Annotated in this window: 56 protein-coding genes, 3 tRNA genes and 1 other RNA gene (2 of these 60 cut by a window edge); 34 read left to right on the forward strand and 26 right to left on the reverse strand. The window is 70.4% G+C overall.

The features are described 5' to 3' along the window. Positions 1-1,147 carry the 3' portion of a 2-isopropylmalate synthase gene (gene leuA, locus D7D94_RS03375; protein WP_156241215.1) on the forward strand. It extends 608 nt beyond the left edge of the window, so 1,147 of the gene's 1,755 nt are visible here — the last part of the coding sequence; the start codon falls outside the window, past its left edge; it ends in the stop codon at positions 1,145-1,147. 51 nt (positions 1,148-1,198) lie between these two features. Here leuA and D7D94_RS03380 read toward each other — a convergent pair whose 3' ends face one another. Further along, positions 1,199-1,972 carry a trimeric intracellular cation channel family protein gene (locus D7D94_RS03380; protein ID WP_156241216.1) on the reverse strand — a complete coding sequence of 258 codons (774 nt, stop codon included), beginning with the start codon at positions 1,970-1,972 and terminating at the stop codon, positions 1,199-1,201. A 36-nt stretch (positions 1,973-2,008) separates the two neighbouring features. On the opposite strand from D7D94_RS03380, the gene recO reads away from it, so the two are divergent. The 3 genes from recO to D7D94_RS03395 are packed head-to-tail and all read left to right on the forward strand — an operon-like array spanning position 2,009 to position 4,275. Continuing rightward, a complete protein-coding gene (recO, locus tag D7D94_RS03385; RefSeq protein ID WP_156241217.1) occupies positions 2,009-2,737 on the forward strand; it encodes a DNA repair protein RecO in 729 nt (242 codons plus the stop codon). Positions 2,738-2,756: 19 nt separating this feature from the next. After that, entirely contained in the window at positions 2,757-3,557 is an 801-nt protein-coding gene (locus tag D7D94_RS03390) for an isoprenyl transferase (RefSeq protein ID WP_156241218.1), read from the forward strand. Between the two features lie 37 nt (positions 3,558-3,594). After that, a complete protein-coding gene (locus D7D94_RS03395) occupies positions 3,595-4,275 on the forward strand; it encodes a DsbA family oxidoreductase (RefSeq protein ID WP_156243300.1) in 681 nt (226 codons plus the stop codon). A 1-nt stretch (position 4,276) separates the two neighbouring features. On the opposite strand, the gene D7D94_RS03400 is transcribed toward D7D94_RS03395, so the two are convergent. Continuing rightward, positions 4,277-4,777, reverse strand: coding sequence for a glutathione peroxidase (locus D7D94_RS03400; protein ID WP_156241219.1), 501 nt, complete (start codon positions 4,775-4,777; stop codon positions 4,277-4,279). A 66-nt stretch (positions 4,778-4,843) separates the two neighbouring features. Between D7D94_RS03400 and dusB the strand changes: the two genes are divergently transcribed. From dusB to D7D94_RS03425, 5 genes are all read left to right on the forward strand, one after another. After that, complete coding sequence (dusB, locus tag D7D94_RS03405) at positions 4,844-5,998, forward strand: tRNA dihydrouridine synthase DusB (protein ID WP_156241220.1); 1,155 nt, start codon at positions 4,844-4,846, stop codon at positions 5,996-5,998. Next, on the forward strand, positions 5,988-7,361 hold the full coding sequence (locus tag D7D94_RS03410) for a deoxyguanosinetriphosphate triphosphohydrolase (RefSeq protein ID WP_156241221.1): 1,374 nt from the start codon (positions 5,988-5,990) through the stop codon (positions 7,359-7,361). The genes dusB and D7D94_RS03410 overlap by 11 nt, the downstream gene beginning before the upstream one ends. Further along, on the forward strand, positions 7,361-9,220 hold the full coding sequence (gene dnaG / locus D7D94_RS03415; RefSeq protein ID WP_156241222.1) for a DNA primase: 1,860 nt from the start codon (positions 7,361-7,363) through the stop codon (positions 9,218-9,220). The genes D7D94_RS03410 and dnaG overlap by 1 nt, the downstream gene beginning before the upstream one ends. Positions 9,221-9,241: 21 nt before the next feature. Further along, positions 9,242-10,024: an ATP-binding cassette domain-containing protein gene (locus tag D7D94_RS03420; RefSeq protein ID WP_156241223.1), complete on the forward strand. Its 783-nt coding sequence runs from the start codon at positions 9,242-9,244 to the stop codon at positions 10,022-10,024. A gap of 92 nt (positions 10,025-10,116) precedes the next feature. After that, positions 10,117-10,189, forward strand: a tRNA-Asn gene (locus D7D94_RS03425). A gap of 489 nt (positions 10,190-10,678) precedes the next feature. Here the strand turns inward: D7D94_RS03425 and D7D94_RS03430 are convergent. The 3 genes from D7D94_RS03430 to D7D94_RS03440 all read right to left on the reverse strand — a co-directional run bounded on the left by D7D94_RS03430 (position 10,679) and on the right by D7D94_RS03440 (position 12,534). Next, on the reverse strand, positions 10,679-11,140 hold the full coding sequence (locus D7D94_RS03430) for a DUF3817 domain-containing protein (protein WP_156241224.1): 462 nt from the start codon (positions 11,138-11,140) through the stop codon (positions 10,679-10,681). 69 nt (positions 11,141-11,209) lie between these two features. Continuing rightward, on the reverse strand, positions 11,210-11,728 hold the full coding sequence (locus D7D94_RS03435) for a pyridoxamine 5'-phosphate oxidase family protein (RefSeq protein WP_156241225.1): 519 nt from the start codon (positions 11,726-11,728) through the stop codon (positions 11,210-11,212). 77 nt (positions 11,729-11,805) lie between these two features. Further along, complete coding sequence (locus D7D94_RS03440; protein WP_156241226.1) at positions 11,806-12,534, reverse strand: B3/B4 domain-containing protein; 729 nt, start codon at positions 12,532-12,534, stop codon at positions 11,806-11,808. A gap of 61 nt (positions 12,535-12,595) precedes the next feature. Between D7D94_RS03440 and arsB the strand changes: the two genes are divergently transcribed. The 4 genes from arsB (at position 12,596) to D7D94_RS03460 (ending at position 16,537) form a co-directional block, all read left to right on the forward strand. After that, positions 12,596-13,699, forward strand: a complete 1,104-nt coding sequence (arsB, locus tag D7D94_RS03445; RefSeq protein WP_156241227.1) for an ACR3 family arsenite efflux transporter — start codon at positions 12,596-12,598, stop codon at positions 13,697-13,699. Then, a complete protein-coding gene (locus tag D7D94_RS03450; protein ID WP_156241228.1) occupies positions 13,696-14,697 on the forward strand; it encodes a metalloregulator ArsR/SmtB family transcription factor in 1,002 nt (333 codons plus the stop codon). Before arsB ends, D7D94_RS03450 begins: the two co-directional genes overlap by 4 nt. After that, a complete protein-coding gene (locus D7D94_RS03455) occupies positions 14,694-15,089 on the forward strand; it encodes an arsenate reductase ArsC (RefSeq protein ID WP_156241229.1) in 396 nt (131 codons plus the stop codon). The genes D7D94_RS03450 and D7D94_RS03455 overlap by 4 nt, the downstream gene beginning before the upstream one ends. A gap of 86 nt (positions 15,090-15,175) precedes the next feature. Continuing rightward, positions 15,176-16,537: a glucose-6-phosphate dehydrogenase gene (locus tag D7D94_RS03460; RefSeq protein WP_156241230.1), complete on the forward strand. Its 1,362-nt coding sequence runs from the start codon at positions 15,176-15,178 to the stop codon at positions 16,535-16,537. 4 nt (positions 16,538-16,541) lie between these two features. Here the strand turns inward: D7D94_RS03460 and D7D94_RS03465 are convergent, their stop codons facing one another. From D7D94_RS03465 to def, 3 genes are all read right to left on the reverse strand, one after another. After that, complete coding sequence (locus D7D94_RS03465; RefSeq protein ID WP_216648686.1) at positions 16,542-18,503, reverse strand: glycoside hydrolase family 15 protein; 1,962 nt, start codon at positions 18,501-18,503, stop codon at positions 16,542-16,544. Positions 18,504-18,576: 73 nt separating this feature from the next. Further along, positions 18,577-19,095, reverse strand: coding sequence for a septum formation family protein (locus tag D7D94_RS03470; protein ID WP_156241231.1), 519 nt, complete (start codon positions 19,093-19,095; stop codon positions 18,577-18,579). Between the two features lie 38 nt (positions 19,096-19,133). Further along, a complete protein-coding gene (gene def, locus D7D94_RS03475; protein WP_156241232.1) occupies positions 19,134-19,700 on the reverse strand; it encodes a peptide deformylase in 567 nt (188 codons plus the stop codon). 66 nt (positions 19,701-19,766) lie between these two features. On the opposite strand from def, the gene D7D94_RS03480 reads away from it, so the two are divergent. The 5 genes from D7D94_RS03480 (at position 19,767) to D7D94_RS03500 (ending at position 24,741) form a co-directional block, all read left to right on the forward strand. After that, complete coding sequence (locus D7D94_RS03480; protein ID WP_173024354.1) at positions 19,767-20,861, forward strand: DMT family transporter; 1,095 nt, start codon at positions 19,767-19,769, stop codon at positions 20,859-20,861. A gap of 13 nt (positions 20,862-20,874) precedes the next feature. Continuing rightward, a tRNA-Ile gene (locus D7D94_RS03485) sits at positions 20,875-20,948 on the forward strand. Between the two features lie 67 nt (positions 20,949-21,015). Further along, positions 21,016-22,479, forward strand: a complete 1,464-nt coding sequence (locus D7D94_RS03490) for a protein adenylyltransferase SelO (protein ID WP_156241233.1) — start codon at positions 21,016-21,018, stop codon at positions 22,477-22,479. A 104-nt stretch (positions 22,480-22,583) separates the two neighbouring features. Next, the gene (locus D7D94_RS03495) at positions 22,584-24,290 is read left to right on the forward strand and encodes an MDR family MFS transporter (RefSeq protein ID WP_281349347.1); all 1,707 of its coding nucleotides are present in this window, start codon (positions 22,584-22,586) and stop codon (positions 24,288-24,290) included. A gap of 28 nt (positions 24,291-24,318) precedes the next feature. Further along, positions 24,319-24,741 (forward strand): MarR family winged helix-turn-helix transcriptional regulator, encoded by a 423-nt coding sequence (locus D7D94_RS03500; RefSeq protein ID WP_246171864.1) that lies wholly within the window; start codon positions 24,319-24,321, stop codon positions 24,739-24,741. 81 nt (positions 24,742-24,822) lie between these two features. Here D7D94_RS03500 and D7D94_RS03505 read toward each other — a convergent pair whose 3' ends face one another. Together D7D94_RS03505 and D7D94_RS03510 are read right to left on the reverse strand one after the other, a co-directional pair. After that, positions 24,823-25,068 carry a hypothetical protein gene (locus D7D94_RS03505; protein ID WP_156241236.1) on the reverse strand — a complete coding sequence of 82 codons (246 nt, stop codon included), beginning with the start codon at positions 25,066-25,068 and terminating at the stop codon, positions 24,823-24,825. 169 nt (positions 25,069-25,237) lie between these two features. Further along, positions 25,238-26,230 carry a LacI family DNA-binding transcriptional regulator gene (locus tag D7D94_RS03510; RefSeq protein WP_246171914.1) on the reverse strand — a complete coding sequence of 331 codons (993 nt, stop codon included), beginning with the start codon at positions 26,228-26,230 and terminating at the stop codon, positions 25,238-25,240. A gap of 156 nt (positions 26,231-26,386) precedes the next feature. Between D7D94_RS03510 and D7D94_RS03515 the strand changes: the two genes are divergently transcribed. The 5 genes from D7D94_RS03515 (at position 26,387) to D7D94_RS03535 (ending at position 32,890) form a co-directional block, all read left to right on the forward strand. Next, positions 26,387-27,691: an ABC transporter substrate-binding protein gene (locus tag D7D94_RS03515; RefSeq protein WP_156241238.1), complete on the forward strand. Its 1,305-nt coding sequence runs from the start codon at positions 26,387-26,389 to the stop codon at positions 27,689-27,691. 54 nt (positions 27,692-27,745) lie between these two features. Then, positions 27,746-28,636 carry a carbohydrate ABC transporter permease gene (locus D7D94_RS03520; RefSeq protein WP_156241239.1) on the forward strand — a complete coding sequence of 297 codons (891 nt, stop codon included), beginning with the start codon at positions 27,746-27,748 and terminating at the stop codon, positions 28,634-28,636. Continuing rightward, complete coding sequence (locus tag D7D94_RS03525) at positions 28,633-29,493, forward strand: carbohydrate ABC transporter permease (RefSeq protein ID WP_156241240.1); 861 nt, start codon at positions 28,633-28,635, stop codon at positions 29,491-29,493. The genes D7D94_RS03520 and D7D94_RS03525 overlap by 4 nt, the downstream gene beginning before the upstream one ends. After that, positions 29,490-32,111 (forward strand): alpha-L-rhamnosidase, encoded by a 2,622-nt coding sequence (locus tag D7D94_RS03530; RefSeq protein ID WP_173024230.1) that lies wholly within the window; start codon positions 29,490-29,492, stop codon positions 32,109-32,111. Before D7D94_RS03525 ends, D7D94_RS03530 begins: the two co-directional genes overlap by 4 nt. Before the next feature lie 275 nt (positions 32,112-32,386). Next, positions 32,387-32,890, forward strand: coding sequence for a DUF3145 domain-containing protein (locus D7D94_RS03535; protein WP_156241241.1), 504 nt, complete (start codon positions 32,387-32,389; stop codon positions 32,888-32,890). Positions 32,891-32,975: 85 nt separating this feature from the next. Here D7D94_RS03535 and D7D94_RS03540 read toward each other — a convergent pair whose 3' ends face one another. The 10 genes from D7D94_RS03540 to D7D94_RS03580 all read right to left on the reverse strand — a co-directional run bounded on the left by D7D94_RS03540 (position 32,976) and on the right by D7D94_RS03580 (position 41,899). Next, a complete protein-coding gene (locus tag D7D94_RS03540; RefSeq protein WP_156241242.1) occupies positions 32,976-34,217 on the reverse strand; it encodes a beta-ketoacyl-[acyl-carrier-protein] synthase family protein in 1,242 nt (413 codons plus the stop codon). 84 nt (positions 34,218-34,301) lie between these two features. Next, positions 34,302-34,547 (reverse strand): acyl carrier protein, encoded by a 246-nt coding sequence (locus D7D94_RS03545; protein WP_156241243.1) that lies wholly within the window; start codon positions 34,545-34,547, stop codon positions 34,302-34,304. Between the two features lie 90 nt (positions 34,548-34,637). Continuing rightward, a complete protein-coding gene (locus D7D94_RS03550; RefSeq protein ID WP_156241244.1) occupies positions 34,638-35,639 on the reverse strand; it encodes a beta-ketoacyl-ACP synthase III in 1,002 nt (333 codons plus the stop codon). Positions 35,640-35,656: 17 nt separating this feature from the next. Then, positions 35,657-36,565: an ACP S-malonyltransferase gene (locus D7D94_RS03555; protein WP_156241245.1), complete on the reverse strand. Its 909-nt coding sequence runs from the start codon at positions 36,563-36,565 to the stop codon at positions 35,657-35,659. Positions 36,566-36,654: 89 nt separating this feature from the next. After that, the gene (locus tag D7D94_RS03560; protein ID WP_156241246.1) at positions 36,655-37,860 is read right to left on the reverse strand and encodes a PucR family transcriptional regulator; all 1,206 of its coding nucleotides are present in this window, start codon (positions 37,858-37,860) and stop codon (positions 36,655-36,657) included. 98 nt (positions 37,861-37,958) lie between these two features. Further along, positions 37,959-40,685: a pyruvate dehydrogenase (acetyl-transferring), homodimeric type gene (aceE, locus tag D7D94_RS03565; RefSeq protein ID WP_156241247.1), complete on the reverse strand. Its 2,727-nt coding sequence runs from the start codon at positions 40,683-40,685 to the stop codon at positions 37,959-37,961. Between the two features lie 164 nt (positions 40,686-40,849). Beyond that, entirely contained in the window at positions 40,850-41,125 is a 276-nt protein-coding gene (locus tag D7D94_RS03570; RefSeq protein ID WP_156241248.1) for a hypothetical protein, read from the reverse strand. A 32-nt stretch (positions 41,126-41,157) separates the two neighbouring features. Beyond that, a complete protein-coding gene (locus D7D94_RS14235; RefSeq protein WP_173024231.1) occupies positions 41,158-41,331 on the reverse strand; it encodes a hypothetical protein in 174 nt (57 codons plus the stop codon). 82 nt (positions 41,332-41,413) lie between these two features. After that, positions 41,414-41,860, reverse strand: a complete 447-nt coding sequence (locus tag D7D94_RS03575) for a TfoX/Sxy family protein (protein ID WP_156241249.1) — start codon at positions 41,858-41,860, stop codon at positions 41,414-41,416. Then, positions 41,827-41,899, reverse strand: a tRNA-Val gene (locus tag D7D94_RS03580). The genes D7D94_RS03575 and D7D94_RS03580 overlap by 34 nt, the downstream gene beginning before the upstream one ends. A gap of 64 nt (positions 41,900-41,963) precedes the next feature. On the opposite strand from D7D94_RS03580, the gene D7D94_RS03585 reads away from it, so the two are divergent. The 3 genes from D7D94_RS03585 (at position 41,964) to rnpB (ending at position 44,791) form a co-directional block, all read left to right on the forward strand. Beyond that, positions 41,964-42,698, forward strand: a complete 735-nt coding sequence (locus tag D7D94_RS03585) for a zinc ribbon domain-containing protein (RefSeq protein WP_156241250.1) — start codon at positions 41,964-41,966, stop codon at positions 42,696-42,698. Further along, positions 42,656-44,389 carry a bifunctional 3'-5' exonuclease/DNA polymerase gene (locus D7D94_RS03590; RefSeq protein ID WP_156241251.1) on the forward strand — a complete coding sequence of 578 codons (1,734 nt, stop codon included), beginning with the start codon at positions 42,656-42,658 and terminating at the stop codon, positions 44,387-44,389. Before D7D94_RS03585 ends, D7D94_RS03590 begins: the two co-directional genes overlap by 43 nt. Before the next feature lie 33 nt (positions 44,390-44,422). Beyond that, positions 44,423-44,791: RNase P RNA component class A (gene rnpB, locus D7D94_RS03595), an RNA gene on the forward strand. Between the two features lie 54 nt (positions 44,792-44,845). Here rnpB and ppgK read toward each other — a convergent pair. The 5 genes from ppgK to D7D94_RS03620 all read right to left on the reverse strand — a co-directional run bounded on the left by ppgK (position 44,846) and on the right by D7D94_RS03620 (position 48,322). Beyond that, complete coding sequence (gene ppgK / locus D7D94_RS03600) at positions 44,846-45,601, reverse strand: polyphosphate--glucose phosphotransferase (protein ID WP_156241252.1); 756 nt, start codon at positions 45,599-45,601, stop codon at positions 44,846-44,848. 86 nt (positions 45,602-45,687) lie between these two features. Then, the gene (locus D7D94_RS03605; RefSeq protein WP_156241253.1) at positions 45,688-46,068 is read right to left on the reverse strand and encodes an RNA polymerase-binding protein RbpA; all 381 of its coding nucleotides are present in this window, start codon (positions 46,066-46,068) and stop codon (positions 45,688-45,690) included. Between the two features lie 94 nt (positions 46,069-46,162). Further along, positions 46,163-46,930 carry a glycerophosphodiester phosphodiesterase family protein gene (locus D7D94_RS03610; protein WP_156241254.1) on the reverse strand — a complete coding sequence of 256 codons (768 nt, stop codon included), beginning with the start codon at positions 46,928-46,930 and terminating at the stop codon, positions 46,163-46,165. Continuing rightward, complete coding sequence (locus D7D94_RS03615) at positions 46,927-47,859, reverse strand: SPFH domain-containing protein (RefSeq protein ID WP_156241255.1); 933 nt, start codon at positions 47,857-47,859, stop codon at positions 46,927-46,929. Before D7D94_RS03615 ends, D7D94_RS03610 begins: the two co-directional genes overlap by 4 nt. 1 nt (position 47,860) lies before the next feature. Continuing rightward, on the reverse strand, positions 47,861-48,322 hold the full coding sequence (locus tag D7D94_RS03620) for an NfeD family protein (RefSeq protein WP_156241256.1): 462 nt from the start codon (positions 48,320-48,322) through the stop codon (positions 47,861-47,863). Between the two features lie 130 nt (positions 48,323-48,452). Between D7D94_RS03620 and D7D94_RS03625 the strand changes: the two genes are divergently transcribed. Then, on the forward strand, positions 48,453-49,220 hold the full coding sequence (locus D7D94_RS03625) for an SDR family oxidoreductase (RefSeq protein WP_156241257.1): 768 nt from the start codon (positions 48,453-48,455) through the stop codon (positions 49,218-49,220). Positions 49,221-49,281: 61 nt separating this feature from the next. Here the strand turns inward: D7D94_RS03625 and D7D94_RS03630 are convergent, their stop codons facing one another. Next, complete coding sequence (locus D7D94_RS03630; RefSeq protein WP_156241258.1) at positions 49,282-50,202, reverse strand: AEC family transporter; 921 nt, start codon at positions 50,200-50,202, stop codon at positions 49,282-49,284. Positions 50,203-50,323: 121 nt separating this feature from the next. Here D7D94_RS03630 and D7D94_RS03635 point away from each other — a divergent pair, with 121 nt between their 5' ends. The 7 genes from D7D94_RS03635 to D7D94_RS03665 all read left to right on the forward strand — a co-directional run. Then, positions 50,324-50,908, forward strand: a complete 585-nt coding sequence (locus D7D94_RS03635; protein WP_156241259.1) for an LOG family protein — start codon at positions 50,324-50,326, stop codon at positions 50,906-50,908. Next, the gene (locus D7D94_RS03640) at positions 50,905-51,351 is read left to right on the forward strand and encodes a helix-turn-helix transcriptional regulator (protein WP_246171866.1); all 447 of its coding nucleotides are present in this window, start codon (positions 50,905-50,907) and stop codon (positions 51,349-51,351) included. Before D7D94_RS03635 ends, D7D94_RS03640 begins: the two co-directional genes overlap by 4 nt. 5 nt (positions 51,352-51,356) lie before the next feature. Next, positions 51,357-51,767, forward strand: coding sequence for a VOC family protein (locus tag D7D94_RS03645; RefSeq protein WP_156241261.1), 411 nt, complete (start codon positions 51,357-51,359; stop codon positions 51,765-51,767). A 24-nt stretch (positions 51,768-51,791) separates the two neighbouring features. Next, entirely contained in the window at positions 51,792-54,152 is a 2,361-nt protein-coding gene (locus D7D94_RS03650; protein ID WP_156241262.1) for an ATP-binding cassette domain-containing protein, read from the forward strand. A 267-nt stretch (positions 54,153-54,419) separates the two neighbouring features. Then, a complete protein-coding gene (locus D7D94_RS03655) occupies positions 54,420-54,866 on the forward strand; it encodes a hypothetical protein (protein ID WP_156241263.1) in 447 nt (148 codons plus the stop codon). Further along, positions 54,863-55,165 carry a winged helix-turn-helix domain-containing protein gene (locus D7D94_RS03660; RefSeq protein WP_156241264.1) on the forward strand — a complete coding sequence of 101 codons (303 nt, stop codon included), beginning with the start codon at positions 54,863-54,865 and terminating at the stop codon, positions 55,163-55,165. Before D7D94_RS03655 ends, D7D94_RS03660 begins: the two co-directional genes overlap by 4 nt. A gap of 197 nt (positions 55,166-55,362) precedes the next feature. Continuing rightward, position 55,363: a 1-nt sliver of a dihydrofolate reductase family protein gene (locus D7D94_RS03665; RefSeq protein ID WP_156241265.1), read on the forward strand. 551 nt of this gene lie beyond the right edge of the window; just 1 of its 552 coding nucleotides falls inside the window; the start codon is cut by the window's right edge — 1 of its three bases falls inside, at position 55,363; its stop codon lies off the right edge, out of view.

A 55,363-nucleotide genomic window follows, 5' to 3' on the forward strand; every position in this document is an offset into this window, starting at 1 on the left:
GATGACGGTGCTCGTGCCGACGCCCGAGCGCAAGATCATCCTGAACCTGCCCGCGACGGTCGAGATGGCGACGCCCAACGTCTACGCCGACTCGATCGAGTGGATGAGCCGTCACCTCGACAACCGCGAGAACGTCATCCTGTCGCTGCACCCGCACAACGACCGCGGCACCGCCGTCGCGGCCGCCGAGCTGGGGTACCTGGCCGGCGCCGACCGCATCGAGGGGTGCCTCTTCGGCAACGGCGAGCGCACCGGCAACGTCGACCTCGTCGCGCTGGGCATCAACATGTTCACGCAGGGCATCGACCCGCAGATCGACTTCGGCGACATCGACCAGGTCAAGCGCACCGTCGAGTACTGCAACCAGCTGCCGGTGCCCGAGCGCAGCCCGTGGGCCGGCGACCTCGTGTTCACCGCGTTCAGCGGCTCGCACCAGGACGCCATCAAGAAGGGCTTCGAGGCGATGGAGGCGCGCGCGAAGGCGCAGGGCGTCACCGTCGACGAGGTCGAGTGGGCGGTGCCGTACCTGCCCGTCGACCCGAAGGACCTCGGTCGCTCGTACGAGGCCGTCATCCGCGTGAACTCGCAGTCGGGCAAGGGCGGCGTCGCGTACCTGCTGAAGGCCGACCACGCGATCGACCTGCCCCGCAAGCTGCAGATCGAGTTCTCCGGCGTCGTGCAGGCGAAGACCGACGCCGAGGGCGGCGAGGTCACCAGCGAGCAGATCTGGGAGATCTTCCAGGACGAGTACCTGCCCGCGCGCGTCGACGAGCAGCGCTGGGGGCGCTTCGAGCTGATCGGCACCCGCTCGAACCGCGACGCCGGTGGCGAGGGCACGCTGTCGGTCACCCTGCGCGACGGCGACGACACGGTCGAGGCATCCGCATCGGGCAACGGCCCGATCGCCGCGTTCCTCGAGATCGTGCGCGCACAGGGGATCGACATCACGCTCTACGACTACGTCGAGCACGCGATGAGCGCGTCCGCCGAGGCGCAGGCCGCCGCGTACGTCGAGCTGCAGGTCGACGGCGAGCGCCTGTGGGGCGTCGGCATCGACAGCGACATCTCCACGGCGTCGCTGAAGGCGATCGTTTCCGCCGTCAACCGCTCGATCCGCGCCCGCCAGTCGGAGCTCGTCGGCGTCTGACGCCCGTCCGGTTCCGCTGAGCCCCGGCCATCCCGAGCGGATGGCCGGGGCTCAGCCGTCTTCGTCGCGCGGCTTGGTGATGTCGTCGGGGAGGATGATCGCGCCGGTCTGCCCGAGGTCCGGCGCGGAAGGCAGGTCCGACGCGGAGACGATCGGGATCTCCCGCGTCTCCAGGGCGACGCGGCGTCGGTTGAGCCGCCGCTGCTCGGGGAGCGACAGGTCGAACACCACCGCGAGCACGCGGATCACGGTCGTGAGCGCGATGCCGAGCGCGGCGGCGGCGGCGATCGGCATGCCGAACGCGAACGACAGCGCGAGGGCGGTGTTGCCGACGACGGCCGCCACCGCGTAGAGCGAGCCGACATGCATGATCGCGACGGGGAGTCCCATCGCGATGTCGCGGACGACGCTGCCGCCGACCGCCGCGCACGCTCCGATGAAGATCGCCGGGATGATCGGGATGCCGTTCGCGAGGGCCTTCGCGGTGCCGAAGGCGCCGAACATCCCGATGACGACGGCGTCGAGCATGACGATCGCGCGGTTCAGCCGGTCGAAGATGCCCGCGAGCAGCATGCCCACGAGCGACGCGCCGACGGCGGTGACGAGGTACCAGTTGTTCTGGAGAGTGGCCGGCGTCGTGCCCAGGAGGATGTCGCGGATGATGCCGCCGCCCATCCCGATCATGGTGCCGATGATGGCCACGCCGAGGAAGTCCAGCCGTGCGCGGCCGCGGAAGCCCGACGCGAACAGTGCCCCCTGGATGCCGCCGAGCCCGACGGCGAGGAGATCGGCCCACAGGGGGATGACGAAGAGCGGCTCGGTCACGCGTCCATCCTCCCGCACAGGCTCGATAATCGAACGGTGCCCACCTATCGAGACGAAGCCGTCGTGCTGCGAACCCACAAGCTGGGCGAAGCCGACCGGATCGTCACGCTGCTGACGAAGCAGCACGGCCGCGTGCGCGCGGTCGCCAAGGGCGTGCGGCGCACGTCGTCGAAGTTCGGCGCCCGGCTCGAGCCGTTCATGGTCGTCGACGCGCAGTTCTACATCGGGCGCAACCTCGACATCGTGCAGCAGGCCGACTCGCTGGGCTCGTACGGCGCCGACATCGTCGCCGACTACGAGCGGTACACGGCCGCCAGCGCCATGGTCGAGGCGGCCGACCGCGTGAACGAAGCGGAGTCGACGTCCCAGCAGTTCTTCCTGCTCGTCGGTGCGCTGCGCGCGCTGTCGCGGGGCGAGCACGCCCCGCAGGCGATCATGGACTCCTATCTCCTGCGCGCCATGGCCCTGTCCGGATGGGCGCTCTCGTTCGAGGACTGCGCGCGCTGCGGGGCGCCCGGCCCGCACGACCGCTTCGTCGGACAGCTCGGCGGCAGCGTCTGCGAGGCGTGCGCGCCGGCCGGCAGCCCGCGGATCGGGCGCTCCGGTCTGTCGCTTCTCGCGGCCCTGCTGCAGGGCGACTGGGAGCGCGTCGATGCGACACCGAGTCGCGACCTCTCCGCCGCGTCCGGCCTCGTCGCCGCATACGCGCAGTTCCATCTCGAGCGGGCCATCCGCTCGTTCAGCCACGTCGAGAAGCACCGTTGACGACCCTGCGAGAGAGCCGATGACCCCGAAGCCCTACACTCACCGCGACGCGGTGCCGTACAAGCCCCTCGACTGGACGGGTCTCACGCCGCCGCGGTTCGCGGGGCCGGTGCCCGAGCACGTCGCGATCGTGATGGACGGCAACGGGCGCTGGGCGAACCGGCAGGGGCTGCCGCGCGTCGAGGGGCACCGCCAGGGGATCGAGCAGCTGCTGGATGTCGTCGCGGGCGCCGTGCAGGCGGGCGTGAAGCACCTCTCGGTGTACGCGTTCTCGACGGAGAACTGGAAGCGCTCGCCCGAGGAGGTGCGCTTCCTCATGAACTTCAGCCGCATCGTGCTGCACCGCTACCGCGACCAGCTCAACGAGTGGGATGTCCGCATCCGCTGGGCGGGGCGGAAGCCGCGGCTGTGGGGCTCGGTCATCAAGGACCTGCAGGAGGCGGAGAAGCTCACCGCCGGCAACCGCACGATGACCTTCACGATGTGCGTGAACTACGGCGGGCGCTACGAGATCGTCGACGCGGTGCGCGAGCTCGCCGAGGAGGTGAAGGCAGGGCGGCTGAAGCCCTCCGCCATCACCGAGAAGGCGATCGCGAAGCGGCTGTACGTGCCCGACATGCCGGATGTCGACCTGTTCATCCGCTCGAGCGGCGAGCAGCGCACGTCGAACTTCATGCTGTGGGAGGCCGCGTACGCCGAGATGGTGTTCCTCGATCGCCTCTGGCCGGACTTCACCCGGGCCGACCTGTGGGAGGCCATCCGCATCTTCCACAGCCGCGACCGACGCTACGGGGGAGCGGTCGACACTCCGACCGTCTGACGGGAATGGGATGCCCGTCGCCGCCGTTGCAGACGATGTGACGGATGCGATCAAGATCGACGTGTGGAGCGATATCGCCTGCCCCTGGTGCTACATCGGCAAGCGGAATCTCGAATCGGGGCTGGCTGAGGTGGCCGGAGACGACGACGCGCCGCGCGTCGAGGTGACCTACCACTCGTTCGAGCTGGCGCCCGATACGCCCGTCGACTTCGACGGCAGCGAGCTGGACTTCCTCGCCGGACACAAGGGGATGGCTGCGGAGCAGGTCGAGCAGATGCTCGCGCGGGTGACCGAGGTCGCCGCAGGGGCGGGACTCGAGTACCGCTTCGACATCCTCAAGCACACCAACACCGTGAAGGCGCACGAGCTCATCCACCACGCGAAGGCGCAGGGCCGTCAGCTCGAGATGACCGAGCGCCTGCTGCAGGCCTACTTCACCGAGGGCCGCCACGTGGGGCGCGTCGACGACCTCGTCGACCTCGCCGCCGAGGTGGGTCTCGACGCGGATGGCGCGCGCGAGGCTCTCGAGAGCGACCGGCACGTCGTGGACGTGCGTCGCGACCAGGAGCAGGCGCGCGCGTACGGCATCAACGGCGTGCCGTTCTTCGTCATCGATGGTCGCTACGGCGTGAGTGGCGCGCAGCCGCCCGAGGCGTTCGCGCAGGTGGCTCGCCAGGTGTGGGCTGAGCACCGGTCCGCCGCGGGCGACGCGGCCTGAGTCAGCGCGGGAGCGCGGCCTCGATCGCCCCGACGATGTCGGCGGAGTCCGGCTTCACCGGCGGGCGGAACCGGCGCACCTCGCCCGAGGGCAGCACGAGGAACTTCTCGAAGTTCCAGGCGATCGGCCCGGACAGCCCGACGCCGTCCTTGGTCTTCTTGAGCGCCTTGTAGAGCGGGACGGTGCGGGAGCCGTTGACCTCGACCTTGTCGGCGATCGGGAAGCTCACGCCCCACGTCGTCGCGCAGTAGTCGAGGATCTCCTCCATCGATCCCGGCTCCTGTCCGAGGAACTGGTTGCAGGGGAAGCCGATGACCGTCAGGCCCCGCTCGCCGTACGTGCGCTGCAGCTCCTCGAGCTGCTCGTACTGGGGCGCGAGGCCGCACTTCGAGGCGACGTTCACGACGAGGAACACGTGGTCGTCGCCGTAGTCGGCGAGGGTCCGCTCGACGCCCTCGGCGTCGTGGAAGGGGATGCTGCGGACGTCGGGGAGGTCGCTCATGCGCTCAGCCTACGGCGGCCATCCACACTCGGTATCGTCCCTGCCGTCGTCTGGGAGAATCGATAGGTGACCACCGTCCTGAACCCTCAGCGCACTCTGCGCATCGGCGCCCTCGACATCGGCGTGCCCGTCGTGCTCGCGCCGATGGCCGGCATCACCAACACCGCCTTCCGGCGTCTCTGCCGCGAGTACGGCGGCGGCCTCTACGTGAGCGAGATGATCACCTCGCGCGCGCTCGTCGAGCGCAACGCCGCCACGATGCGCCTCATCCGCCACCACGAGTCCGAGTCGCCGCGGTCGATCCAGCTCTACGGCGTCGACCCCGAGACCATCGCCGCCGCGGCCCGCATCATCGCCGAGGAGGACCGGGCCGACCACATCGACCTCAACTTCGGCTGCCCCGTGCCGAAGGTGACCCGCAAGGGCGGCGGCTCCGCCCTGCCGTGGAAGCTCGGGCTCTTCCGGGACATCGTCGAGCAGGCCGTCGAGGCGGCCGGCCACATCCCGCTCACGGTGAAGATGCGGAAGGGCATCGACGCCGACCACCTCACGTACCTCGACGCGGGCCGGATCGCGGAGGACGCGGGAGCGGCCGCCGTCGCGCTGCACGCGCGGACCGCCTCCGAGTTCTATTCGGGGCAGGCGGACTGGTCAGCGATCGCGAAGCTCAAGGAGGCCGTGACGAGCATCCCCGTGCTCGGCAATGGCGACATCTGGTCGGCGGACGACGCGCTGCGGATGATGGACGAGACCGGGTGCGACGGCGTCGTCGTCGGGCGCGGGTGCCTCGGGCGACCGTGGCTGTTTGGCGACCTCGCCGCCGCCTTCGGTGCAGAGGGTGTGGAAGTGGACGCCACCCTCGGCTTCGTCGCGCAGGCGTTCCGCCGGCATGCCGAGCTGCTCGTGGAGTTCTTCGACGACGAGGACCGCGGCTGCCGCGACATCCGCAAGCACGTCGCCTGGTACTTCAAGGGCTACCCCGTGGGCGGCGACCTGCGCGCGCGTCTCGCGACGGCGTCGAGCCTGGCCGAGATCGACGACCTTCTCGGCGAGCTGGACCACGACGCCCCGTACCCGGGCGCCGCGGCCGAGGGTCAGCGCGGACGCGCGGGCACGCCCAAGCGTCCGGTCCTGCCCGAGGGATGGCTGGACTCGCGCGATCTGGGCGAGGCCGACAGCTGCGAGCTGCGCGACGCGGAGCTGGACACCAGTGGGGGCTGAGCACATCGTCGTTCCGCGTCCGGCCGGGTACACCGACGCCGACGCCGAGCGCTTCCATCACGAGAATCACCGCTCGCATCGGGATGACTTCGCCCGCGACCGTGCGCGCGTCCTCCACTCGGCGGCACTGCGTCAGCTCGCCGCGAAGACGCAGGTGCTGAGCCCGGCCAGCCCCGCGGACTTCGCCCGCAACCGCCTCACGCACTCCCTCGAGGTCGCGCAGGTCGGCCGCGAGCTCGGCACCGCCCTCGGTCTCGCCGAGGACGTCGTCGACGCGGCGTGCCTCAGCCACGACCTGGGCCATCCGCCCTTCGGGCACAACGGCGAGAAGGCCCTCAACGAGTGGGCGGCAGGCATCGGCGGGTTCGAGGGCAACGCGCAGAGCCTGCGCATCCTCACGCGCCTCGAGGCGAAGGTGCTCGACGACGAGCGCTCGCACGGGCTGAACCTCACCCGCGCGACGCTCGACGCCGCCTGCAAGTACCCGTGGACGGTCGCCGACCCCGTGCTCGATCCGGGCGGCCGGCTGAAGTTCGGCGTGTACCCCGAGGACGAGGACGTGTTCCGGTGGCTGCGCCAGGGCGCGCCCGACAAGGAGCGCTGCATCGAGGCGGAGGTCATGGACCTCTCCGACGACATCGCGTACTCCGTCCACGACTTCGAGGACGCCGTCGTCAACGGCTACCTCGATCTCGAGCACGTCAGCGATCCGCTCGCGCACCATCCGCTCATCGGCCGCGTGCAGGAGTGGGTGGGCTATGACTACCCGCGCGACGAGCTCGCCGAGGGGCTCTACCGTCTCACCCGGCTGCCGATGTGGATGCGCACGTTCGATCGCTCGCGCGGCGACCTCGCGCGCCTGAAGAACCTCACGAGCGACCTCATCGGCCGGTTCGCCCGCGCGGCGGTCGACGCCACGCGGGCCGCCTATCCCGCCGCGTCGCTGACGCGCTACAACGGCCACGTCGTCGTGCCGCGCGAGGTCGAGGTCGAGATCGCGGTGCTCAAGGGCCTGATGGGCGCGACGATCGTCACGATCGACGAGCGCCGCAACATCTACGCCGAGCAGCGGCGTGTGCTCAAGCGCGTCGCCGACGCGCTGGTGTCGACGGATGCCCTCTGGTCGACAGGCGCGGACGCGCTCGAGCCGGCGTTCGCGGCGGACTTCCTCGCCGCCGACACCGACGCCGCCCGCACCCGGGTGGTCGTCGACCAGGTCGCCTCGCTCACCGACCAGACCGCGGTCGCCTGGCACAGCCGGCTCGTCGGCGAGGTGGACCCGGCGCAGGTGGGGATCTGGGCTCCGCGCCCCGGACGCCGTGACGGAGCGTCGAAGGCCGCGCGCACCTCGCAGGTGGCCTGATGCCGCGCATCCGGCAGGCCGACGTCGACGAGGTGAAGGCGCGGACCAACATCGCCGACATCGTCGGCGAGCGGGTGGCGCTGAAGTCGGCCGGCGTCGGGTCGATGAAGGGGCTCTGCCCGTTCCACGATGAGAAGAGCCCGAGCTTCCACGTGCGGCCGCAGGTGGGCTTCTACCACTGCTTCGGCTGCGGCGAGTCGGGCGACGTCTACACGTTCCTGCGCGAGATGGACCACGTCTCGTTCACGGAGGCCGTGGAGAAGCTCGCCGGGCGCATCGGCTACACCCTCCACTACGAGGATGGCGGCCCCGCGCCCGAGACGAGCGGTCGCGCGCGTCTGTTCGCGGCAAACGCCGCCGCCGGCGAATACTTCCGCTCGCAGCTCGTCTCGCCCGAGGCGGAGGCCGCACGCCGCTTCCTGGGCGAGCGAGGGTTCGATGCCGGAGCGGCCGCGCACTTCGGCGTGGGCTATGCGCCGAAGGGGTGGGACCACCTGCTGAACGCCCTGACGGCGAAGGGCTTCACTCGCGAGGAGCTCACGACGGCGGGCCTCGTGTCGACGAACCAGCGCGGCGGGATCTACGACCGCTTCCGCGGCCGCGTGATGTGGCCCATCCGCGATGTGACCGGGCAGACCGTCGGCTTCGGCGCGCGCAAGCTCTACGACGACGATCAGGGCCCGAAGTACCTCAACACCCCCGAGACGCCGATCTACAAGAAGTCGCAGGTGCTGTACGGTCTCGACCTCGCCAAGCGCGACATCTCCCGCGGCGATCCGCGCCGCGTGGTCGTCGTCGAGGGCTACACCGACGTCATGGCCTGCCACCTCGCCGGCGTGACCACCGCGATCGCCACGTGCGGCACGGCCTTCGGCAGCGAGCACGTGACGGTGCTCCGCCGCGTGATGGGCGACTCCTCGGCGTCCGGCGAGGTCGTCTTCACGTTCGACGGCGACGCCGCGGGGCAGAAGGCGGCCATCCGCGCGTTCACCGACGCGAAGAGCTTCAACGCGCAGACCTTCGTCGCGGTGGCGCCCGATGGGCTCGACCCCTGCGACCTGCGGCTGCAGCGCGGCGACGGCGCCGTGCGGACGCTCGTCGACCACAAGGTGCCGATGTTCGAGTTCGTCATCGACCGCGCGGTCTCCCGCTTCGACCTCGGCACGGTCGAGGGGCGCGTCGGGGCGCTGCGGTCTGCGGCGCCGATCGTCGCCGAGATCCGCGACCGGCTGCTGCGCCCCGGGTACGAGCGGGTGCTCGCGCGCCGGCTCGGCATGGACCCGACCGAGGTGCACGGGGAGGTCGAGCGCGTCGCGCGCCAGGGCGGAGCCGATCAGCGTCGCCCCGAAGCGCGCACCGAGGCATCGGACGGGCAGCCGGCCCCGGCCATCCGCGTCTCTCTCGCGACCCTGCCGCGCGGCACGGACACGGCCATCGAGCGCGACGCGCTCACCGGCATCCTGCAGTACGGGCATCGCGTGGAGCCGGACCTGCTGCACCGCGCGCTGTCGCTGCCGTTCCGCACGCCCGCGCTCGAGGCCGTGCGCGTCGCGGTCGAGGCCGTCGACCGGTCGAAGATCGGATGGTCGGTGGCCGCGGTCGAGATGGTGCGGGAGCCGTACCGGTCGCTCGCGGCCGAGCTCATCACGCGCGACTTCCCGGCCGTCAACGAGGAGCGTGCGGTCGTCTCGGTGAACGACCTCTGCCGGCGCATCGTGCTGCGGGCGATCGACGCGGAGAAGAACGAGCTGCTCGGCGCCGTGCAGCGTGTGGCGCCGGCCTCCGAGGAGGGGCGCGCGGTGCGGATGCGCCTGCGCGACCTCGACATCGACCGGCGCCAGCTGCTCGACGAAGCCTGACCGGCAAGGCAGGATGGGAGGATGCGCGTACCCGACGACACCGAGAACGCCATCCGCTGCGACGATCTGAGCGTCGCGCGCTCGGGGAAGGGGCACGCCATCCGCGCGGTCGACGGCGTGACCGCGACGCTGCCGGTCGGGAGCACGCTGTGCATCGCCGGGCCCACGGGATCGGGCAAGTCGAGTCTGGCGTCGGTGCTCGCCGGCACGCGGGATCGCTCCATCACGGTCAGCGGCGGTGACGCGTTCGTCACGGGCATCTCCGTGCGCCATCCGGGTCGCGCACATCGTGTGCTCACCTACCGCTCGGGCTATGTGCCGCAGGGCGGCGGCTCGGGTCTGCCCTCGCGCCTCACCGTGTCGGAGGTCATCACCGAGCCGATCACCTCGCGCGATCGGCGGGTCAATCAGCGCGCGCTCGCCGTCCGCGTCGCCGCGCTGCTCGACGAGATGCACCTGCCGCTCGGGGCGGCGTCGAAGTTCCCCTACGAGCTGAGCGCCGGCATGCGGCAGCGCGTCGCATTCGCGCGGGCGCTCGTCCTCGACCCGCGCGTGCTCATCGCGGACGAGCCGATGGCGAACATCGGTCTCGAGGTGCGTCACGTCATCTTCGATGCCATCCGCCGGCGGCAGCAGGAGTGGGGGATGGCCGCCCTTCTCGTCACGAACGATCCGGATCTCGCGCGCGAGCTGTCGGCGGACCGGCTGATCCTGCGCTCGGGGCACGTCGTCGCGGCCGGGGACTCGCAGCACCTGGAGTGGACGCCCGGCACGAAGAGCACCGAGACGCTCCTCGTCGCGTGACGACACGCCCGCGTGCGCGGCTCGGTTTGGCGTCTGCCCGCGCGGGTTTGCTAAGCTAGGGGAGTTGCCCCGGAGACGGGGCAGAGGAGTGATCCTCGGTAGCTCAATTGGCAGAGCAGCCGGCTGTTAACCGGCAGGTTCTTGGTTCGAGTCCAAGCCGGGGAGCGTGTGAAGGGCCCGTCCATCGGACGGGCCCTTTCCCTTTGCCCGATGCGGGGCGCAGGCTTCGGGTCGTCAGGGTCGGTGGTGCGCTTCTCGCGTTATCGCCCGCCTATCGGCGAGTTCGGCACCACCGAAGCGCGGGTCCTCGGATTCGGTGGTGCGCTTCTCGTGTTATTGCCCGTCATTGGGCGAGTTCGGCACCACCGAAGTTGGGGCCCTCGCGTTCGGTGGTGCGTTTCTCGCGTTATCGCCCGTCATGGGGCGAGTTCGGCACCACCGAAGTTCGAGCGCTCGGGTTCGGTGGTGCGCTTCTCGCGTTATCGCCCGTCATTGGGCGAGTTCGGCACCACCGAAGTTCGAGCGCTCGGGTTCGGTGGTGCGCTTCTCGTGTTATCGCCCGTCATTGGGCGAGTTGGGCACCACCGAAGTTGGGGCCCTCCGGTTCAGTGGTGCGTTTCTCGCGTCAAGAGCCCGGGAAGCGATGTCCCGATGTCACCGCCCGCCGGGCGGGCCGATCAGCAGGAGCGCGGTGAACACCACCGCGACCGCCAGCACGGCGCCGATGCCGGAGCGCACCGGGTGGCGCAGCACCGCCCGCAGCGCGCGGTCGTGCCAGGTCGCGTCCCGCGGGTCCGTGCCGGCCGATGTGCGCCAGTCGCCCTCGAGCGCTCCCGACCGCTGCAGCCTGACCTCCGCGGGAACGCTCGCGTAGGGGATCACAGCGCTGAGCAGCGCGACCGCGAACCGGCCGACCCCCCAGCGCTGATTCATCGCGACGAGGATGACGACCGCTCCGTAGGAGAGGAAGACGAAGCCGTGCACGGCCCCGCCGATCGACACGCCCCTCGGCTCGCCGGTCATCGCTCGCAGCACGATCCCTCCGATCAGGAGAGTCCACGAGATCGCCTCGGCGATCGCAAGCGTGCGGAACAGGGCTGCAGGGCGTCGGAACACGGCTCTCCTCGGTCGGTTCCCCTCAGGCTAGAGAGCCTCGACTGAGGATCCGGTCGACGCCCGCGGTCGTCAGGAGCTGGGCGGCGGCGGGAAGTGAGGGATCGACTGGGGCTTGCCGGGCCCGACGGGCGGGACCGGTGGCAGGGGAGCGTCGTGCCGAGCGCCTTCGGGCGCGGCAGCTCGCGGCGCGTCCTTCGGGAATCGGCGGCCGGTGATGCTCGTCGGGTTCAGACGCACGAAGTGCGGCTTGTGCGTCGGGTCGGCGGTCGAGACAGCCCGCACGCCGGAGGCCGCGACCTCGGAGTCGACCTGGATCTCCGTGGCGGTGCCGCGTATCACCACGCTCCAGTGGTGCGTGTCGTCGACCCCGTCGACCTCGAACGCGACAGTCGGGTGCGCCGTGAGGTTCCGGAGCTTCCCGCCCGAGCCCGTGCGCAGGTACACATTGCCCGCGTGCACGGTGTAGTTGATGGGGAACAGGTCCGGGGTCCCGTCCGCGCGGATGACCGCCAGCCGGGCGAGATCCGAGGACTCCACCCGCTGCCAGGACTCCGCCGTGGTGAGCTTCGATCCGCTGTCGTCGGCCATCGCGCTTCCTCCGCTCCTGCACCTTCGCGTCCTCCGGCCAGTCAACCGCCGCGGACGGGCGGAGGGCAAGCCCGAGCTCAGTCTGCCGCGATCAACCGCTGCGCGGTGTGAACGGATGGCCCGAGCCGCGTCAGGTGCGACAGCAGCTGCTCCGAGGCGCGAGCGAGGGCATCGTCGTCGACCGGCGCGAGGACGTCGAGGATGAAGAGCGCGGACGTTGTCTCGTTCGTGAGCTGCGTGCGGCGCCCCTGTCGCCAGTTCCACCGCCGGCAGGTGACGCCGGCGTCGTCGGTCCACACCACCTCGCCGAGCTCGGGGTGCTCCTCGACGGGCTCGCCGCCTGCGACGGTGTCGAACCGCTCGTCGCCCGACGCGCGCAGCAGCCGCGGGGCGCCGGCGTAGCGGTCCGCGTCCTCGCCGCCGAGCGGAATCTGATGCAGCACCGAGATCGCGTTGTAGATGTCGGTGAGACGATTCACGCGCGGCAGCCCGGACTCCGCACGGCGGGTGAGCGCCTCGAGGCTGTTCCGCGTGCGCTGCGGCTTCGCACCGAACGCGCGGTACGCCTCGCGCCACGCGGCGACGTGCGGCAGCTCCTCGACGGGCCTGCTCTCGAGCGCCTTCCGTGCGGACGCCTCGGCCTCGGACAGGAGTCGCTCGCTCTCCGCATCGCTCGGGCCCGGCTCGATCCCCTCGGCGACGATCAGCAGCGCGCGGTAATCGGGGCGCAACGCAAAGACGTCAGCGTCGACACGCGCCTCCTCGAGCAGGTGATCGCTCCCGATGGCACTTCGCGTCTCGTCCATGGGAGCACAGTAACGAAGCGGCGGAGTTGCAGAGAGCATAGAACCCCGTCAATATAGAAGCGTGTCGATACAGCTCGAACGCGCCGCGCGACCCCGCCTCTCCGCACTCGATCGCGGCCTCCCGGTGTGGATCGGCCTCGCGATGGTCGCCGGACTCCTGATCGGCCACTTCCTGCCGGCTGTCGGCGGGGCGCTCGAGCACCTCGAGGTCGGCGGGATCTCGCTGCCCATCGCGCTGGGTCTGCTGGTCATGATGTACCCCGTGCTGGCGAAGGTCCGGTACGACCGCGTCGCCGCGATCACCGGAGACCGGAAGCTGCTCGTCTCCTCCCTCCTGCTCAACTGGATCGTCGGGCCCGCCCTCATGTTCGCGCTGGCCTGGATCTTCCTCGCCGACGTCCCCGAGTATCGCAGCGGACTGATCATCGTCGGGCTCGCCCGCTGCATCGCCATGGTCGTCATCTGGAACGACCTCGCGTGCGGCGACCGCGAGGCCGCGGCCGTCCTCGTCGCGATCAACTCCGTCTTCCAAGTCGTCGCCTTCTCGCTCCTCGGCTGGTTCTACCTCGAGGTGCTCCCCGGATGGCTCGGGCTGGGCGGAGAGGGCCTCGACGTCTCCGTGGGGGAGATCGCCCTCAACGTCCTCGTCTTCCTCGGCGTGCCCCTCGCCGCGGGCTTCGCGTCGCGGTGGCTGGGGGAGCGCCGCCGCGGACGGCAGTGGTACGAGGAGCGCTTCCTTCCGAGGATCGGTCCGTGGGCGCTCTACGGCCTCCTCTTCACGATCGTGCTGCTGTTCGCGCTGCAGGGGGAGCAGGTGATCGACCGCCCGTGGGACGTCGTGCGGATCGCGCTGCCGCTGCTGGCCTACTTCGCGATCATGTGGCTGGGCGGGCTGCTCACCGGCCGCGCCCTCGGCCTCGGCTACGCGCGCTCGTCGACGCTCGCCTTCACCGCGGCCGGCAACAACTTCGAGCTCGCGATCGCCGTCGCCATCGGCACGTTCGGCGCCACCTCGGGCCAGGCGCTCGCGGGCGTCGTGGGCCCGCTCATCGAGGTCCCCGTCCTCGTCGGTCTCGTGTACGTCTCCCTCTGGGCGGCTCGCGCGTGGTTCGGCGTCGAGCCCCGCCAGCCCGTCGAACTCGAAACGGAGAGGACGCCCGCATGAGCACCGCCACCATCCCCGTCGAGACCTGCTCGCCGGTCCCCACGCACGCGATCGGCGAGCACGCCGCGGCGGCGCTCGCGCCGACGCTCAAAGCCCTGGCCGATCCGCTCCGGCTGCGGATGCTCTCGGCCATCGCCTCCGACCCGCGCGGCGAGTCCTGCGTGTGCGATCTCGCCGCACTCGCCGACGTCTCCCAGCCGACGGTCTCGCATCACCTCAAGGTGCTGCGCGACGTGGGCATGCTCACCGCCGAGCGTCGCGGCACGTGGGTCTGGTATCGGGTCGCGACGCGGCTGCGCCCCGCCGTCACGGCGCTGCTGGAGTCGTTCGCCCCGGTCGCGGTCGACCCCGCGCCCGTCGAGTACGGCGGGCTCGAGAACGTCGACGACGCCCTCGCGCGCCTCGCGGGGGAGCTGACAGCGGCCCATCCGTCGCTCAGCGACGACCTCGTCACGTCGATCGTCCGGGAGTCGTACACATCCCTCGCCCGCTCGGCACGCCTGACGAGCCATCTGCTGCCGCTCACCGAGCGCTTCGCCCGTCAGCGCCTGAGCGACATCGCGCGGGACCGCGCCACCGGCGTGCCGCAGGTGCTGTTCGTCTGCGTGGCGAACGCCGGTCGCTCGCAGCTCGCCGCCGCGATCCTCAACCGCGAGGCGGATGGGCGGGTCATCGCTCGCTCCGCCGGATCGAACCCGGCGGCCGACATCCACCCCACGGTGCGCCCGCTCCTCGCGGAGATCGCGGGTGCTGACCCCGACCCCTTCCCCAAGCCCCTCACCGACGACGCGGTGCGCGCCGCCGACGTCGTCGTGACGATGGGATGCGGCGACGTCTGCCCGATCATCCCCGGCGTCCGATACGAGGACTGGGTCGTCGGCGACCCGGCGCTCGCGTCGGAAGCCGGCGCCACGGCCATCCGAGACGACATCGCCCGCCGCGTCGCCCACCTGCTCGATACCCTCCTTCCCGCCTCTGATTCAGGAGCCACCGCATGACCAAGCCCTCCGTCCTCTTCGTGTGCGTCCACAACGCCGGCCGCTCGCAGATGGCCGCTGGATTCCTCCGTCACCTCGCGGGCGACCGCGTCGAGGTGCGCTCGGCCGGCTCCATGCCCGCCGAGCAGATCAACCCCGTCGCCGTCGAGGCGATGGCCGAGCTCGGCGTCGACATCACGGCGGAGACGCCGAAGATCCTCACCACCGAGGCGGTCCAGGCGTCCGACGTCGTCATCACCATGGGCTGCGGCGATGCGTGCCCGTTCTTCCCCGGCAAGCGCTACGAGGATTGGAAGCTCGAGGACCCGGCAGGCCAGGGCCTCGAGGCCGTGCGTCCGATCCGCGACGACATCCGCGCGCGGATCGCGCAGCTGGTCGACGAGCTCGTCTGATCCGTCCTCGGGGCGGGATCATGGTCCCGCCCCGGCCCCGACGCAAGCCCTCGACCGGGCCGCCTCCCCGTCGATACCGTCGGGGCATGGCGAAGACGAGCACGAGCATCCTCATCCTCGGCGCGGGCGGCGACCTCACCAAGCGCCTGCTGCTTCCGGGCCTCGCAAGCCTGCTCAACCGGCGCGAGTACGACGTGCAGGTCATCGGCTCGGGGCTCGACGACCGATCCGGCGAGGAATGGCAGGAGATCGTCGCGTCGAGCTTCGCGACGGTCGACGGCGACCCCGCCAAGCTGGGGGAGACGTCGTACATCCAGGCCGATGTCACGAAGCCCGACGAGCTGCGGCGCCTGCTCGACGCGTGCGCGCACACGCCCGTCATCTACTTCGCGCTGCCGCCGGCGGTCACCGCCCGCGTGTGCGAGGCGCTGCGCGAGGTCGACCTGCCCGAGGGCACGCGCCTCGCGCTGGAGAAGCCCTTCGGCGTCGACCTCGAGACCGCGCGCCGTCTCAATCGTCAGCTCACCCTGCTCGTACCCGAAGAGCAGATCCACCGCATCGACCATTTCCTCGGGATGTCGATGGTGCTGAACCTGCTCGGCCTGCGCTTCGCGAACCGCGTGATGGACGCCGCGTGGCGCGCGGGCGATGTCGAGCGCGTGGAGATCGTCTACGACGAGACGCTGGGCCTCGAGGGGCGCGGCGGCTACTACGACAACGCCGGAGCTCTCGTCGACATGCTGCAGAGCCACCTGCTCGAGGTGCTGGCGCTCGTCGCGATGGAGCCGATGCCGAAGCTCGACCACGTCGAGCTGCGCTCCGCGATCGCGCAGGTGCTGCGCAACACGCGGGTGTGGGATGGCGACCCGGTCGCGTCGTCGAAGCGGGCCCGATACACCGCCGGCACCGTGGGGGAACGGGAGCTCCCGTCGTACGTCGACGAGAAGGGCGTGGACCCGTCACGCGAGACGGAGACGCTCGCTCAACTGACCTGCGAGGTGCAGACCCCGCGCTGGCGCGGCGTGCCGTTCACGCTGCGGTCGGGCAAGGCGCTGGCGAAGAAGATCACGACGGTGACGCTCCACCTCCGGCCGGCCCCGCACATCCCCGGCTTCTCGGGCGACCCACGCAGCGACAGCATCGCCATGAACCTCAAGTCCGGCGAGGTGACGCTCGCGCTCACCATGAACGGCAGCGGCGACCCGTTCGCCATCGAGCAGAGCTCGCTGACGACCGACAAGGATCCCGGCGACCTCCTGCCGTACGGACAGGTGCTCGAGGGGATCCTCGACGGCGATCCGCTGCTGTCGGTGCGCGGAGACGTCGCCGAGGAGTGCTGGCGCATCGTCGAGCCCGTCCTCGCCGCCTGGCGCGCCGGCGACGTGCCGCTCGAGGACTACGCGGCCGGCAGCACGGGGCCCGAGGGCTGGGGCGCCGCCGACCGCTGACCGGTCACTCCTCGGGGTCCCGCTCCGGCAGGTCGGCTCCCGCGTCGTCGCGCGCCTCCTCGGGGGTCGCCTCCGTGCCATCCGCCGTCTGCGCCGGGGGAGCGCCGTCGGCCGCCTTCGCCTCGTCTTCGCCGCGCACGCCGGGCGCCTCCTCCTCGCGCCCGTGCCGTGCCGCCGCGATCGCGTCGGCGGCGCGGACGAGCGCGAGGTGCGAGAGCGCCTGTGGCGTGTTGCCCACCTGCCGGCTGCGCGCGGGGTCGTACTCCTCGGCGAGGAGACCGACGTCGTTCGCGGCGGCGAGCCCACGCTCCATGAGCTCCTCCGCATCGCGCAGGCGCCCCGACGCGGCGTACTGCTCGACGAGCCAGAACGAGCAGGCGAGGAACGGGTGCTCCTCGCCGCTGAGCCCGTCGACGCCGGATGATGTGCGGTACCGCAGCAGGAGGCCGTCCTGCATGAGGTCCTCCTCCATCGCCGCGACCGTACCCGTCATCCGCTCGTCGTCGGGCGCGATGAAGCCGATCTGCGGCAGCTGCAGCAGCGCGGCGTCGACTTCGTCGGTGTCGTAGTGCTGTCGGAACGCGCCGCGCTTCTCGTCGAACCCCTGGGAGAGGATCTCCTCGCGCAGGCGGTCGGCGAGATCCTGCCAGAGCTCGGCGTCGCCGTCGAGTCCGAACTCGCGCACGCCCCGCGCCCCGCGGTCGAACGCCGCCCACACCATCGCGCGGGAGTGCGTGAAGTGCTTCTGCTCGCCGCGGATCTCCCAGATGCCGTGGTCGGGGCGCTGCCAGTTCTCGGCGAGGAAGTCGAGCAGAGCGTGCTGCAGCGGCCAGGAGGCCGCCGTCTCCGCGAGGCCCGCGAGCCGCGCGCCGTGCAGGGCGACCATGACCTCGCCGAACACGTCCCACTGCGTCTGCTCGTACGCGCCGTTGCCCACGCGCACCGGGCGCGCGCCGCCGTAGCCGGCGAGCTCCGGCAGCTCGAACTCGGCCAGACGGCGCTCCCCGCCGATGCCGTACATGATCTGCACGTCGGCGGGGTCGCCCGCGATCGCACGCAGCAGCCATCCGCGCCACTCCTCGGCTTCCTCCCGGTATCCGTGGGTGAGGAGCACGGCGATCGTGAGCGCGGCGTCGCGCAGCCATACGTAGCGGTAGTCCCAGTTGCGCTCGCCCCCGTCGGTCTCCGGGAGGCTCGTCGTCGCCGCCGCGGAGATGCCGCCGGTGTCCTCGTCGGTGAGCGCGCGCAGCACGAGAAGCGACCGTCGCACGGCCTGGTCGTAGGGCGATGGCGGGTCGCTGCGGTCGGCCCAGTCGCGCCACCACGTCACGGTCTGCTCGATCGCGGCGTCGACGTCGAGGGGCTTCGGGGGTCGACGGTGCGACGGATACCAGGTGAGCACGAGGTCGACGGTCTCGCCCTCGGCGACGTCGTACTCCGCGACGTGCTCGAGGCCCTCGGCGTGCACGCGCGGCCCGCGGCGGATGACCGTTCCGGGGCCGGCGGTGGCGAGGATGGCCGGATGGTCGCCGTATTCGATCTGCCGCACCCACGGCACGGCCGCTCCGTAGTCGAAGCGCACGGCATAGCGCTCCGCGAAGCGGACCGAGCCGCTGATGCCGCGGATGCGGCGCACGAGGTTCGGGCGGTTGTCGCCGAGCGGCATGAAGTCCAGCACCTCGGCCTCGCCCGCGTCGGTGCGCCACAGCGTGCGCAGCACGAAGGTGTCGCGCAGGTACTCGCGCTCCGAGACGGCGCCGTCATCATCGGGTGCCAGCGACCATCGCCCCGCCTTCTCGCTGTCGAGGAGCGCGGCGAACAGCGACTCGGAGTCGAAGCGCGGCAGGCACAGCCAGTCGATGCTGCCCCCACGCGAGATCAGGGCGGCCGAGTGCATGTCGCCGACGAGGGCGTAGTCCTCGATCGGCGTCGGCTGATGCGCGATGGATCCGTCTGAAGAGGCCATGCGTCCACGCTAGAGCCGGCCAGGGCCATCCGGCGCGGCCTTGCCAGGCGCGCGCACGACCTCTATGGCCGTGTCAGCGGCGCGAGTCCTTCAGCGTGCCGGTGATCTTCTCGCCGGGGATGTACACGACGCAGGAGATGAGGCGGTCCTCGAGCTCGTTCCAGGTCTCCTCGACCGGGGTGAGGAACTGCACGTACACCGACGACTCGGGCTCGCCGTCGTAGGGGATGCCGATGAAGTCCTCGAACTTCGCGACGCACCCCTCCTCGGCGGCGTCTCCCACCGCACCCGCGCCCGGCCACTCGCCATCGGCCATCCGCACCTCGTCGTAGACCTCGCCGTCGTGCGGCTCGTCGCAGGGGACGACCTCGATCTCGGTGATCTCGCCGTCGCCGGGGTTGGCGATGCAGTCGCCGATCTCGACGGAGAACGCGTCGACCGTGCCGCCCTCGGCCGCCTCCCGGGTCTCGTCGTCGGACGCAGCATCGCCGTTGAGGGCGTTCGCCAGGCTCGAGCATCCGGCCAGCGAGCAGGCGAGGGCGACGGCGGCGCCGGCGACGAGGAGGCCGCGGCCCGGGTTCGTGCGAGTCATGGGTGCATCTCCTGTGTGCGGGGTGGGGCGGGCACGGGTCACGCGTCGAGGTCGTCGACGCCGGGCATCCAGCTGACGCCCGGACGGCCCCAGCCGCGCTTCTTCGAGATCTTCTGCGCGGTCTTCCAGTCGCGGTCGGAGAGCCGGTCGACGTAGACGACGCCGTCGAGGTGGTCGAACTCGTGCTGCATGATCCGCGCGCGCCATCCGTCGACCTCGATGCGTACGGGGGCGCCCTCGAGATCCATGCCGGTCACGACGACTCGGTCGGAGCGACGCAGCGGGAACCGCTCGCCGGGGAACGAAAGGCATCCCTCCGACTCGAGGTCCTCATCCGGGTCTCCCGGCTCGGTGGGGACCATCCAGAGCTCGGGGTTGAGGATCTCGCCGCGCCACGGATTCCCGTCGTCGTCCTCGTACGTGTACGTGTAGATGCGCAGCGGCACGCCGACCTGCGGGGCGGCGAGACCGACCCCGGGAGCGGCGTCCATCGTCTCGTACATGTCGCGCACGAGCGTGCGGATGTCGTCGGTGATGTCCTCGACGGGCGATGCGGGGGAGTGCAGGACGGGATCGCCCCAGATGCGGATCGGGAGAACAGCCATCCCTTCAGGGTAGTCGGCGCGTCCTGGCGGTAGTCTCTGGACGTGACCTGGGGAGCATCGGAGACCATGGCCGCGGCGGGCGTCGGAGAGCAGCTCGTGGGCGCTCTGGAGAACCCGGGGCTGCTGCTCGGGATCCCGCTCGCGATCGCCGGCGCCGTGTTCATGTCGATCGGCGCGCAGTATCAGAGCCGCGGCGTGAAGAAGGTCGAGGCGCTGGCGGGATCCGAGGGGCGCGCGGGGCTCGGCCTCTCGCACCTCCTGCGGCTGCTGACGAGGCCGTCGTGGATCGCCGGGACGCTCCTGCTCGGGATGGCGATCGTCTGCCAGCTGAGCGCGCTCGCGGTGGCGCCCCTCATCGTCGTGCAGCCGCTCGGCGCGATCTCGCTCGTCATCACCACGCTGCTGAACGCGCAGATCACCGGGCACACACCCACCCGCAATTCGCTCACCGCGATCGGGCTCTGTCTCGGCGGCATCCTCATCTTCGTGCTCGTCGCGGCGCTCTTCGCGACCGAGCGCAGCATCAGCGACTTCGAGCTCCTCGTCGTCCTGGCCATCCTGCTCGTCGTGATCATCCTGCTCGGGGGAGCATGGCTCATCCTGCGACGGCACATCGGCGCGCTCTTCTACATCACCGCCGCCGGCGTCCTCTACGGGTTCGTCGCGACGCTGGCGAAGATCGTCATCAAGCGGATCCAGGCGGGCGACCTCGACTGGACCGTCGCACTGTGCGTGGTGGCCCTCATCGCGGCGGCGGCCGCGGGCGGGTACTTCGTGCAGACGGCGTACGCATCGGGCCCTCCCGACCTCGTCATCGCCGGACTCACCGTGATCGACCCGATCGTCGCCGTGCTGATCGGCGCGATCGTGCTCGGCGAGGCCGCGAACGCCCCGCTGTGGGCGATCGTCGTGTTCGTCGTCATGGGCGCCGTCGCCTCACTCGGCGTGATCCTGCTCGCGCGTCATCACCCGCAGGTGCTGAGCGAGAGCCAGGAGCTGCGCATTCCGCGCGGTTCGAGCGGCGGCGCGCCTGCGGCTGCGGCCGCTGCGCCGACCTCGGGCCTCGACGATCTCCGCTCGGCGCAGGACCCGGATGACCTCCTCACGCGCCGCATCCCGCGCGACGGCGACGAGACAGGGCCCTCGCCCGAGCCGCGATAGGCTCGAACCCTACGGGGCGGTGGCCAAGCTGGTTAAGGCAGTGGGCTCATAACCCAACGATCGTCGGTTCAAGTCCGACCCGCCCTACTGACTGCCGGCGCCTGCCCGCGGTGATCCCCGCCCCTCCGCCCGCACCCGGACGTATCGTGGGTGCATGAGCGGCACACTGCACGCACCGGTGGCCCTGGGCGACCGCTTCGCCCGCGAGATGCCCGAGATGGCGCTGCCCTGGCGGGCCGAGGACTTCCCCGATCGACGGCTGGTCGTGCTCAACGAGCCGCTCGCCGCCGAACTCGGCCTCGACCCGGCGTTCCTCCGCAGCGAGGACGGGATGCGGTTCCTGACCGGCGCGCTCGACGTCGACGGCGCCACCTCGGTCGCCCAGGCGTATGCCGGGCACCAGTTCGGCGGCTACTCGCCGCGGCTGGGGGATGGCCGCGCCCTCCTTCTCGGGGACGTCGCGGATGCGGATGGCCGGCTCCGCGACATCCATCTCAAGGGGTCGGGCCCGACGCCCTTCTCGCGCAACGGCGACGGGATGGCCGCACTTGGTCCGATGCTGCGCGAGTACGTCGTCAGCGAGGCGATGCACGCGCTCGGCGTCCCGACCACGCGTTCGCTCGCCGTGGTCGCGACGGGGCAGAAGGTGTACCGCGAGACCGTGCTGCCGGGCGCCGTGCTCGCGCGCGTGGCGAGCAGCCACCTGCGCGTCGGGAGCTTCCAGTACGCGTCGGCGCGGGGAGACCTCGAGCTCCTCCGCCGGCTCATCGACCATGCGCTCGACCGGCACCATCCGGAACTGCGGCAGGCGGAGAACCCGGCGCTCGCACTCCTCCAGGCTGTGCTCTCGGCGCAGGCATCGCTCATCGCCCGGTGGATGCACGTCGGCTTCGTGCACGGGGTGATGAACACCGACAACATGACGATCTCGGGGGAGACGATCGACTACGGGCCCTGCGCGTTCGTCGATGCATACGACCCCGCGGCGGTGTACAGCTCCATCGACCTCGCCGGCCGCTACGCCTATCGCAACCAGCCGGCGATGGCCGGGTGGAACCTCGCGAGGTTCGCCGAGTCGCTGCTGCCTGCCATCCATGACGATCGCGAGCAGGGGATCGCGCTCGCCCAGGAGGCGCTCAACACCTTCGTGCCGCAGTACAGCGCGGCCTGGACGTCCGGCTTCCTCGCGAAGCTCGGCCTCCGCGACGACCTCGACGATGGCGTCGCCGTCCCGCTGCTGGAGGACCTGCTGGCGCTGATGCAGGGGAGCCGCGTCGACTTCACCTCGTTCTTCCGTCGGCTCGCCGACGCCGCGCGGGGGCACCGTGAACCCGCGCGCGAGATCTTCATCGACCTGGCCGGCTTCGACGCGTGGGCGGAGCGCTGGCTGGCGCTCGCGCCCGATGCCGACGCGATGGACGGCGTGAACCCGATCTACATCCCTCGCAATCATCTGGTCGAGGAGGCGCTGGCGGCCGCTGGCGACGGCGACCTCGAGCCGCTGACGAAGCTGCTCGACGCCGTGACTCGGCCGCACATCGAGCGCGCGGGGCTGGAGCGCTACGCCGAACCCGCTCCGGAGAGCTTCGGGAGGTACCGCACCTTCTGCGGGACGTGACCCGCAGGAGCGCGCGACGACGGCCATCCCCGCGGTTAGTTGCTCAATCTCAACTACCCGTGTATAGTTGAGGTCTATCAACTTTTACCTGGGAGCGTCTCGACTTGCGTAACTCGTCACAACCGCCAGCGGAAGCCAAGCGCTCCGCTCGCGAAGTCTTCACCGCACTCTCCGGTCTCATCGTCGGCATGTTCGTCGCCGTGCTCTCGGGCACCGTCGTCTCGACATCGATGCCGGTCATCATCGCCGACCTCGGCGGCACGCAGTCGCAGTACACGTGGGTCATCACCGCGAGCCTCCTGGCGACGGCCGTGTCGACCCCGATCTGGGGCAAGCTCGCCGACCTCGTCGACCGCAAGATCCTCATCCAGATCTCGCTCGTGCTGTTCACCGCCGGAACCGTCATCGCCGGCTTCTCGACCGACACGAACATGCTGATCGCCGTCCGCGTGCTGCAGGGCGTCGGCGTTGGCGGCCTGATGTCGCTCGTGATGATCGCGGTCGCCCTCATCATCTCGCCCCGCGAGCGCGGCAAGTACATGGGTGTCGTCGGCGGCATCATGGCGCTGGGCACCATCGGCGGCCCGCTGCTCGGCGGCCTCCTCACCGACGTGTGGGGATGGCGCTCCAACTTCTTCGTGGGCGTCCCGTTCGCGCTCGTCGCGCTCGTGCTGCTGCAGTTCACGCTGCACCTGCCGAAGCCGCAGGGCGCGAAGGTGTCGATCGACTACTTCGGCATCGTGCTCCTCGCGGTGGGCGTGTCGACGCTCCTCATCTGGGTCTCGATGGGCGGCAGCGAGTTCGACTGGGACTCCGCCACGAGCATCACCCTCGCGGCGGTTGCGGGTGTCGCCATCGCCGGCTTCGTCGCGGTCGAGTTCTTCGTCAGGGAGCCGATCGTCCCGATGACGCTGTTCCGCAACCGCACCTTCACGCTGTCGGTGATCGCATCGATCGCCATCGGCGTCTCGATGTTCGCCACGTCGGTGTTCCTCGCTCAGTACTTCCAGCTCGCTCGCGGCGCCACCCCGACCGAGTCCGGCCTTATGACCATCCCGATGATCGTGGGCCAGATGGGCGCGTCGATCATCATCGGCCAGCTCGTGAGCCGCTACGGCAAGTGGAAGGGCTGGATGCTCACCGGTTCGGTGCTCACCACCATCGGTGTGAGCCTGATGTCGACGCTGCGCTATGACACGCCGTTCATCCTCGTCGCCGTGTACATGTTCGTGCTCGGTGCCGGGCTCGGCATGGTCATGCAGAACCTCACGCTCATCGTGCAGAACGACACCGACCCGCGTCAGCTCGGCGCCGCGTCGTCGAACGTGAACTTTTTCCGCACGATCGCGGGAACCATCGGCGTCACGATCATGGGCTCGATGCTGTCGACGAGCGTCGGCAACTACATCTCCGACGGACTCGGCGACTTCACGCCGACGACGGAGGCCGAGGGCACCGCGCTGCAGAGCCTCGCCTCGGGCGACGTGCCGAAGGTGGCCGAGCTGCCCGACACGATCCGCGCGATCGTCGAGGGCGCCTACGGTCACGGAATCGCGGATGCGTTCATCATCGCCATCCCGCTCGCCGTGATCTCGATCATCGCGATCGCGTTCATCAAGAACAAGCCGCTGTCGACGAAGAGCGCCGGCGACCAGCTGCGCGAGCAGGCGGAGGAGTCCGCGATCGAGGTCTCCGAGGCCGAGATCGGCGCGAGCACCGGCACGCTTCGCGTCGTGAACGGCGACGTCGCGGCGCCTTCCACGGGCTCGACGACGGTGCTCGAGCGCGAGGATCGGAAGCGCGGGCGCTGAGATGATCGGCACCGAAGCGGGCACGAGCATGGCAGGCACCGTGGCGGATCTGCAGGGCGACCTCAATCTGATCTTCGTGCGTGCGCGTTCGCTCTGGAAGGAGTCGGCCGCCCGACTCCATCCGGAACTGCAGGTGGCGGGGTACAAGCTGCTCAGCTTCATCGACCGAGCTGGGACGGCGAACGCCCACCAGCTCGCGGAGCGATTCGAGATGGACAAGTCGGTCATCAGCCGCCAGGTGAGGATGCTCGAGGACTTCGGCCTGCTCGAGTCACGCGCGGATGAGCGCGACGGGCGCCTCCGGGTGCTCACGGCGACACCGCGAGCATCCGCTCAGCTGAGCCGGCTCCGCGCTGAATACGCCGCTCGCCTGCGCGACGGGATGGGCGAGGTGACCGAGGAGGAGATCCTGGCCGCCTCGAAGGTCTTCCGACTGCTCGCCGAGGTCTGATCCGCTCGAACCCCACAGGAGCCCCGCTTCCGGAAACGGCGGCGGGGCTCCGTCGTACCCGGGCACAGTGCGTGCTGCGGATCAGCTCGCCGTCGTCTTCCGCCGGGTCGCCCGCGGCCGCCCCACGGCCATCCAGGCGATCGGGCCGAAGAGCGGAACGAGAACCGCGAGGATGGCCCACAGCGCGAACTCGGACGCCGGCAGCAGGCGCACCGCGCGCGCCAGCGAGATCAGCGACGTCACGAGCAGCGCAAGCAGCACCACCACCGTGCTCGACCAGAGGGTGTCGGCCACCGTGGGGAGCAGCGGATTCACGGCATCGGTCATGCGGATCACTCTAATGGTGCAGACGGCGCTGCCGTGTCGGATTTCGGGGCGGTGGGGCTGGTGTCGACGGCTGAGGTCGACACGCGCACGCCAGCCCCGGCCACCCGAAATCCGGAACGCGCGCGTTCACGCGAACGGACGCGAACGGACGCCCGCCCGCCCGGTTCCGTCAGCCGGCGGCCGAGCTCGCGCGTTCGTGGAGCGTCGGCCGCAGCGTGAGCGTGCGGTGAGCGTGGTCGCCGGCGTCCTGCATCTCCTCGAGGAGGATGCTCGCGGCGATCATCCCCATCTCATGACCGGGCTGCGCCACGCTCGTGATCGGCACCGGACTGTCGTGCGCGTAGTGGTTGTTGTCGTAGCCGACCACGGCGATGTCCTCGGGCACGCGGATGCCCGCGAGGAGCATCGCATGGATGGCGCCGGATGCGAGTGCATCGGACGCGGACACCAGTCCGTCGGGTCGCTCGGATGGTGCGCGCGCGGCCAGGAGGTCGCCGAGTTCCCGCCCGCCCCGAGTCGTGATCCGGCGCGTCTCGATGGTCTCGAGCGACGCACCCGGGACCTCGGCCACCGCGCGGGTGGCACCCGTGCGGCGCTGGGCCACCGCTGAGAGCGAGAACGGCCCGCCCGCGAATGCGAGGCGGCGGCGTCCGCGTTCCAGCAGGTGCTGGGCGGCGAGGTATCCGCCGAGCTCCTCGTCGACGACGACGCCGCACGACTCGTCGTCGCCGGGCCAGTTCACGTGCACGATCGGAAGCCCGCGCGCACGGGCGGCGCGGGCCACGTCGAGCGGCGCATCGAGCGGCGCCAGCAGCACGCCCGACACCTTCGTCTCCTCGAAGAGCTCGATGTACTCGTTCTGCTTCGCGAGGTCCACGTCGCTGTTCGCGAGGAGCAGGCGCATGCCCTGCTGATCGAGCTGCTCCTCGACGCCTCGCGCCAGGTCCACGAAGAACGTGTTCGCGAGGTCGACGATCACGAAGCCGACCGTGTCCGCGCGTCCGGTGACGAGCGAGCGAGCGGCGCGGTTCCGCACGAAGCCGAGCTCCTCGATGGCGCGGAGCACGCGCTCGCGCGTGAGGTCCGCGACGAGATGCGGTCGGTTGAGGACATTGGAGACGGTCGCGACCGACACGCCGGCACGCTGAGCCACGTCCGCCATCACGGGACGCATTCGATCCGGCTGTGTCGCGACGCTGCTCATCCGGCCCCCACTTCCTCGACATCGAAAGACTACTTGCAATTCAAACGCTTCAATCATACGATTCAAACGCTTCAATCGAACGGCGTCGCTCAGCGGCTTTCAAAGAGGAGAACCATGAAGCTCAACACAGCCCGCACCTGGACCCGCGCGGCACTCGTCTCCGTCGCGGGCGCCTCCGCGCTGGCCGTCACCGCCTGCGGCGGCGGGGGAGGAGGAGGCGGCGCCGCGAGCAGCGGCGACATGTCGCTGCTCGTCAACGTGGAGAACACCGAGATCCCCGCCGTGCTCGACACGCTCGCCGGCGGTGCGTGCTCCGCCGAGAACGGGGCCCTGCCGCTGAAGGTGGAGACCGTTCCGCAGAGCAACCTCGACCAGCAGCTGCAGCTGAAGGCGGGCCAGGGCGACCTTCCCGTGCTGTTCTCGGCGGGCAACGCGCCCGCGCTGACGCAGACGCTCGCCGAGTCGGGCAACGTCGCCGATTTCGACAAGCTGCTCACCGACCTCGACGTCATCGACAACATCGAGCCGGCGGCCATCTCCACGATCGAGAACCTCTACGGCGGCTTCCGCGTGCTCCCCTTCGAATACAACGTCGAGGGCATCTGGTACAACAAGCAGATCTTCGCCGACAACGGCATCGAGGAGCCGCAGACGTGGGAGGACCTTGTCGCGGCCGCCGAGACGCTGAATGCCGCCGGCGTGCAGCCGTTCTCCGCCAGCGGCGAGCAGGGATGGCCCCTCACGCGCCTCATCTCGAGCTACCTCTTCCGCGATCTCGGCCCCGACGCGCTGCAGAAGGTCGCGGACGGCGAGGCGTCGCTCACCGATCCGGAGTACGTGGCGGCCGCGCAGGCCGTCGCCGACCTGGGCGCCGCCGGCTACTTCGGCCAGGGCGTCGGCTCCATCGACATGGCGACCTCCGAGAACCAGTTCCTCAACGGCTCCGCCGCCATGTTCTACACCGGCAGCTGGTACCTGACGCAGCTCAACGACCCCGAGCAGAACCAGATCGGCGCTGAGAACGTCGGCTTCATGCCGTTCCCCGCCGTCGAAGGCGGCGCCGGCGACCGCTCGCAGCTCGCTGCCAACGTCGGCCTTCCGGTGACGATGAACGCGAACGCCGTCAACGACGACACCGAGGCCTGGCTGACGTGCATCGTCGAGAACTACGGCTCCACCGCGCTCTCGCAGGAGAACCGCGTCTCCGGCTTCGCCCTGAACGAAGAGGTCAGCGACGTTCCGGAGCTCACGCAGCTGGTGCAGGAGAAGGTCGCCGAGACCGAGACCACCGTGCTCTGGTTCGAGGCGCTCTTCTCCGCCGAGGCGACCACCACCAGCCAGCGCAACGCCGCTCCGCTGGTGACGGGGAGCATCTCCGCCGAGGAGTTCATGTCGATGGTCCAGGCCGACCTGGGCTGATCCGACTCGAGGGGCGGCGGCTCGGCCGCCGCCCCTTCTTCACGGGAGAACCACATGCAGAACGTCCTCGGCGACAAGCGCGCCATCGCCATCCTTCTCGGCCCCGCCCTTCTCATCTACTCGCTCGTCATGCTGGTGCCGGTGCTCTGGTCGCTCGGATACACGGTCTTCGAGGGCAACGCGATCGTCGGCTTCCATTTCGTCGGCCTCGACAACTTCGCGCGACTGCTCGGCGACTCCGAGGTGCACAGCGCGCTCCTCTTCACGCTGAAGTACGCCGTCGTCATCACGGTCGGGCAGGTGCTGCTGGGGTACGCCCTCGCCCTGCTCTACGTCTTCGCGCTGAAGCGCGCCTCCGGCATCGTCCGCACCCTGGTCTTCTTCCCCGTCGTGATGCCGACGGTCGCCGTCGCGCTGCTCTTCCAGCAGCTGTTCTCCATCGCCCCGACCGAGGGTCTCGTCAACTCGGTCGTCAGCGGCTTCGGCGGCGTCCCCGTCGACTGGTTCGGCGACGGCGGCAGCGCATTCGTCGTCATCGCCATCATGGACATCTGGCGCTCGATGGGCTTCTACGGCGTGCTGCTGTACGCGGGTCTCATCGACATCCCCGAGGACGTCCTCGAATCGGCGCGTCTCGACGGCGCGAGCGGATGGGGGCTCCTCCGCCACATCGTCGTGCCGCTCTCGGCACCGGTCCTCATCTCGTCGATCATCTTCTCGATCAACGGCACGCTCAAGGTCTTCGACAGCGTGCTGGCGCTGACCAACGGCGGTCCCGGCACCTCGACGAGCCCGCTGACCATCTCGATGTTCGACAACTCGTTCACCTACGGCAACTACGGCTACGGCTCCACGATCGCGATGCTGCTGACCGTCATCTGCCTCATCGTCACCGTGTTCATCTTCCGCGGCACCGCCCGCGGCGCGAAGAAGGGCGCAGCATGACCTCCCTGGCCTTCTCCTCTCGACGCGCGACCCGCGCCATCCGCCGACTGCCGATCTGGATCGCCGTCGCGCTCCTCCTCATCGTCGTCGGCTACCCCCTCGTCTGGCTGCTGCTCGGCTCGTTCAAGTCGCAGCGCGAGTTCCTCGAGTCGCCGACGTGGGCGCTGCCTGAGCAGTGGAACTTCGACAACTACGCGGTCGCCTGGAACACCGCCGGCCTCGGCACGTCGCTGTTCAACAGCGCGATCACGGTGCTGCCGTCGCTCTTCCTGATGCTGCTGCTCGGCACCGCCGCCGCGTTCGCGCTCGAGGTGCTCGTGTGGAAGAACCGCGGCGGGGTGCTCATCATCTTCCTCGCCGGCATCATGGTGCCCACGCAGATGATCCTGCTGCCGCTGTTCAGCGTGTACTTCCAGGTGGGAATCACGGGAACGCTCTGGCCGCTGCTCATCACCTACACCGCCACCGGACTGCCGCTGACGGTCTTCCTCATGGCGACATATTTCCGGGCCATCCCGCGCGAGGTCTTCGAAGCCGCCACCCTCGACGGCGCGAGCATCTACCGCCAGTTCTTCTCCGTCGCGCTGCCGATGATGAAGAACGGCCTGTTCACCGTCGGCCTCGTGCAGTTCTTCTTCTTCTGGAACGACCTGCTCATCGCGCTGACGTTCGCGAACTCCGGCGATCTCCGCACGCTGCAGGTCGGGCTGCTGAACTTCAACGGCCAGTTCGGCACCACGCAGTACGGCCCGCTGTTCGCCGCCGTGAGCATCAACGTCTTCGCTCTGCTCATCATCTATCTCATCCTCAATCAGCGCATCCAGAAGGGCCTGACGGCCGGAGCGGTCAAGGGATGACGCACCACGAAAGGACCAGCGTGCAGGTCACCGCACCCCGCTTCGAACACCTCGACGAGCCGCTCGGCATCGGCGTCTCGACCCCCCGCGTCTCCTGGAAGACCCAGGCCGAGTCCGGCTGGCGGCAGGCCGGATGGCAGCTGTCGCTCACCCGAGAGGACGGCCAGACGGTCGTGGCGACCGGGAACGGGCCCGATCAGGTGCTGGTCGCCTGGCCGTTCGAGCCGCTCCGCTCGCGCGAGCGGGCCGAGGTGCGGGTGCGCGTGCGCGGTGCGGATGGCGCGTGGTCGTCGTGGGGGCCGGCGACGGCGGTCGAGGCGGGTCTGCTCGACGCCTCCGAGTGGGTCGCGACGCCCGTGGGCGCCGCGTGGCCGGAGGAGCCCGACACGGAGCGGCGCCCCTCGCTCGTTCGCCGCTCCTTCGTCGTCACGAGTCCTGTTCGATCCGCGCGGCTCTATGTCACCGCGCACGGGCTGTACGAGGCCGAGATCAATGGGCGTCGCGTCGGGGACCACGAGCTCTCGCCGGGATGGACGAAGTACGACGAACGGCTGACCTACTGGACGTTCGACGTCACGGAGCATATCGTCCGGGGCGAGAACGTCATCGGCGCCTGGCTCGGCGACGGGTGGTACCGCGGGCGTCTCGGCTTCAACGGCGGCTACCGCGACCTCTACGGCACGGACCTCTCGCTCATCGCGCAGCTGGAGCTCTCGCACGAGGACGGCAGCCGCACGGTCGTGGCGACCGACCGCGAGTGGGAGGCCGCGCGCGGGCCGATCCTCGTGTCTGGGCTCTACGACGGCGAGAAGTACGACATGCGAGACGAGGTCGACGGCTGGTCGTCGCCGGGCGCCAGCACGGGGGAATGGGCACCCGTCCGCGTCGGAGAGCGCGATGCCGCCACCCTCGTCGCACCCGTCGCCCCGCCGGTCCGGGTGACCGAGGACATCCGCCCCGTCTCGATCGCGCGGCACGGCGAGGGCTTCCTCGTCGATTTCGGCCAGAATCTCGTCGGGCGCCTGCGTCTGCGGGTGGATGGCCCGGCCGGTCAGGTGGTCGAGCTGAGGCACGCGGAGGTGCTCGAGCACGGCGAGCTCGGGACGCGGCCGCTTCGCCTCGCGGACGCGCAGGATGTCGTGGTGCTGGATGGACGTGGGCCGCGGGAGTGGGAGCCGCGCTTCACCTTCCACGGCTTCCGATACGCGACCATCGTCGGGCTGGAGTCGCTCACGGCCGAGGACGTCGTGGCGCGCGTCCTCCACAACGACATGCGCCGCACCGGCTGGTTCGAGACGTCGTCGACGGACCTGAACCGACTGCACGAGAACGTGCGGTGGGGGATGCGCGGCAACTTCGTCAGCGTTCCGACCGACTGCCCGCAGCGCGACGAGCGCCTCGGCTGGACCGGCGACATCCAGGTCTTCGCGCCCACCGCGTCGTTCCTCTACGACTCCGCCGGCTTCCTGGAGAGCTGGCTCGCCGACGTCGCCCTCGAGCAGCTGCCGGACGGCACCATCCCGTGGTTCGTGCCGGTCATCCCGGGCGGTCCGAGCTGGACGCCGATCCGGACCGGAGCAGTGTGGGGGGACGTGTCGGTGCTCACCCCGTGGACGCTGTACGAGCGCTTCGGCGACCGCGGCATTCTGGAGCGTCAGTACGTCAGCGGTCGGGCGTGGGTCGAGCGGATGGTCCGGGAATCCGGTCAGCGGCGCCTCTGGCAGCAGGGCCATCAGTTGGGCGACTGGCTCGATCCTGCCGCACCGCCGGAGGATCCGGCCGCGGGGCTCACCGACAAGTACCTCGTCGCCTCCGCCTACTTCGCATTCACGACGCGGCGCCTGGCCGACACGGCGCTGCTCTTGGGTCATGCCGGCGACGCCATCCGCTACGCGCGCATCGCCGATGAGGCACGCGACGCATTCCGGTCCGAGTACGTGCTGCCGGATGGGCGCCTCACGAGCGATGCGCAGACGGCCTACGCCCTGGCCATCCGCTTCGGCCTCCTCTCGGCCGCGGAAACCGAGCGGGCGGGGGAGCGGCTCGCCGAGCTGGTCGCCGAGTCGGGCAACCACATCGCGACCGGGTTCGCCGGCACCCCGGTGGTGACCGACGCCCTCACCCAAGTCGGCGAGATCGACCGCGCGTACGCGCTGCTTCTCGAGGACACATGCCCCTCCTGGATGTACGCGGTGCGGATGGGCGGCACGACGATCTGGGAGCGCTGGGATTCGATGCTCCCCGACGGCAGCATCAACCCGGGCGAGATGACGAGCTTCAACCACTACGCGCTCGGCAGCGTGGCGGACTGGATGCACCGGGTGATCGGCGGCCTCACGCCGACGGGCCCCGGATACCGTTCCGTGCGCTGGGCCCCGCGGGTCGGCGGAGGGCTCACGAGCGCGCGCGTCGCGTTCGACTCCGCCTACGGGCTCATCGAGGCGTCATGGCGTGTGACGGACGAGGGCGTGGCGTATGAGATCCGGGTGCCGACGGGCGTCGAGGCCACGGTCGACCTGCCCGGACTCGAGTCCGTGCCGGTGGAGTCAGGCGGACGGTTCGCCGCGGTCGTGCCGGTGCCTGTGGCTCTAGCGAGCGAGGTGCCGGCGGCGGTCTGAGGCTCTGACCGGGTGCCGGGTTTCGGATCCGCGGGGCTGGTGTGGACGGCGCAGGCCGACACGCGCACACCAGCCCCTGACATCCGAAATTCGGCACCGTCCGGACGGCACGCCGCCGCGCACCCGCCTGACCCCGCCCCCGGCGTGTCGCCCGAGGTCGCACGCTTGTCATTTCGCGAGAGCGCGGGTGATAATGCAGGGAGAACCGAACAGAAATCGCCGGATCCGCCCGGTCAGGTCGTAGGGGAAGACGCACCTGACGAACGGAGAAGATCATGGCGACACCCATCGCGCGCGGAGTGGTCTACATCCACTCGGCGCCACGAGCACTGTGTCCGCACCTGGAGTGGGCGGTCGGCCGATCCCTCGGCCGGGCCGTGAACTTCGAGTGGCAGGACCAGCCGGTGCTGCCCGGGGCTCGTCGCACCGAGTACTACTGGGAGGGCTACGCCGGCAGCGGCGCGGCACTCGCCACGGCCATCCGCGGATGGGAGCACCTGCGGTTCGAAGTGACGGAGGACCCGACGCCCCGCAGCGACGGCGGCCGTTGGATGCACACGCCCGACCTCGGCATCCACTACGCGCAGATCGACAGCGCGGGAAACGTAGTCGTGCCCGAGGACCGCATCCGGTACGCCATGGAAATCGCCGGCGCCGACCCGTTCGAGTTGCGCCGTGAGCTCGACGTCGCGCTCGGCAGCGCGTGGGATCAGGAGCTCGAGGCGTTCCGCACCGCGAGCGACGACGCCCCGGTGGTCTGGCTCCACCAGGTGGGCTGAACAGGCTCGCGCGCGAAGCGCCCCAGAACGGCAGACGCCCCAGGAGAGAACTCCTGGGGCGTCTTGCCGTGCGGGGTGGCCGGGCTCAGCCCTCGTAGGACGCGATCGCGACGACCGCGTTGTGGCCGCCGAAGCCGAACGAGTTGCTGATCGCGAGCTGCGGGCCATCGCCGAGCGGCTGCGGCTCGCCGGAGAGGCGGAACGGCACCTCGGGGTCCTGCTCGGTCATGTTGATCGTGGGCGGGGCGACCCGGTCGCGCAGCGCGAGGACGGTGTACACGGCCTCGAGCGCTCCGGTGCCGCCGAGCAGGTGGCCCGTCGACGCCTTGGTGGCCGACACGGGGATCTCGTCGATGCGGTCGCCGAACACGCGCTTGAGGGCGACGTACTCGTTCGGGTCGCCGACCGGCGTGGAGGTGGCGTGCGCGTTGATGTGCGTCACGTCGTCGGGGCTCGCTCCGGCGACCTCGAGCGCCTGCTCGACGGCGCGGGCGGCGCCCCATCCCTCGGGGTCGTTGCCCGTGATGTGGTACGAGTCGGCGGTCACGCCGCCGCCTACGAGGTAGCCGTAGATCTTCGCGCCGCGGGCCTTCGCGTGCTCCTCGGTCTCGAGGATGAGGACGGCGGCGCCCTCGCCCATGACGAAGCCGTCGCGGTCTACGCTGCCCGGACGCGATGCGTGCGCGGGGTCGTCGTTCCGACGCGACAGCGCCTGCGCGGATGCGAACGAGGCGACCGTGATGGGGTGGATGGCCGACTCGGCTCCACCGGCGATGACCACGTCGGCGAGGCCCTGCTGCAGGTGCTCGTACGCGTTGTAGATCGACTCCGTGCTCGAGGCGCACGCGCTCACCACGGTGCGGGCGTATGCGCGGGCGTTGAACTGGAGTGAGAGGTTGCCGGCGGCGGCGTTGGGCATGAGCATCGGGACCGTCAGCGGCATGACGCGGCGCGGGCCCTTCTCGCGCAGCGTGTCCCACGCGTCGAGCAGGGTCCAGACGCCGCCGATGCCGGTGGCGAAGTCGACGCCGAGGCGCTCGGGAGCGACGTCGGGCTCACCCGCGTCGGCCCAGGCCTCGCGAGCGGCGATCAGCGCGAACTGCGTGGACGGGTCGAGGCGCTTGGCCTCGTGCCGGGGGAGGACCTCCTCCGGACGCACGATGGCCTCGGCAGCGAACGTCACCGGGAGCTGGTACTTCTCCACCCAGTCGTGCTCGAGCGGACGGGCGCCGGAGACGCCGGCGAGCAGATTGCGCCAGTTGTCCTCGACGGTGCCGCCGATGGCGGAGGTCGCGCCGAGGCCGGTGATGACGATGCGCTTGGTCATGACGTGGTTCCCCTGTGTTCGGTGAAAGGCAATGCGGGCGTCACGCCGAGACGGCGTGACCGCCCGGCGTGACGCCCGAGAGCATCACTGGTTGGCGGTGATGAAGTCGACGGCGTCCTTCACCGTCTTGAGGTTCTTGACTTCCTCGTCCGGGATCGTGACGCCGAACTTCTCCTCGGCGTTGACGACGATCGTCATCATCGAGATCGAGTCGATGTCGAGGTCGTCGGTGAAGGACTTCTCGAGGGCGACCTCGGAAGCGTCGATGCCGGTCTCGTCCGTGATGAGCTCGGCCAGGCCCGCGAGGACCTCGTCGTTCGTGTATGCCATGGTTATCTCTCTTTCGCGGTTTGGTTGATCACAACAGGTCGGGAACCGCCCAACAGTCTAGAGGCGCGGCGGGCCGGATCCGTGGAGGCGTCAGGGAAGGACGACGACCTGCGCCGCGAACACGAGACCGGCGCCGAAGCCGATCTGCAGGGCGAGACCGCCGGAGAGCTCCGGGTTCTCCTCCAGCAGACGATGCGCGGCGAGCGGGATGGACGCCGCGGACGTGTTGCCGGTGTCAGCGATGTCACGCGCGATGGCGACGGTGTCGGGGAGGCCCAGCTGCTTCGCGAACTCGTCGACGATGCGCATGTTGGCCTGGTGGGGGATGAACGCCGCGAGGTCGGCCGGCTCGATGCCCGCCGCCTCGAGGGTCTGCTTCGCGACCTTGGCCATCTCCCACACGGCCCAGCGGAAGACGGTCTGACCCTCCTGGCGAAGCGTCGGCCACTCGGCCTCGCCGTCGCGGAACTGCGTGAGCGTCGCGTTCATGCGAACGGCCTCGGACTTCGAGCCGTCCGAGCCCCACAGCGTCTGCGACACGCCGGGCGTCTCGCTCGGGCCGAGGAGGGCCGCTCCCGCGCCGTCTCCGAGCAGGAACGAGATCGAGCGGTCGGTGGGGTCGACGATGTCGCTGAGCTTCTCCGTGCCGATGACGAGGGCGTAGCGCGCGCCGCCCGAGCGGATGAGCGCGTCGGCCTGCGCGATGGCGTAGCAGAACCCGGCACACGCCGCGTTGATGTCGTAGGCCGCCGCCGGGTTCGCGCCGACGCGGTCGGCGACGATGGCGGAGACGGAGGGCGTCTGCCGGGGGTTGCTGATGGTCGCGACGATGACGAGGTCGATGTCGGATGGCGCGACGCCGGCCCGACGGACGGCCTCGGCCGCGGCGTCGGCGGCGAGGTCGACGGCCGTGGTCTCCTTGTCCGCGCGGACGCGCGTGACGATGCCCGTGCGCTGACGGATCCACTCGTCGCTCGAGTCGATCGGGCCGACGAGGTCGTCGTTGGGGACGGCGTTCTCGCCGCGCGCTGCGCCGTAGGCGTAGATGCGCGAGTGCGCGCTTCCGGTCGCTTCCTTCAGCATGGGGGTCATCGTGCTCTTCTCCTCACTCACGCGAGCAGCGCTGCTGCCGCGTCGAGATCATCCGGGGTCTTCACCGCAACGGTCGGCACGCCCTTCAGCCCGCGCTTGGCGAGGCCGGTGAGAGCGCCCGCCGGAGCGAGCTCGACGAGTCCGGCGATCCCGGCGTCGACGAACGAGGTCATGCAGAGGTCCCACCGCACCGGGTGGCTCACCTGGTGGACGATCAGCTCCAGCGCACGCGCGCCGGTCGCGACGGTCGCGCCGTCGCTGTTGGTCCAGAGCGGCAGGGTCGGGTCGCCGAGCTCGGCGATCGCGTCCACCGCACTCTGCAGCGCGCCGGTGGCGGGAGCCATGTAGGAGGTGTGGAAGGCGCCCGCGACCTGCAGCGGGATGACGCGCGCGCCCCGCGGGCCGTTCTCGGCGAGAGCCGCGAGGCCCTCCTTCGCACCGGCGGCCACGATCTGCCCGCCGCCGTTGAAGTTCGCCGGCTCCAGGCCGGCGTCGGCGATCGCCTGCAGCACCTGGGCCTCGACGCCGCCGACGACGGCACTCATGCCGGTGTCCGCCTGCGCGGCAGCTTCGGCCATGGCGCGGCCGCGCTCGCCCACGAGCCGCATGCCGTCCTCGAAGCCCAGCACGCCGGCGGCGACGAGCGCGCCGATCTCGCCGACCGAGTGGCCGGCGACACCGCCGGGCTCGCCGGCGCGGGCGCGCAGGGCCTCGTAGGACACGACGCTGGCCGCGACGATCAGCGGCTGCGCCACGCGGGTGTCGCGGATGCGATCGGCATCCCACTCGGTGCCGGCGGCGACGAGGTCGACCTGGGCCGCGTCGGACGCGGCCTCGAGGCGCTCGCGCACCCCGTCGAGCTCGAGCCAGGGGCTGAGGAATCCGGGCGTCTGGGACCCCTGTCCGGGGAAGGCGGCGACGATCACCCGTCAATCATGCCAACCCCGACATCGGTTCGGTGGCGGGATCGTCACAAGATTCCGCGGATCCGTTATGTGTGTCGGATAACTCCGGCTCAGCGACGGCCGTCGCGGGGGCGTCGCACCGGTCGACGCACGGCGTCCTTCGGTCCGATCGAGCCGAGGATCAACGCGGTCTGGAGGATGAGCGCCTCCCGCGGACCCGTGGCGTCCCATCCGATCACGTCGCTCACGCGCTTGAGCCGGTACCGCACGGTGTTCGGGTGCACGAACAGCTCGCGGGCGGTCGCCTCGAGCGATCGGCCGTTGTCGAGGTAGCTCCAGAGCGTCGTCACGAGATCCGTGGAGTGCGCCTCGAGCGGTCGGAAGATCCGCTCGATGAGCGTCTGCTTCGCGAGCGGGTCGCCCGCGAGGGCGCGCTCGGGAAGGAGGTCGTCGGCTTCCACCGGCCGCGGCGCATGGCGCCAGGCACGCGCCACGGCGAACCCCGCGAGGGCCGCCCGCGCGCTGCGGCTGGCGTCGACGAGCGCGGGCATCGCGGGCCCCAGGACGAGGTGCCCCGGGCCGAAGCACGGCTCGAGCGCGTCGGCGATGTCGCCGAACGACAGCTCGCCGTCGGCGTCTGCGGGCTCCCGGCCTGGTGCGTGCGCGCGCCCGAGCACGAGCACGAGCCGCGACCCCTGCACGCCGATGAGCACGTCGACGCCGAGGCGCCGCGCGGTGCGGCGCACCTGGTCGACGTCGAAGATCGGGGGAGTGGTGCCCACGAGCACCGACACCTCGCCGTGCCCGTGCCAGCCCAGCGCGGCGATCCGGCTCGGCAGCTCCTCGTCGGTCTCGCCCGTGAGGATGGAGTCGACGACGAGCGCCTCGAGGCGGGCGTCCCACAGGCCGCGGGACTCCGCCGCGCGGGCGTAGACGTCGGCGGCGGTGAAGGCCACCTCACGGGAGTAGAGGAGGATCGACTCGCGGAGCTGGTCGCCGCGACCCCTCACGCGCTCCTCCATGACGTCCACCGTCGCGCGCACGAGCTGCAGGGTCTGCTGCAGGCTCACGCTGCGCAGCAGCTCGCGCGGGGCGGCGTCGAAGATGTCGGCCGCGATGGAGGGCGTGCCGGTGGGGTCCTCATACCACTCGATGAAGGAGCTGATGCCGGCCTGGGCCACGAGCCCGACCGCCGAGCGTCGCGCCGGCGGCATCTCCGTGTACCAGGGCAGCGTCTCCTCGAGGCGCTGCAGCACGGCCGTCGCGACGTCGCCGGAGATGCGGCGCAGCCACGCCAGCGTCGCCGCTTTGTCCATCGTCGCTCTCTCCTCCGGTGACACGACTCTCTCCGCGAACACAGGGGCGGGGCCCCGCTTTCCGGGGGCCCCGCCGTCTGTCGTTCCGCTCACGCGGTTCAGGCGTCTCCGCCCGCGTTGCCGGACGCGCCGGCGGTCACATCGTGGATGCGGTACTTCTCGATCGCCTGGCCGATGACCGAGCGGTCCACCGCGCCCTGGTCCGCGAGGGACTGCAGCGCGCGGACGACCATCGAGGGGCCGTCGATCTTGAAGTAGCGACGGGCGGCCGCACGCGTGTCGGCGAAGCCGTAGCCGTCGGCGCCGAGCGTGTAGTACGGCCCGGGGACCCACTGGCGGATCTGGTCCTGCACGGCGTGCATGAAGTCGCTCGTCGCGATGAACGGACCCTCGGCGCCCTGCAGCTTCTGCGTGAGGTACGCCTGACGCGGCTCCTCCTCGGGGTGGAGGAAGTTGTGCTCGTCGGCGGCGAGGCCGTCGCGACGCAGCTCCGTCCACGACGTGACGGACCACACATCCGCCACGATGCCCCAGTCGCTCTTCAGCAGCTCCTGAGCCTCGAGCGCCCACGGCACGCCGACGCCCGAGGCGAGCAGCTGGACGCGGGGTCCGTCGCCGGTGCCCACCGAGATGCGGTGGATGCCCTTGACGATGCCGTCGACGTCCACATCCGCTGGCTCGGCCGGCTGGCGCATCGGCTCGTTGTACACCGTGAGGTAGTACATGACGTCGGGGTCGGGGTGCGTTCCGCCGTACATGCGCTCGATGCCCGACTGCACGATGTGCGAGACCTCGTACCCGAACGCCGGGTCGTAGGTGAGCGTGGCGGGGTTCGTCGACGCCAGCAGCGGCGAGTGGCCGTCGGCGTGCTGCGTCCCCTCGCCCGTGAGCGTGGTGCGGCCGGCGGTGGCGCCGATGATGAAGCCGCGCGCGAGCTGGTCGCCCGCCGCCCAGAATGCGTCGCCGGTGCGCTGGTAGCCGAACATCGAGTAGAAGATGTAGACCGGGATCAGCGGCTCGCCGTGCGTGGAGTACGACGTGGCGGTGGTGGTGAACGCCGCCGCGGCACCCGCCTCGTTGATGCCGACGTGCATGATCTGGCCCTGCGGGCTCTCCTTGTAGGCCAGGAGCAGCTCGCGGTCGACCGAGGTGTAGTTCTGGCCGTGCGGGTTGTAGATCTTCGCCGAGGGGAAGTACGAGTCCATGCCGAACGTGCGCGCCTCGTCGGGGATGATCGGCACGATGCGGTTGCCGAAGCCCTTGACCCGCATGAGGTCCTTGAGCATCCGGACGAACGCCATCGTCGTGGCGACCTCCTGGTTGCCCGAGCCCTTCTTCGGGAATGCGTAGTCCTTGTCCTCGGGGAGGTTCAGCGCGACGTGCTTGCTGCGACGCTCCGGCAGGAACCCGCCGAGCTCACGGCGGCGCTCCAGCATGTACTGGATCGTCTCGTCCTGTGCACCCGGGTGGTAGTACGGCGGGCGGTACGGGTCGGCCTCGAGCTGCGCGTCGGACACCGGGATCTGCATGGTGTCGCGGAACAGCTTCAGGTCGTCCAGCGTCATCTTCTTCATCTGGTGGGTCGCGTTGCGGCCCTCGAAGTGGGGGCCCAGGCCGTAACCCTTGACCGTCTTCGCCAGGATGACCGTGGGCTGGCCCTTGTGCTCCATGGCCGCCTTATACGCGGCGTAGACCTTGCGGTAGTCGTGGCCGCCGCGACGCAGGTGCCAGACGTCCTCGTCGCTCAGGTCCTTGACGAGCTCGAGAGCGCGCGGGTCGCGGCCGAAGAAGTTCTCCCGGACGTAGGCGCCGGACTCGGCCTTATAGGTCTGGAAGTCGCCGTCGGGGGTGACGTTCATGAGGTTCAGCAGCGCGCCGTCGGTGTCGCGGGCGAGGAGGTCATCCCACTCTCGGCCCCAGACGACCTTGATGACGTTCCAGCCGGCGCCGCGGAAGAAGCTCTCGAGCTCCTGCACGATCTTGCCGTTGCCGCGGACGGGGCCGTCGAGGCGCTGGAGGTTGCAGTTGATCACGAACGTGAGGTTGTCGAGACCCTCGTTCGCCGCGACCTGCAGCTGGCCGCGCGACTCGACCTCGTCCATCTCGCCGTCGCCGAGGAAGGCCCAGACGTGCGAGTCCGCGACGTCCTTGATCCCGCGGTTCGCGAGGTACTTGTTCGTCATGGCCTGGTAGATCGCGTTGATCGGGCCGAGGCCCATCGACACGGTCGGGAACTGCCAGAAGTCCGACATCATGCGGGGATGCGGGTAGGAGGGGATGCCGTTGGGCGCTCCCGACTTCTCCTGGCGGAACGCGTCGAGCTGCGCCTCGGTCAGACGGCCCTCGAGGAAGCCGCGGGCGTAGGCGCCGGGGGAGGCGTGGCCCTGGTAGAAGATCTGGTCGCCGCCGGACGGGTGGTCCTGGCCGCGGAAGAAGTGGTTGAAGCCGACTTCGTAGAGCGAGGCGGCCGAGGCGTAGGTGGAGATGTGACCGCCGACGCCGATGCCGGGGCGCTGCGCGCGGTGCACCGTGATCGCGGCGTTCCACCGGATCCAGTGGCGGTAGCGGCGCTCGAGCTCCTCATCGCCGGGGAACTCCGGCTCGTCCTCGGGAGCGATGGTGTTGACGTAGTCCGTCGTCGGGACCATGGGCACGCCGAGGCGCAGCTGCTGGGAGCGCTGGAGCAGGCTCAGCATGACCTCGCGGCCGCGCTGGGAGCCCTTGACATCCACCAGCTCGTCGAGCGACTGCTGCCACTCGCTGGTCTCCTCCGGGTCGCTGTCGTGCGCCCCCTGCGAGTACGGATCCTGGTCGTGAACAGCCACAGGTGACCTTTCGTCTGGCGGGCAGATCGTGCCGCGGAACGGAGCGAGGCGTGCAGCTCCCGGTCGGGCCGATGCACGCGCATCGGAGCCAGCCTAGTCCTTCCCTCGAGAGTGGGGCGCGCATGACGGATGGCCCGGCGTCTGCCGACCCCGGGCCATCCGCTTCAGAGGGCGGAGCGGATCGCCTGCTCGACGGTGACTCCGCGCCCGACCTTCGTCGGCGGGTCTCCCGGCTGCTCCGAGACGTGGATGGCGTAGGTGCCGTCGCTCTGCGCGACGACCCAGCCCCAGGGCCGGTGGTCGCGCTTGACGCGCAGGTCCGGGTACCAGATCGGGCTCTGCACGGGCGTGGGCTCGAAGGAGTAGAGCGTCTTGCCCACTGTCACGAGCTGCGTCGTGCGCACGGCGGCATCGATGAAGTCGCGGTCGAAGGCTCGCATGACCGGATCCTCACATCACCGAGGCGGCACGATCAGATCTCGTCGTCGTCGTCGCCCGCGGCGAGGCGGTCGGCGTCGGCGCTGTCCACGAGATCGTCGTTCGCGTCGGGATCCAGCACGGTCTCGCCATCCGTCTCGGTGGTGGGGAGATCGTCGTCGGAGCGGTCGCCGGGAAGGGGGAACTGTGCGGGGAACGGGTTCGACATGATGGCTCCTTTGCTGAGGGGCCCTCAGCCTAGAGCCGGCCCTCGCTGCGTTCCATCGCCTTGACCTTCGCAGCGCGTGAGGCTAGCCGCGAGCGCTGCGGTTGTGCTCCAGGGCGAGCTCGACCCACGCGGCGAGCTGCTCGTCGTCGCGGAGAACGTCGGGGGCGATCTCGATCCACCCGGGCCCCATGGTGCGCCCCTGCCCCATCTCCGCCTGCAGGGCGCCCGGCCGGGTCAGGAGCTCATCGTGCCGGTCGGCGTCGACGCGCACGAGGAGCGCCCCGTCCTCGAGGACGCTCGCGATCATCCTCTCGGCGACCATCACCGATCGTCCGCCGAACATCGACACCTCGCGGACGACCGGCTCGTCGCCGAGGAGGACGCGGACGCGCGAGACGAGTGCGGTCTGCTCCGGGGTCATTGCTCGCTCGATCCGTCGGTCATGACGGCCATCATCCGCCTGCTCGGCGTCAGCCGCCACGGGATGCATCACGGTGGGCCCTGCCGGGATCGAACCGACGACATCCACGGTGTAAACGTGGCGCTCTACCAGCTGAGCTAAAGGCCCTCAGCTGTCGATTCTAGGGGCTCGCATCGAGGCGCCGTGCACCCCGCGACCGTAGGCTGGAGGGGTGAACGCCAGCCCCGCCGACCAGCGCCTCCTCCTCGACCTCGCCGACCTCGACCGCCGCCTGCGTCAGGCGGAGGCGACGCGGCGCAACCCGCCTCAGGCCGCGCGCGTGCAGGAGCTCGTCGCGCAGCGCACCGCGCAGAGCCACGAGCTCGCCGTCCGCGTGGGCGCGCGCGACGAGCTGCAGGCCGAGGTGACGCGCCTGGAGTCGGACGTGTCGCTCGCCGAGCAGCGCCGCTCGCGTGACCGTCAGCGCCTCGACGGATCGGCCAGCGCGAAGGACGCCCAGGCGCTCGAGCGCGAGATCGAGGCGCTCACGCAGCGCCTCCGCTCCCTCGAAGACGCGGAACTCGAGCTCATGGAGCGCCTCGAGACGGCGGAGGCGGCCGTCGCCGAGCAGCAGGCGCTGCTGGCGGAGACGACCGCCGAGGGGCAGCGCCTGAGCGCCGAGGGCAAGGCGCACGTCGAAGGATCGGCTCGCGACATCGAAGCGCTCACCCGCGACCGCGCGGCCGTCGCCGAGCGGATCCCCGCCCCGCTCACCGCCGCGTACGACCGGCTCGCCCAGCGCGGCATCGTCGCTGCGGCGCCCTTCACCCGCGGCGCGTGCGGCGGCTGCCACGTGATGATGGCCCCGAGCGACCTGCAGGCGCTGCGCGCGGTTCCCGCCGACCAGATCGCGAACTGCCCCGAGTGCGGGTGCATCCTCGTTCGCACCGAGGAGTCCGGGCTCTGACCCCATCCGTCGCCCTCGGGCGCGAGGGCGATGCCGTCGTCGCGGTCTCCCTCGACGAGGGCGCCGTGCGCGAGCGCGTGGCCGACGCGGCGGATGGCCGTGGCCTCGCCGCGTGGGTCAGCCAACGCGAGGCGCGGGATCGGCCGCGCTGGGTCTGGTCCGACACCGCGTCGTGGTACCCGCGGCTCTTGGAGCACGGCGTGCGCGTCGAGCGCTGCGACGACCTGCGGCTGCGCCATCGCATCCTCCACCATGCCGTGACGTCCGACGCGCCCGCCCATCCCTGGGATGCTGCGCCGCTCGACGCCGAGCCCGCGGCGGCGCCGGCCCTCTTCGAGGTCGCCCCGCGTGCGGACGAGAGCGCGCTGGACGACCTCGCGGCCACAGTGGCCGAGTGGCGCGCCCAGCAGGAGCTCGGGGCGCGCGCGATCGACCCCGGGCGCATGCGCCTTCTCCTCGCGGCGGAGTCCGCCGGCGCGCTGGTCGCGGCGGAGATGCGGGCCGCGGGCATCCCCTGGGACGCGCGGCGTCACGACGAGCTGCTGACGGCCGCTCTCGGCGCGCGCCGGGCGGGCGGGCTGCCCGTGCGGATGGACGAGGCCGCGGCGCAGGTGCGCGAGGCGCTCGGCGACCCGCGCGCCAGCCTCGACTCGCCGCCCAAGCTGCTGCGCGCGTTGCGCAGCGTCGGCGTCTTCGTCGATTCGACGAGCAAGTGGGAGCTCCGCCAGCACGACCATCCCGTCGTCGCCCCGCTGCTCGAGTACAAGCGCATGGCTCGCCTCCTCGCCGCGAACGGATGGGGATGGCTCGACGAGTGGGTGCACGAGGGCCGATTCCGTCCGGTGTACATCCCCGGCGGCGTCGTCACCGGGCGCTGGGCCTCGTCGGGTGGGGGAGCGCTGCAGATCCCGCGCTCCCTGCGTGAGGCCGTCCGAGCGGATCCGGGCTGGCGCATCGTGTCCGCCGACGTCGCGCAGCTCGAACCCCGCGTGCTCGCGGCGATGGCGCGCGACGAGCGGATGGCCAGGGCCGCGGCGGGCGCGGACCTCTATGAGGGCGTCGTCGCGAGCGGTGCCGTGTCCACCCGGGCCGAGGCGAAGAGCGCCGTGCTCGGAGCGATGTACGGCGCGACGCAGGGCGATGCCGGGCGCCTCGTCCCCCGGCTGCGGAAGGTCTTCCCCGATGCCATGGAGCTCGTCGACGCGGCCGCGCGGACGGGCGAGGACGGGGGAGTGGTGCGGACCTGGCTCGGTCGCACCTCACCCGCGCCGGAGGAGGCGTGGCGACAGCTGCAGTCGGAGGCCAGCGGCGCGGAAGCCTCCGCAGCGCTCGTCGCGGGAGCACGCCGGACCGCGCGCGATCGGGGGCGGTTCACACGGAACTTCATCGTGCAGGGCAGCGCGGCCGAGTGGTCGCTGGCCTGGCTCGCCGATCTGCGCCTGCGACTCACCGCTCTCGGCGCCGTGAGCGAGGGGGAGGCCGCGGCGGCCTCCGGGCCCGCGTTCGCCCGTCGACCGCACCTGGCCTTCTTCCTGCATGACGAGGTGCTCGTGCACACGCCCGAGGCGTACGCGGAAGACGTGGCCACGGCCATCCGCGCGGCCGCCGACTCGGCGGGACGTCTGCTGTTCGGGGAATTCCCTATCGACTTCCCACTGGATGTGCACATCGAGCGGTCAGCGGCGAAGTGACGACGACGCGCTCCCGTAGACTGGGAGCGCGAATGGGTCGGCTGGACGGTCGCGTCGCGGGCGGTTCGCCGCACCGCGCCGAGGAACGTCCGGGCTCCACAGGGCAGGGCGGTGGGTAACACCCACCCGGAGTGATCCGCGAGACAGTGCCACAGAGAACAGACCGCCGGGATCCGTCCCGGTAAGGGTGAAACGGCGGTGTAAGAGACCACCGGGGGTCATGGCGACATGACCCGCCAGGTAAACCTCGCCCGGAGCAAGACCAGACAGAGGATGTTGACGCGGCCCGCCGAGTCCTCGGGTAGGTCGCTGGAGCGGCACGGCAACGTGTCGCCGAGAGAGATGGCCGTCGATGGGGCGCGAGCCCCGGGACAGAACCCGGCGTACAGGCCGGCCCATTCGCCCTGAGCACGAGAAGAGGCTCCCGGCTTCCGCCGGGAGCCTCTTCGCTTCCCGTCAGACCTGCGCGAGCGACGCGGCGCCGATGATGCCGGCGTTGTTGCGATGCACGGCGGTCACCATCTCCGCGCGCGTGGTGATGTACGGCATGAACTTCTCGGGGTTCTTCGAGACGCCGCCGCCGACGACGAACAGGTCGGGGGAGAAGAGGAACTCGACGTGCGCGTAGAACTTCTGGAGGCGGTGGCCCCATTCCTCCCACGACAGGTCGTTGCGCTCACGGGCCGTGGCGGCGGCGAAGCGCTCGATCGACTCGCCCTCCCAGATGAGGTGCCCGAGCTCGGTGTTGGGGATGAGCACGCCGTCGTAGATGAATGCCGAGCCGATGCCGGTCCCCAGGGTCGTGAGGATCGTGAGTCCGTCGCGACCCTTCGCCGCGCCGAAGCGCGCTTCGGCCAGACCGGCCGCGTCGGCGTCGTTGACGAAGTGGATCTGCCGGCCCAGGCCATCCTCGAAGAACTTCTCGGCCTCGAAGCCGATCCAGTCGTGCGAGATGTTCGCCGCCGACAGGGTGCGGCCGCCCTTCACGATCGCCGGGAAGCAGACGCCCAGGGGCAGGCCCTCGGCGTCGGCGCCGAGCAGCTCGAGAAGGTCATGTGCGGTGCGCAGAACATCCGCCGGGTGGGCACCCTCGGGGGTGTCGATCCGCACACGATCACTCAGCATGGTGCCCTCGGAGAGGTCTACGATGCCGGCCTTCATGCCGGTCCCTCCGATGTCGATTCCGACAGCACGGTCCACAGTCTTCGCCATGAGCAAAGCCTATCCGCCGCGTGGGACCGCTCCCGACACGCAGAAGACGCCGACCCCGAAGGGCCGGCGTCTGCAAGGCGTGTGTGTCAGGCGCTCTTCACACGGGTGGGGTCCTGCCCCGCGCCGCGGCGATCCCGGATGAAGGCGAGGCGCTCCGCGAGGAGCTCCTCGAGCTCTTCGATCGAGCGACGCTCGAGCAGCATGTCCCAGTGGGTGCGAGCGGCCTTCTCGCCCGAGCGGTCTACCTCGACGGTGCCCTTGTCGAGCTTGAGCAGCGCCTCCCCGCCGCACGTGCGGCACTCCCACGTCTCGGGAGCCTCGGCGTCAGCGGCGAACGTGAGTGTCGTCTCCCGCCCGCAGGCGCCGCAGACGTAGGTCTGCTCCTTGCGCTCCATGAACACGACGCCCTCTTCGCTCTGAAGAGACTGGGCGCCGAGTCGGATACCACGAAGGCTGCGATCTGCCATGGTGAAGTCCTCTCGTCGGTCACCATTTGTAACGCTTCCGGCTGTGCGGATCATCCGAACGGATGGCGCCGGATGCGGTATTCCCAGGCGACGCTCAGCGCGCCAGGGCGGTGCGCGCGACGTCGGCGCGATCCGTCACGATTCCGTCCACTCCACGCGCCACGAGCCCCTGCATCCGAGGGATGTCGTCGACGCCCCACACGTGCACCTCGACGCCCGCCTCGTGCGCCCAGCGCACGAGCCTGCGCGTGAGGATGGGCACCCCGTTCCGGCGCTCGGGGATCTGCAGCGCGTCGATCGTCGACAGCAGGCGACGGGCGCGCCCGCGTGCGCCGACGCGGGCGGCGACGACGAGCTGGCGGATCATCGTGGCATCGGCGCTCGTGGCGGGTCGCGCGAGGGCGGCCGCCGCGAGCGCAGCCGCGCGCCGCTCAGCCGAGAAGCTGGTGAGCAGGACGCGGTCCGCGTGATCGGCGAGGATCCGTCCTGCGGGGTCCGCCGCGCCCGCGGCCTTCACATCGACGTTGAACCGCGTCTTCGGAAAGTCGCGCATGACGTCGCGCAGCACGGCGAGGCCCCCGCGCCCGGCGAGCAGCTCCTCGAGCTCGCGTGCCGTGACGTCGGCCACCGCACGCGGATCGCCGGTCACGCGCTCCAGCGTCGCATCGTGGAAGAGCACGACGACCCCGTCCGCCGTCAGATGGCAGTCCGTCTCCACGTACTCCACGCCCGCCGCGTGCGCGGCGGCGATCGCGGCGACGGTGTTGTCGACGATGCCGTCGGCGGCCATGTCCGCGGTCACGAGACCGCGATGAGCGAGCACCCGCGGATGGCGCGCCCCGGCGAGGTAGGGATGCGTCACGGACGCGGCGGGGTGACGTCCCCGAGGCCGGGGATCCTGCCGGCGAATCCGCCGGAGATCCCCTTCAGCGCCTCCGTCAGCTCGCTCGGGATGATCCAGAGCTTGCTGGCCTCGCCCTCGGCGATCTTGGGCAGCGTCTGCAGGTACTGGTACGCGAGCAGCTTCTCGTCGGGGTTGCCGGCGTGGATGGCCCCGAACACCGTCTCGATCGCCTGCGACTCGCCCTGCGCACGCAGCACCTGCGCCTGCTTCTCGCCCTCGGCCTGCAGGATCGCGGCCTGCCGGGCGCCCTCGGCGACGAGCACCTGCGACTGCTTCTGCCCCTCGGCCTGCAGGATGGCCGCGCGGCGGTCGCGCTCCGCGCGCATCTGCTTCTCCATCGCGTCCTGCAGGGTCACGGGCGGGTCGATCGCCTTCAGCTCGACGCGGCTGACCTTGATGCCCCACTGCCCGGTGGCCTCGTCGAGCACGGCGCTGAGCTTGCCGTTGATGACGTCGCGGCTGACGAGCGCCTCCTCGAGGTTCAGGCTGCCCACGACGTTGCGGAGGGTGGTGATCGTCAGCTGCTCGACCGCGCCGAGGTAGTTCGCGATCTCGTAGGTCGCCGCGCGTGGGTCGGTCACGCGGAAGTAGACCACCGTGTCGACGGCGACCGAGAGGTTGTCCTCCGTGATGACCTGCTGCGGCGGGAACGACACGACCTGCTCGCGCAGATCGACGCGCGTGCGCGCCCGGTCGATGAACGGCACGATGAGGTGCGGCCCGCCGAAGAGCGTCCGGTGGTACTTGCCGAGGCGCTCGACGATGACCGAGTCGCTCTGCGGGACGATCCGGATGGCCCGGATCAGGATGGTGACGACGACCAGGACGACGGCCGCCACCAGGATCCAGGTGAGAACCGTCGAGATCGTGCTGCTGCTGTCGTTCATGTCAGCTCTCCTCCAGTGTGCGGATGACGACGAATGCGGTCGCGCCCTGGATCGACTCGACGGCGATGGGGGTCTGCGGCGCGAGGGACCGCTCGCCGTGCACGCGCGCGGACCACGAGTCCCCGTTGGCGAGCTTCACGCGACCGGACATCGACGTCACGGTCTCGGTGACGACGCCGGGCAGCCCGACGAGGGCGTCGACGTTGAAGGTCTTCGGATCGGCGCTCCTGTTCAGCCGGCGCAGCAGCGGCGGCCTCAAGAACACCAGGAGCGCGACCGCGGCGGCCGCGGCGACGATCACCTGCAGCCACAGCGGCGCCCCGAGCAGACCCGAGCCGATCCCGAAGATCGCGCCGATGCCGAGCATGAGGAACGTCAGCTCGCCGGAGACCATCTCGACGACGAGGAAGATGGCGATGAGCGCGAGCCAGACGACCCACGCGTACTGCTCGATCGCTTCCATGCGGCCTCCTCGGGGCGGTCCTGCTCGGAACCTATCACGCAGGTCCGACGCCGCCAGGGCGCGGATCCGCGGGGGAGAGGGCGCTCTTGGTAGGGTCGGAGCGTTCCATCCCCAACGCTTCGGAGTCCTCGTGTCGCAGCCCCTCGCCCCGCAGTCCCTCGCCGGCAAGACGGTGCTCGTGACCGGATCGTCACGCGGCATCGGCGCCGACACCGTGCGCTACGCCGCGCAGGCCGGCGCCAACGTGGTCATCAACTTCCGCAACAAGGCGCCGCGCGCGGAGAAGCTCGCCCGCGAGGTGCGCGAGCTCGGCGTGGAGGCCCTCGTCGTCGGCGCCGACCTCACCGACCCGGGCTCGGTCGCCGGCATGATCGAGGCCGTCAAGGAGGAGTTCGGCTCGCTCGACGTCCTCCTGCTGAATGCTTCCGGGGGCATGGAGGCCGACCTGGGTGAGGACTACGCGCTGCGCCTCAACCGCGACGCGCAGGTGAGCGTGCTGGAGACGGCGCTGCCGATCATGCCCCGCGGCGGACGCGTCGTGTTCGTCACGAGCCACCAGGCGCACTTCATCCGCACGACCCCGACCATGGACGCGTACGAGCCGGTCGCCCTGTCGAAGCGCGCGGGCGAGGACGCTCTGCGCGAGCGCATCCCCGCGCTCACATCGCGTGGCGTCGAGTTCGTCGTCGTCTCCGGTGACATGATCGAGGGCACGATCACCGCCACGCTCCTCGAGCGCGTGAACCCCGGTGCCATCGCGCAGCGCCGCGAGGAGGCCGGACGCCTCTACAACGTGTCGGAGTTCGCCGCGGAGATCGCCCAGGCGATCGTCGATCCGATCCCCGCCGACAACGAGCGCATCGTCGGCGACACCACGGGCTTCCGCGGCACGGACTGATTCCTCGCGGTCGCGCCGCCGGTCGGAAGGCGGAGGCGCGACCGGCGCGAATGGCGCGCGTTCAGCCGAGCAGGAACGCGCTCGCGAACAGCACCGGCAGACATCCGAGCGTTGTGAGGAACACGGTGTCTCGCGCGACGATCTCGCCCGTGTCGTAGCGCTGGGCGTAGTTGAAGACGTTCTGCGCGGCCGGCAGGGCGGCCAGCACGACGACCGCGAGCAGCGGCTCATCCTCGAGCCCGAAGGCGAAGCGGCCGATCGCCCATGCCACGAGCGGCATGATCACCAGCTTCATCGCCGTCGCGGTGATCACGTCGCGCCGTGTGCCGCGCTCGGTGAGCACGCGCTGACCGTAGAGCGACAAGCCGAAGCTGATGAGCAGCACCGGCACCGCGCCGCCGGCGAGGAGCGAGATCGGCTCCATCACGATCGGCGGCAGGTCGACATCGAACAGCGCCACGAGAACGCCCAGCGCGGCGCCCACGATCATCGGGTTGCGGAGGGTGCGACGGAGGATCCGCCACGGTCGCACCTCGCTCGACGTCGAGGCCTCCAGCACGGCGAGTGCCACCGGAGTGAAGACCAGCAGCTGCATCAGCAGGATCGGCGCCGCGAGCGCGGCATTGCCGAGGACGTATATCGCGATCGGGATGCCGATGTTGTTGCCGTTGACATAGCCCGCGCCGAGTGCGCCGACCGTCGCCGCGCCCCAGCTGCGTCGCCACGCCAGGCGGGCGATGAGCGCGTAGGCCGCGAAGATCACCGCCGCCGCGAGCGCGGAGACCGGCAGCAGAGAGGAGAACAGCACCTCGAGATCGGCGTCGGCGAGGACGCTGAAGAGCAGGAACGGATTGAGCACGAAGAAGCTCAGACGGCTCAGCACGTAGCGCGCGTTCGGGCCGAGCAGGTCGATGCGTCCGATGACGTATCCCGCGAGGATCGCGGCCGCCACCACGGAGAAGCCGGTGAGCACATCGATCATGCGGCGCCCCGCGAGGCCGACGTGCGGGCCGAGGCACTGCGGCTCTCGCCGGCACGGGTAGTCACCCCTCCACGCTACCGTCGGCGCCGGCATGCCCCGATCGGATGGATAGGCTCGCGTCATGAGCCGCATCTCCCGTGTCACGGTGTTCCTCGGTTCGTCGATGGGGGCGCGCCCCGAATTCGCCGAGGCCGCCCGGGCCTTCGGCCGGGCCGTCGCCGAGCGCGGAGCGGGTCTCGTCTACGGAGGCGGACGCGTCGGTCTGATGGGGGTCGTCGCCGACGCCGGGATGGCGGCCGGGGGAGAGGTCGTCGGGGTGATCCCGCAGCACCTCCTTGCGACCGAGGTGGCCGACAACGAGCTGACGTCGCTCGAGATCGTGCCCGACATGCACGCGCGGAAGCTGCGGATGGCCGAGCTCGGCGACGCCTTCGTGGCGCTGCCCGGGGGAGCGGGGACCCTGGAGGAGCTCTTCGAGGCATGGACCTGGCTGCAGCTCGGAATCCATCGGAAGCCCGTCGCTCTCCTGGACGTCGACGGGTTCTGGTCGCCGCTCATCGCGGCGATCGACCACATGACGTCGGAGGGATTCGTGCGCGAGCCGTTCCGAGAGACGCTCATCGTGTCGGACGACATCGACGCGCTTCTGACGGCACTGGAGCAGTGGGAGCCGCCGGCCCCGAAGGGCTCGGCACCGCGACCGTGACGGCGTCCGATCGAGACGCGCGTCTGCGCGAACTCGTCCTGCTCCGGCGCGTGCGGGACCGGATGGACCGTGAATACGCGCGACCGCTCGACGTGACGGCGCTCGCCCGCGGCGTGAACATGTCGGCCGGGCACCTCAGCCGGCAGTTCCGCCTCGCGTATGGCGAATCGCCGTACGCCTACCTCTCGACGCGGCGCATCGAACGGGCGATGTCGCTTCTCCGAGGCGGCGACACCTCCGTCACGGAGGCGTGCTTCGCGGTCCGCTTCGGATCCCTCGGCACCTTCAGCACGCGCTTCACAGAGCTCGTCGGAATGCCGCCGAGCGAGTACCGCCGTCGGGCGCAGGGGGACCTCGCCGGCCTGCCGACCCTCGTGTCCAAGCACGTGACGCGACCGGTCAGGAATCGAGAAGCGCGGCCATCCGACCCGCGGATACCGTGAACGCCATGAGCATCACCATTCACTCCAGCTTCCTGCCGCAGACGGATCCGGAGGCGGCGCTGGTCTTCTACCGCGACGCGCTCGGGTTCGAGGTGAGGAACGACGTCGGCTACCAGGGCCTGCGCTGGCTCACCGTCGGCCCGGCAGACCAGCCCGACACGAACATCGTGCTCTATCCCCCCGCGGCCGAGACCGGGATCACCGCCGAGGAGCGCGAGACCATCCTGGAGATGATGGCGAAGGGGACCTTCGCGAGCCTCCTGCTCGCCACCCCCGACGTCGATGCGGAATTCGCCCGCCTCGAGGCGCTCGGAGTCGATATCGTTCAGGAGCCGATGGACCAGCCCTACGGCGTGCGCGACGCGGCGCTGCGCGACCCGTCGGGCAATCTCATCCGTCTGCAGCAGCGCCGCTGAAGCCCCTCGATCCCGGGAGAGACCATGGCCGTGAACGACGCCCACGTCGCCGACACCCACGACGTCATCCGCGTGCAGGGCGCGCGGGAGAACAACCTGAAGGACGTCAGCGTCGACATCCCGAAGCGGCGCCTCACCGTGTTCACGGGGGTGTCCGGGTCGGGCAAGAGCTCGCTCGTCTTCGACACCATCGCGGCAGAGTCGCGGCGCCTCATCGACGAGACGTACAGCGCGTTCGTCCAGGGGTTCATGCCCTCCGTGCCGCGCCCCGACGTCGACGTCCTCGAGGGCCTGACCACGGCCATCCTCGTCGACCAGGAGCGCCTCGGCGCGAACCCGCGATCCACCGTGGGCACCGTCACCGACGCGAACGCGATGCTGCGGATCCTGTTCAGCCGGCTCGGCGAGCCCTACATCGGCGGAGCGACGGCCTTCTCGTTCAACATCCCCACGCAGAAGGCCAGCGGCGTGATGACCGGGCCGAACGGCGAGAAGAAGATCGTGAAGGACGCGATCTACCTCGGCGGCATGTGCCCGCGCTGCGAGGGGCGGGGCACGGTGTCCGACGTCGATCTCGCTCAAGTCATCGACGAGACGAAGTCGCTCGACGAGGGCGCGATCCTCGTGCCCGGGTACACGGCCGACGGCTGGATGGTGAAGGGCTTCTCCCAGTCGGGCTTCTACCCGGCCGACAAGCCGATCGCCGAGTTCACGGAGAAGCAGCGGCATCTCTTCCTCTACGGCGAGGTCACGAAGGTCAAGATCAGCGGGATCAACATGACCTACGAGGGGCTCATCCCGAAGATCACGAAGGCGATGTTCTCGAAGGATGTCGATGCGCTGCAGCCGCACATCCGCGCGTTCGTGACGCGAGCGGCCACCTTCACGCGCTGCCCCGAGTGCGACGGAACGCGCCTCACCGAGGGCGCGCGCTCGTCGAAGATCGACGGCGTGAGCATCGCGGATGCGTGCCGTATGCAGGTCACCGACCTCGCCGCCTGGGTGCGCGGTCTGGACAGGCCCGGAGCCGGACCGCTGCTCGGCGCACTGGGCGCCAACCTCGACGCGTTCGTGACGCTCGGGCTCGGCTACCTGAGCCTCGACCGCCCGTCGGGAACGCTGTCCGGGGGAGAGGCGCAGCGGATCAAGATGCTGCGGCACCTCGGCTCCTCGCTCACCGATGTGACGTACGTCTTCGACGAGCCGACCATCGGGCTCCACCCGCACGACATCGAGCGCATGAACACGCTCCTCCTGCAGCTGCGCGACAAGGGCAACACCGTGCTCGTCGTCGAGCACAAGCCGGAGACGATCGCGATCGCCGACCGCGTCGTCGACCTCGGGCCGGGAGCGGGAACCGGCGGCGGGACGATCTGCTTCGAAGGGACGGTCGAGGGGCTCGCGGCCAGCGACACCGTGACCGGCCGCCACCTCGGGTACCGCGCGTCTCTGAAGCCCACCGTGCGGGAGGCGTCCGGGTACATCGAAGTGCGCGGCGCGAACGAGAACAACCTCCAGGACGTGGACGTCGACATCCCCCTCGGCGTCCTCACGGTCGTGACCGGCGTCGCGGGCTCGGGGAAGAGCTCGCTCATCCACGGCTCCGTCGCGCGACGCGACGGCGTCGTCTCGATCGATCAGGGGGCCATCCGCGGTTCTCGCCGCAGCAATCCGGCGACCTACACCGGCCTGCTGGAGCCCATCCGCAAGGCGTTCGCGAAGGCGAACGGGGTGAAGCCCGCGCTCTTCAGCGCGAACTCGGAGGGTGCCTGCCCATCCTGCAAGGGTGCGGGCGTCATCGTCACCGAGCTCGGGTTCATGGAGACGGTGGAGACGCCGTGCGAGGACTGCGGCGGGCGCCGATTCCAGGCGGCCGTCCTCGACTACAAGCTCGGCGGACGCGATATCGCGGAGGTGCTCGACCTGCCCGTCGCGGAGGCGCGCCGGTTCTTCTCGGAGGGCGAGTCCAAGATCCCCGCGGCAGCGGCCATCCTGACCCGGCTGGAGGATGTCGGGCTCGGATACCTCACGCTCGGCCAACCGCTCACCACGCTCTCGGGCGGCGAGCGTCAGCGCATCAAGCTGGCGAACGAGATGGGGGAGAAGGGGGAGGTGTACGTCCTCGACGAGCCGACGACGGGCCTCCATCTGGCGGATGTCGAGAACCTGCTGGGCCTACTGGATCGGCTCGTCGACGCGGGGAAGACCGTTGTCGTCATCGAGCATCATCAGGCGGTCATGGCGCACGCGGACTGGATCATCGACCTCGGGCCGGGTGCGGGGCACGACGGCGGGCGCGTCGTCTTCGAGGGCACGCCGGCCGACCTGGTCGCGGCGACGTCCACACTGACCGGGCAGCACCTGGCGCGCTACGTCGGGGAGTGACCGTCGGGGCGCTCCCAGACCGCCTCGCCGCTCGCCGGCTGAGTCGCCGCTCGCCGACTGCGTCGCCGCTCCGAGCCTGCGTGCGCCACGTGCAGTCTCGGAGCGGCGGCGCAGGGCGCGCGCGCGAGCGTGCAGTCTCGGAGCGGAGAGGCGGTCTCGTGAGGCTTCGACGTGCGCTCAGACGCAGTATCAGAGCGGAGAGGCGGTCTCGGAGCTCCCATGCGCCAATGCTTTCCAGATTGGAAAGTCAGTGATACGGTTTCCACTATGGAAAGCGATGAGGGAGTGGACGCGGCGTCGCAGCTGGGGCGCCTCGCGTCCGTCCGGGATGACTACGCGGTGGGGAAGCGGGGCGAGGGCTGGTATCACGTCGCGCTCGGCGTCGCGGCAGGCGTGCTGATCACGGCCCAGGGTATGGACCAGCCCTGGGGGATCCTCGTCACCCTCGCGTTCCTCCTGTCGATTCCCGCGTTCATCACCTGGTGGCGACGCGAGCACGGGTGGTGGGTCTCCGGCTACAGCCCGCGCCGAGCGCGCTGGGTGGCGGCTGCGACGGGGTTGGTGCTCGTCGCATGCCTCGCGTGGTCGTATCTCGCGCCGTCGATCTGGGGCAGCCTCTGGGCGGGTTTCGTGGCTGCACTCGTCGTCGCCGCGCTCGGCTTCGCCTGGATGGCCGTGTGGCGTCGCGAGGTCCGTTCCGAAGGTGCGGCATGAGTGGACTCGAGCCACTGATCCATGCGCCAGCTCGTCTGGAGCTCTGCGGACTGCTGGCGCCGGTCGACGACGCCGAGTTCTCGTACCTGCGCGATCGCATCGGCGTCTCGGACTCGGTGCTGTCCAAGCACGCGAAGGCGCTCGAGGACGCCGGCTATGTGAAGGTCATCAAGAAGACGAGTGCGTCGCGTCAGCGCACCTGGCTCTCGCTGACACCCGCGGGCCGCGAGGCGTTCCGGGCGCACGTGCGCGAACTGCAACGCCTGGCGGGGCTGGTCGGGCGGTCGATGCCGTCCTGAGCACCACTTCCAAGCCGCGCGTCGAAAAGCCGATAATGCACATTATGTCAGTTCGCATTTCAAGGATGGCCCGAGTCGCCTCTCGCCATCCCCTCCCGCTCGCTGCGTGACGAGGGAATGTGTGCGCCGGATGGTCTCAGGTCCAGCATCCCGCACAGGCCCTTGTCCGCTCACCCCCGCGGTGAGACGCTTCGAGCA

Origin of the sequence: Microbacterium oryzae (assembly GCF_009735645.1) — a bacterium.
GTDB classification, from domain to species: Bacteria; Actinomycetota; Actinomycetes; order Actinomycetales; family Microbacteriaceae; genus Microbacterium; species Microbacterium oryzae.

Coding starts and splice junctions, on each gene's coding strand:
- D7D94_RS03390 (WP_156241218.1), top strand. CDS start 2,757: ATGACCCCGAAGCCCTACACTCACCGCGACGCGGTGCCGTACAAGCCC.
- D7D94_RS03400 (WP_156241219.1), bottom strand. CDS start 4,777: ATGAGCGACCTCCCCGACGTCCGCAGCATCCCCTTCCACGACGCCGAG.
- dnaG (WP_156241222.1), top strand. CDS start 7,361: ATGCCGCGCATCCGGCAGGCCGACGTCGACGAGGTGAAGGCGCGGACC.
- D7D94_RS03420 (WP_156241223.1), top strand. CDS start 9,242: ATGCGCGTACCCGACGACACCGAGAACGCCATCCGCTGCGACGATCTG.
- D7D94_RS03435 (WP_156241225.1), bottom strand. CDS start 11,728: ATGGCCGACGACAGCGGATCGAAGCTCACCACGGCGGAGTCCTGGCAG.
- D7D94_RS03440 (WP_156241226.1), bottom strand. CDS start 12,534: ATGGACGAGACGCGAAGTGCCATCGGGAGCGATCACCTGCTCGAGGAG.
- D7D94_RS03450 (WP_156241228.1), top strand. CDS start 13,696: ATGAGCACCGCCACCATCCCCGTCGAGACCTGCTCGCCGGTCCCCACG.
- D7D94_RS03455 (WP_156241229.1), top strand. CDS start 14,694: ATGACCAAGCCCTCCGTCCTCTTCGTGTGCGTCCACAACGCCGGCCGC.
- D7D94_RS03460 (WP_156241230.1), top strand. CDS start 15,176: ATGGCGAAGACGAGCACGAGCATCCTCATCCTCGGCGCGGGCGGCGAC.
- D7D94_RS03465 (WP_216648686.1), bottom strand. CDS start 18,503: ATGGCCTCTTCAGACGGATCCATCGCGCATCAGCCGACGCCGATCGAG.
- D7D94_RS03470 (WP_156241231.1), bottom strand. CDS start 19,095: ATGACTCGCACGAACCCGGGCCGCGGCCTCCTCGTCGCCGGCGCCGCC.
- def (WP_156241232.1), bottom strand. CDS start 19,700: ATGGCTGTTCTCCCGATCCGCATCTGGGGCGATCCCGTCCTGCACTCC.
- D7D94_RS03480 (WP_173024354.1), top strand. CDS start 19,767: ATGGCCGCGGCGGGCGTCGGAGAGCAGCTCGTGGGCGCTCTGGAGAAC.
- D7D94_RS03490 (WP_156241233.1), top strand. CDS start 21,016: ATGAGCGGCACACTGCACGCACCGGTGGCCCTGGGCGACCGCTTCGCC.
- D7D94_RS03500 (WP_246171864.1), top strand. CDS start 24,319: ATGGCAGGCACCGTGGCGGATCTGCAGGGCGACCTCAATCTGATCTTC.
- D7D94_RS03505 (WP_156241236.1), bottom strand. CDS start 25,068: ATGACCGATGCCGTGAATCCGCTGCTCCCCACGGTGGCCGACACCCTC.
- D7D94_RS03510 (WP_246171914.1), bottom strand. CDS start 26,230: ATGGCGGACGTGGCTCAGCGTGCCGGCGTGTCGGTCGCGACCGTCTCC.
- D7D94_RS03515 (WP_156241238.1), top strand. CDS start 26,387: ATGAAGCTCAACACAGCCCGCACCTGGACCCGCGCGGCACTCGTCTCC.
- D7D94_RS03520 (WP_156241239.1), top strand. CDS start 27,746: ATGCAGAACGTCCTCGGCGACAAGCGCGCCATCGCCATCCTTCTCGGC.
- D7D94_RS03525 (WP_156241240.1), top strand. CDS start 28,633: ATGACCTCCCTGGCCTTCTCCTCTCGACGCGCGACCCGCGCCATCCGC.
- D7D94_RS03530 (WP_173024230.1), top strand. CDS start 29,490: ATGACGCACCACGAAAGGACCAGCGTGCAGGTCACCGCACCCCGCTTC.
- D7D94_RS03535 (WP_156241241.1), top strand. CDS start 32,387: ATGGCGACACCCATCGCGCGCGGAGTGGTCTACATCCACTCGGCGCCA.
- D7D94_RS03540 (WP_156241242.1), bottom strand. CDS start 34,217: ATGACCAAGCGCATCGTCATCACCGGCCTCGGCGCGACCTCCGCCATC.
- D7D94_RS03545 (WP_156241243.1), bottom strand. CDS start 34,547: ATGGCATACACGAACGACGAGGTCCTCGCGGGCCTGGCCGAGCTCATC.
- D7D94_RS03550 (WP_156241244.1), bottom strand. CDS start 35,639: ATGACCCCCATGCTGAAGGAAGCGACCGGAAGCGCGCACTCGCGCATC.
- D7D94_RS03560 (WP_156241246.1), bottom strand. CDS start 37,860: ATGGACAAAGCGGCGACGCTGGCGTGGCTGCGCCGCATCTCCGGCGAC.
- D7D94_RS03570 (WP_156241248.1), bottom strand. CDS start 41,125: ATGCGAGCCTTCGACCGCGACTTCATCGATGCCGCCGTGCGCACGACG.
- D7D94_RS14235 (WP_173024231.1), bottom strand. CDS start 41,331: ATGTCGAACCCGTTCCCCGCACAGTTCCCCCTTCCCGGCGACCGCTCC.
- ppgK (WP_156241252.1), bottom strand. CDS start 45,601: ATGGCGAAGACTGTGGACCGTGCTGTCGGAATCGACATCGGAGGGACC.
- D7D94_RS03605 (WP_156241253.1), bottom strand. CDS start 46,068: ATGGCAGATCGCAGCCTTCGTGGTATCCGACTCGGCGCCCAGTCTCTT.
- D7D94_RS03615 (WP_156241255.1), bottom strand. CDS start 47,859: ATGAACGACAGCAGCAGCACGATCTCGACGGTTCTCACCTGGATCCTG.
- D7D94_RS03620 (WP_156241256.1), bottom strand. CDS start 48,322: ATGGAAGCGATCGAGCAGTACGCGTGGGTCGTCTGGCTCGCGCTCATC.
- D7D94_RS03630 (WP_156241258.1), bottom strand. CDS start 50,202: ATGATCGATGTGCTCACCGGCTTCTCCGTGGTGGCGGCCGCGATCCTC.
- D7D94_RS03635 (WP_156241259.1), top strand. CDS start 50,324: ATGAGCCGCATCTCCCGTGTCACGGTGTTCCTCGGTTCGTCGATGGGG.
- D7D94_RS03645 (WP_156241261.1), top strand. CDS start 51,357: ATGAGCATCACCATTCACTCCAGCTTCCTGCCGCAGACGGATCCGGAG.
- D7D94_RS03650 (WP_156241262.1), top strand. CDS start 51,792: ATGGCCGTGAACGACGCCCACGTCGCCGACACCCACGACGTCATCCGC.
- D7D94_RS03655 (WP_156241263.1), top strand. CDS start 54,420: ATGGAAAGCGATGAGGGAGTGGACGCGGCGTCGCAGCTGGGGCGCCTC.
- D7D94_RS03660 (WP_156241264.1), top strand. CDS start 54,863: ATGAGTGGACTCGAGCCACTGATCCATGCGCCAGCTCGTCTGGAGCTC.